This is a genomic window from Marinobacter sp. (genome assembly GCF_041595835.1).
Classification (GTDB): domain Bacteria; phylum Pseudomonadota; class Gammaproteobacteria; order Pseudomonadales; family Oleiphilaceae; genus Marinobacter.
The window spans coordinates 1-56,629 of the sequence record NZ_JBFHJO010000013.1 but is presented as its reverse complement, the minus strand read 5'-3'; the positions used below and the strand labels follow the sequence as shown (position 1 = coordinate 56,629).

Sequence of the window (56,629 nt, the reverse complement as noted above, 5' to 3'; positions counted from 1 at the left end):
GAGTTAGTTACTCCAAGCCGATGCTGTCTACGGGGTTCACCAAAGGTAAAGATGCTGAAGGGTTGGCTCAGGCTGGAACTGACGTGATGGCAGAGCAGCTTGGAGTGGAAGTTCGTACGTTTAGCACCGTAACGGGAATTGATACCGTTGCTCATGAACTGATTTTGGGCGATGAGAGGCTTGCTTACAGTAAGCTGGTGCTGGCGTGGGGTGCGGATGTTATTCGCTTGGGTATTGCTGGTGATGGCCAGGACCATATCCACTCCATTAATGACCTGATGGATTACCGGGCCTTTCGTAAAGCTCTGGATGGTGGTAAGCGGGTAGCTATCATGGGCGCAGGCCTTATTGGCTGTGAGTTTGCCAATGACCTGCGAAATGGTGATTACGAAGTCGACGTGATCGCTCCCGATCCTTATGTAATGCCAAGCCTGCTTCCGGTTGCTGCAGCGAAGGCTGTCCAGCATGAACTCACCAAGCTGGGCGTGAGTTTCCATTTAGGTACGGTGGTTGAGCGTGTAGATCGCAGTGAGAAAGGTGGTGTCAGGCTGATTCTTGGCAATGGTGAAACGCTTGAGGCCGACCTTGTGGTCTCTGCGGTGGGATTACGCCCGCGCATTGAGCTGGCGAAAGCCGCAGGCCTGGACGTTGGCCGGGGTATCAAGGTAAATCGGGCGCTTGAAACGTCTGCGCCGGATGTTTATGCCTTGGGCGATTGTGCAGAAGTCGACGGTCAGGTTCTGCTTTATGTGTTGCCCTTAATGGCGAGCGCCAGGGCGTTGGCAAAAAATCTGGTGGGAGAGCATACGCAAGTGCGTTATGGCACCATGCCGATCATGGTTAAAACGCCTTGTTGCCCGACAGCTGTATGCCCACCACCGGCAGGTGCGGATGGTGAGTGGCATACTGAACAGGAAGGTTCTGATGTAAAGGCGTTGTTCAAGGCACCCTCCGGTGCAGTGCTTGGCTTCGCCGTCACCGGTCGCTTTGCGGTTGAAAAACAGTCTCTCGCGAAAGAAGTGCCTCCCATTCATCAGGATTGAGTCTACGCCTCCGGGGTTATACCGCCCTGGTGGCTCCTTTCTTTTTTATTTAGCATTGCGAAATTCCTACGCCTGGGGTAGAAAACTAATTCGTAAGCTAAGAAGCTGATTTAACGCTCTCAGATGATGTAACAGGAGCCGGCATGCTAGAAGTAACTCGAAAACTGGTGGAATTACTGGATTTGTCACCTATTGGTGACGACCACTTCCAGGGTGATAGTGAAGACTTGGGCTTCCCCCATGTTTTTGGTGGACAAGTGCTGGGGCAGGCGTTGATGGCCGCAAGCCGTACCGTAGAAGACCGGTTGTGCCACTCTCTGCACGCCTATTTTCTGCGTCCCGGCAACCACAGTATGCCGATTGATTACGAAGTGCAGCGGGTCCGTGATGGCAGCTCTTTTGCGGTACGCCGGGTAATTGCACGTCAGGATGGCAGAGAAATTCTGACCGGGTCGATGTCTTTTCAGAATGCTGAAGAAGGGTTGAGCCATCAGTTTGATATGCCAGAAGCGCCAGCGCCGGATACGCTGCGTTCCGAGCAGGAATGGGGCAAGCTGATAGCAGATCAGGTGCCGGAAAAGCTGAGGGATGTGCTTACCCGTGACCGGCCTATTGAGATTCGCCCGGTGAATCCAGTGAACCCGTTCAAGCCGAAAAAGGGGCCTCCCCATCGCCAGAACTGGTTTCGGGCGGCCGGGACTTTACCCGATGATCCCGTTTTGCACCGCTGCTTGCTGACCTATGCTTCAGATTTTAGCTTTTTGGGGACATCAATGAATCCCCATGGCCGAACGTTCATGAGTAAAAACATGCAGGTGGCCAGCCTGGATCATGCGATTTGGTTTCACCGGGATTTCCGGATGGATGACTGGTTGCTGTATGACAAGGACAGCCCTAGTGCATCTGGAGGGAGAGGGTTCAACAGAGGCAACTTCTATACTCAGGGCGGTGTGCTGGTGGCCTCAACCACTCAGGAAGCACTGATTCGAGAGAGGCGGGTCTGATCGGGCAGCCATTTAATCAGCTCGTCAAACGGTAGCGGCCGGGTCAGGAAATAACCCTGGATTTGGTCGCAGCCCATTTTAGCCAGCAAATTGAGGGTCTCTTCATTCTCAACCCCTTCTGCCACAACGGTATAACCAAGGCTGTGGCACATATCGATGGTGGTTTGCACAATTACCCTGTCTTGTTCCCGGTCGGCCAATTCGGTGATGAGTGATTGGTCAATTTTTATTTCGCTGGCGGGCAGTTGTTTTATGTAGGACAGTGATGAATACCCGGAACCAAAATCATCGATCGACAGTGGTATGCCTGCCTCGTTAAGGGAGTTCAGTGCGTTAAGGGAGTTTACGGGATCCTGCATCATTGATGTTTCTGTAACTTCGAAACTGATGGCGCCAACATGCGACTGGTAGCTTTTTAGCAGGTGTCGTACAAAGACGGCGAAATCGGGTTCTCGCAAATTGTTAGGCGAGATGTTAACTGCAATGCCTGTAACGCAGCCAAGCTCCAGAAGACGGCTTCGTATCTCCAGAGCTTCTTTCAGAACCCACCGGGTGAGAGGCTTAATAAGCCCACTTTGCTCTGCCACGGTAATGATTTCGTCGGCGCGAATGGGTTGTTCACGGTTTGGCCAGCGAATGAGTGCTTCGAATCCGGCGATTTCCCATGTTTTCAGAAAAAGTTTTGGTTGTAAGTACAGGGTAAGTTCGTTGTTGTCGATAGCGTGGCGAAGCTCTGAAACCAGAGTGAGCCTGTCTGCACTGTAGGAATCCCTCGATGGCTTGTAGTAAGCCATGCCCCGCTCCTGGGCCCGCTCTGAACCTTCCGCTATGACTGCGCGTCGAATCAGAGTGCTGGTATCCGTTCCGTGGTCGGGATACATGGCAACCCCTAGCTGGGGCTGCAAAGGCACTTGCATGCCCAGAAAATCGATGGGGCATTTGACCTCTTCAAGGCATCGTACCACTTTCCGTCGAGAAGCCTCTGTTAGCGCTGCATCAACCACGAAGGCGAATGTCTGCGGGTCGAAGTGGGCCATGTAGTAATTGTGTTGACTGTTCTGTTCAAGAGGCAGAATGCCGGGTACATCCCGCATGACGGCATTGTAGTGTTTGGCTGCCCGGTCCAGAATTTGATCGGTATTGCGATGACCCAACGTTTTAGTAACCGGGGCCAGATTGTTGAGGTGCAGTACGATGATGCCATAACGCTTGTCTGGATTTTTCTGTATCAGCTCATTGAGCTGCATTTCGAAGCTGCTACGGTTTGGCAGGCCGGTTAGTGGGTGGTGGAGGGCCTGTTTCATCAGTTGAAGTTCTGCAGTTCGCCGGGCCTCAAGGGCTCTGATTTCAGCCTCGCGGGCGGTTAATTTTTCCTGCCGCTCATGGTACAGCCGGGTGACCAACGCCAGGCTAAGCAGACAGGCTTCCAGCACCGAACCCATCTGCATGCCATAGGTGGTGATAAAGCTGTTTGGAATCAGCCCCATTTTGTTGGCGCCTGTGACCGCACTGCCAAGGGTCAGAGCGCCCCAGGCTACCGTATAATAGGCCGCCTGAGGGTTGCCTTTGAGCCACTGCAAGGGGCCGATAATGGTTAGAAGCAGGCAGCTCGGTATTGCCACCGCAACAGATAACCGGCTTGCTGTGCTGTAATCTGTGAGAAAAGCAAAAAGCACCAGGCCCCAGTTCAGGGCAATGGTAAAAAGCATGAAACGGTCGAGTATGGGGCTGGTTGTTTTTAACCGCAGGAAGGCCCGGGAAAACATGGATGAAAAGGCCACGGCCATAGGGACGACAGCTGCTATTGCTATGCTCTGGATGCTTGGACTGTTGGGCCAGAGCAGTTGGTAAGTGCTGCCATTCAAGCTGCCGACCAGTAGCAAGTAGCCCAGGGTGGAAAGTGTGTACAGTAAGTAAACGGATTCCCTCAGCGCCACAAACACGAAGAGGTTGAAGCAGATGACTGTCAGCAAAATGCCGTAGTAGCCCGCATGCAGCTGAGTCTCTATAGAGGCTTTTTCGAAGTACTTCTGGCTGTTCCAGAGTTTTACAGGCACTTGCATGGCGCCCTCAGTTTGCACCCGAATCAAGACCTGATACCGCCCTTCAGATTCCAGGCTGAGGGGAAATAGAAAGTGAGGGTGTTGGATGGGCCGTTCAGCAAAAATTTTCTGGTCGCCGGTGCTTTCACGCTGGATGATTTTGTCGCCGTCAAAAACATAAAGATCAATAAAATCGAGAGGCGGGTAACTGATTTCGATCAGGTTGCTCAAGTCTGGGTCGGAAATCGGGAAACGAAGCCAGAGATGATCGTGGATGTAGCCGAAATTAGGGGTTTCTTCCGGTACTGCCCGCCATTCCTCCGATTTCATGGCCTGACTGGGCGTGAGTTCATTCCCCGGAGGCAGCCGAATATACTCCATGGCTGGGGTATAGGAGAGCTCTGTTGCAAACGCTGGAACCGAGGTGGCCAGTATCAGCAGTAGAGCCGCCAGGAGTCGGGCTGGTTTCATCAGGTTCACGCGTTACCGTTCTTGTCATTCTTGTCGCTTACACAAGAGTATGGCCTGTCGCCGGAGGTGGCTCAAGCGAGAACTTGAAGAGATTTGAAAATTTGTTTAACCGTTGGTCAAATTTTGTCAATCCACTCTCTGATCCATTCCAGCGCTTTGGTTTCCGGCTCCAGAGTTTCGAGGGCATCAATTTTTAATGTTTCGCCTACCTTGCGGGCAGAGGTTTCATAGAGCGCTTCTTCCATCAGGTCACCTGCTCCGCAATAGGTATCTCCATATGAGCTGTCACCCAGAACGATGATGCCAAATGGGCGCCCTGGCTGCTGAGGGAGCTGATCTTTCAGATCTGTATAGAATGGTAGTAGGTTCGGTGGGAGCTCACCCTGGCCCGTGGTGGACGTGCAGACAAGGATGGCATCGTCGGTGGAGGTGATGTCCTTCAAGGTGGGGGCTTCCAGAACGGTTACCTGGTGACCTTCCGGTTCCAGTTCTTCTTTAATTTTTCGGGCGGTCATTAGTGCGCCGCCGTACACGCTACCGGTCAATATGCGGATTGATGCCATGTTGGTGCCTTTGCCTGATGAGTTGGAGCTTGTTCAGGCGAGTGATCATAACGGCCGGGATAGTCAGGCTCAAGTAGCCGGATGGGGTTCCGGATCGTGGCTGCGAACCCGTGGGGAAATGCGGTTTCTACCGCTTTTCTTTGCGTTATAAAGCTGGATGTCCGCCAGTTTGAGCAGCTCATCGATGGAATCGACGTTTGAAATGGAGCAGACGCCGGCGCTGAGAGTGACCGGTATGACCGTGTTTTTATGATTGAATTCGGTACTCGCTATTTCCGATCTCAGGCGTTCCGCTAGCGCGAGGGCTTGCAGGAGTGTGGTGTCGGGAAGCAGGAGCAGGAATTCTTCGCCGCCCCAGCGTGCCGCTATATCGGTTTGTCGTATGACACCTCGGGTTACTTCAGCAAATTGTTCCAGCACCAGGTCCCCGGCATCGTGACCGTAGTTATCGTTGATCTGTTTGAACAGATCAAGATCAATCAGGACAATAGAAAAGTGGTGCCCGGCTCTCTGGAATCGTGAGAATTCAGCATTTAACCGGTTAAGCATTTCTCGTCGGTTGGCTAAGCCGGTCAGTTCGTCGGTTCGCGCAGCGTGTTCGTGGGCCTGGGCGAAAGCGACAAGTTTATTGCGAGCGCTCTGCCGGGCGGCCTCAAGAACAAAGCAGAAGATGGATTCAAAGATAAGCGTGGCGAAAAAACGAATTTTGAAGTCTGTGCTGTACCTGGCGGTAACGCCAGGCAAATCCGGAAACTGGAATACAACGATGGCTGCCAGGTAGCAGAACAAAAGGATGGCCGTGCCGCCCTTCAGGCTGGTCAGGAAAAATAGCAGGGGTGGCAGTACATAAAACCAAAGGGGGCCTGTACTGGTTTCTCCGCCGGTGGCGATAAGGTAGGAAAACAACAAGGCCACAAAAGTGAGCAGCCCGGCTTTTTGTACTTCCCGCTTTTTAGTTCTGGCAAACCAGAGCATATTTGCAAGAATAGGTATGTTAAACAGCCAAAGAATGATGGCATGGGTGTGATTGCCAGAGTACCAGGCTTTGGCGCCGATGCCGACCAGGCACAACAAAGCCATTCCCGAGACGTTTGTCAGCACGCGAGAAATCTGTTTCTCTTCGTGTTCGGTAGAGAGTATGTAGCTAGGCTCTGAGGTATTAGGCATTTGTGTTGTACTTTTTGACACATTTTTTCCAAGTATGCGCCAAAATAGCTCAGGGTTGGAGGCTAACTTGTCTACAATGTGAAGAGCGACCGAAACAGCGCCTTGTTTCAATTTAAAGGCAAAAATTTTATAGTGCGCGCCCAGTGATTTGTCCAATCTATTCTGTTTAAAGAGAGCGTAGAGCTTATGGCACGTTCCAGTGGTTTTCTGGATACCCTTCTCAGCAGTCCGACCACGGAACGATACAGAGTCGGCTTAAGCGTGCTTTTCCTGCTTGGCGTCTGGTTGGTGGTTGGCTCTTTCAGCCAGGGGTTGCCGAATAGCATGCTTCTGATGGCGGCTGCTGTTATTGGTGGTTATATGGCCATCAATATTGGCGCTAATGATGTCGCTAATAATGTTGGCCCTGCGGTGGGGTCGGGTGCGCTTTCTTTAGGGGCGGCTGTGATTTTGGCGGCTGTTTTTGAGGCAGGTGGTGCGTTGATTGCCGGGGGCGATGTGGTTTCCACGATTAAGGGTGGCATTATTGACCCGACCACACTTGAAGACCCGCGTTCTTTTGTGTGGCTGATGACAGCAGCGCTGTTAGCCGGGGCCTTGTGGTTGAATCTCGCTACCTGGATGGGTGCCCCGGTTTCTACCACACATTCTATCGTTGGTGGTGTTCTGGGCGCAGGTGTTGCGGCCGGTGGCTGGGCCATCGCCGACTGGGCTGTGATGGGTAAAATTGTGGCCAGCTGGGTCGTTTCTCCTGTGCTGGGTGGTGTTCTGGCCGCTTTGTTCTTGTTTGTCATCAAAAAAACCGTTCTTTATCGCCAGAATCTGGTGTCATCTGCCCGTACCTTTGTGCCTTGGCTGGTGTCTATTATGGCGTGGGCTTTCACCACGTACCTGATGATCAAAGGCGTAAAGAAAATCGTAAAAGTGGACATTGTCGAAGCTTCATTGATTGGTCTGGCGGTGGCGGCCATTGTATTTTTCGTGATGCGCAGCCTGGTAAGCCGTCGCGCTGCAACCATGGAAAATAGCACTGAGGGGGTGAATGCCCTGTTTACCTGGCCGCTGGTGGGTGCCGCAGCCCTGCTGAGTTTTGCTCATGGGGCTAATGACGTGGCCAACGCCATCGGCCCTCTGGCTGCCATTAACGATGCCATTCATGCTGGTGGTGGCGTTGTGGTCTCTGCAAGCATTCCTCTGTGGGTGATGATGGTGGGTGCTATCGGGTTAGCTGTTGGTTTGATGCTGTTCGGCCCAAGGTTGATCAAAACCGTGGGCAGTGAAATTACCGAACTGGATAAAACCCGCGCTTTCTGTATTGCACTGTCTGCCGCGCTGACCGTTATTCTGGCGTCCCAGCTGGGTTTGCCGGTCAGCTCGACTCATATCGCTATCGGTGGCGTGTTTGGTGTTGGTTTCCTTCGGGAGTACCTGAAGACGAACTATGCAACCCAGCTGCATAAGATTATCGAGAAACATGAGCCCGCTGAGCAGGAGCGCTTGAAACCATTCCTGGATGATTTCCGCAGTGCGACCGTCGAGGAGATGGAGCACTTGCTAAAACAGGCCAAAAAGAAAAAGCAGCAGGTGCCCTTGTCAAAATCTGAGCGTAAGCGCCTGAAGAAAATTTATAAGGAAGAAATGGTCAAGCGATCACACCTGACCCGGATTGCAGCAGCCTGGATCATTACTGTGCCGGCCTCAGCGCTTATGGCAGCGTTCTTATTCTTTGCACTTCGAGGTGTGATGGTTTAATGGTTGGTGGGGCTGGTTAGTGCCTCTTAGTTTGGCCATACTGTAAGCAAGGTTTTACGTGGGGCGTCGATGCTCTGCAGTTATCTAATCTCGGGAGTCAGGAATGAGTTCATCTGTTGAAAGTCATCAGGCCAAGATGATCGGAGAGCTTCGGGTTTTCATCAAGAAAGTTCTGAGTGATCCGACTATTGCGGTCAAATCTGTGGATATTGCCCGCAAGTACAAGGGCCAAACTAATTCTGATGAGTTGATTGCCCGCGAAATCAGTGCGAACACGACTATTCGTATTCCGGAAAACTGGAGTGATGCAGATAAGATGTTTCTGGAGATTCTGCACGAAGTATTGGATGACGAAGACGCGTTGTATTAATTCAGCCGGGAAGCTCTGAGTAAGGTTTCAGGAGAGTGCTTTCGTGACAACCTTTGCCGGGCCATGGATGGCCGGGGCAGAGCCTGATGATGAACGGTATCGGCTTATTTTACTTCTGATTGAGCCTGTTTCAGAACGGCATCTGCCATCTGGTGCAGGATATCTATTTCATCCGCAATACCATCCTCTTTCGACAGTTCTTGCTGTTCCTTGAGAATATCTTCGAGAATCGCCGGCGTTGTTAATGGGTTAGCCAGAACGACCCGGAACACGATGCAGGGGAAGTGGTAATAACAGGCCGGCTCCAGCCGGGTCCGGGAAACAAAAGCTTTACCATGCTCCCGCTGGGTTTTCTGGATGAACTTGGTGATGCGGTTCAGACAGCTGTTCATCTTCTCGGCCTGAAGTTCATCGGCTACAGCCAGCGCCCGCTGGACGTTCTCGGGGCAATATCGGTAGGTCAGGATGTTCAGTTCCGGCCGGGTGATAAGTTCGAAGTCTGGCTGTGCATTGATCATCTCGGAGAACAGCTTGGCCTTCTCGATGCCTTGATCAATCAGGATTTCATAACCTTCCCGGGCCAGGATTTTCAGACCTGAGTGAATCAGCATGGACATGCCCGGGCGAGAGCCTTCGAGGGTGGTGCTGCCAAGGTCTCGTGAGCCCTTTCGGATAATATACTGGGCGTGATGTTCTACCGCACTGGCCAGACCGGGTTCTTTGAAGACCACCAGGCCAACGCCCATGGGTACGTACAGTTGTTTGTGGGCATCGAACGTGACAGAGTCGGCTTGTTCTATGCCTCGCAATAAGCCGCGATAGGTGCGGGAGAACAGTGTGGGACCGCCCCAGGCAGCGTCTACGTGGAAGTGCGCGCCGAATTCCCGGGCGATGTCTGCCATGGCCTCCAGTGGGTCGACGCTGCCGGTTTCCGTAGTGCCGGCAACCCCGCAGATGGCCATTACTTTAATCTTTTGCTTTTGAAGCTCCAGACATTTGTCACGCAGGGCGTCGGTCTGTATCCGGTTGTTATCGTCGGTTTCGACGGACACCAGAGCATCCCGGCCTAAACCCAGCACGTCGGCGGCTTTACGAAGCGAGTAGTGCCCGCGCTTGGAAACGACGATGGCTGTACCTTCGTATCCATAATACTTCAGGGCTCTGAACAGGCCTTCTTCTTGCAATCCCCGGAAACTGCCTTCAGCCGGGAAAGCCCGATTCCGTGCAACCCAGAGTGCGGTCAAGTTGGCAACGGTACCTCCAGAGCACATGGCTCCCAGTGAGTGCCGGGGGCTGTGCATCCATTTCCGGTAAAAAGCGCCGTCTTGCTGGTACACCAGGCGGTGGATCATGCCCAGCACCTGGCGCTCCATAGGGGTAAATGCCTTGGAGGTTTCGGTTTTAACCAGGTTCTGGTTCAGGGCAATCATGATTTTGGACAATGGCAGCATGAAATAAGGCAGCGCTGAGGTCATATGCCCAATGAAGGCCGGGGAGGCGGTGTGTACAGAGTTTGCTACAAGTTTGTCGAGCAGAAATTGAGCTTGCTCAGAAACGAAGACCGGTTTTTCCGGGATGACGGAGTCGGCGAAGTTCTTTTCTACGTCGGACAGGTCTCGCTCGACGGCAACGATGTGCTCTTGAAGAAATCCAGCGAGGTTGCGGGAGATATTTTGCTCTATTCGGCTCAGGGTAGATTCCGGCGCCTCTGGCACCGTAAACACGCGATACATAGCCTCAACTGAGGCGCTGGCGGCTTTTTTCTTTCCGGTCATAGAGCTCTTACACGTTCAGTGGTTGTCCGATGGGTTGGTTCCGGAAACCCTGCGGACGGGGCCAGGCATGGCCTGGCACTTGTAGTGCTGACCTGTCTGGAAGTAGGTCATATGTTCCCTGAGGGGCGCTAGTATAAGGCTTGAACTGAAATGACGCTATGCCTCGGGAGCTCTGGTTGTTTTGGGTTGCTGTGCAGGGTCAGAGGATTTCCCGGTGAATGTCCATAATGGCGGCGTCTATGCGCTCCTGGATGTTTTTTTCGACCTGGTCGAGGCGTTGTGTGATTTGTTGGGCCGAGTCACCGAGGGCGGCGATGGTCCAGGTGGCGCAGTCCAGGGCGTCGTGGTCGGCCGTTTCGTTAACGGCCAGATCAGGTTCTTTGCCCCAGATGGCTTTCATGGCGGTGAAGGCTTTGCGTTTGGCTTTCAGGTCTTCGCAGGCATAAAGCTGGAAGTGCAGGGTTAGCATGCCTACGTGAGGGGTGATGGTATGTTGCTGTTGTTTTGGGGTTTTGCCTTCTTTGAGCAGCTTTCTCAGGGATTCCGACATTTTCCTTCCGGCCTCTGTGCAGGAACCGATGAGGTGTTGCCTTCCAAAAAAACGCTCCTCCGACACATCCATGTGGCGCTTCTGCTCCGCTATCCATGGCTGCGCACATTTTTGGAAGGCAGCAACACCTCGCCGGCTCACCAGGTTCTCAGCTGGATTCCTGTTGCCTGAATCAAGGCTTGATCAGGAGATCCGCATTTTATCCCTAGCCTACTATAGGCGTTGCCCGTTTGATAATGGCTGCTGCGTTGATGCCGGAGGGGAGGTTGCCGTAGTTCATACCGCCGTTGTTTTGTAGACGGGATGCGCAGAAAGCGTCGGCCACGTTTTGGTCTCCGAAGCGCAGCAGCAGAGAGGCCTGCATGATGAGGGCGAGGCGGTCGACAAGGTTTCTGGCGCGGTATTGGACGTCGCTGATCTCAGCAAAGTCAGCTTGCAGCTGGGCCAGGAACTGGTCGAAGCGGCGGTCGGCGCTATTGGCTTCGGCGGCTTCTTTAAAGAAAGCATCGAGGACTTCAGGTTCTTTTTGGATGGCGCGTAGGGTGTCGAGGCATTGAACGTTGCCGCTGCCCTCCCAAATGGCGTTGACGGGTGATTCACGGAACAGCCGGGGCATGATGCAGTCTTCCATCACACCGCTGCCACCGATGCATTCCATGGCTTCGTAAGCGTGGTTGGGGGTGCGTTTGCAGATCCAGTATTTGCCGACGGGGGTGGCTAACCGGGCGAGCAGGCGTTCGTGTTCGTTGTTCTGGTTGTCGAGGGCGCGGGCGATCCGCATGGTGTACGCGAGTGCGGCTTCGTTCTCAATGATCAGGTCGGCGAGGACGTTTTGCATCAAGGGTTGCTCGCTCAGGCGAGCCCCAAAGGCGCTGCGGTTATGGCAATGATGGGTGGCCTGGGCGACGGCCTGGCGCATGCCGGCGGAGCTGCCGATCATACAGTCGAAACGAGTCATGGCTACCATTTGGATAATGGTGGGTACGCCGCGGCCTTCTTCGCCAATCATCCAGGCCAAAGCGCCGCGGATTTCGACTTCACTGGAGGCGTTGGCAACGTTGCCCATTTTGTTTTTCAGTTGCTGGACTTGCCAGGGATTTTTGCTTCCGTCCGGGCGCCATCGTGGCATCAGGAAGCAGGACAGGCCATTGGTGGTTTGGGCCAGCACCAGGAAGGCGTCGCACATGGGGGCAGATACGAACCACTTGTGGCCGACCAGTTCGTAGGCCTGGCCCGGGCCTGTCTGGCCCAGCGGATGGGCTACGGTGGTATTGGCCCGGACGTCGCTGCCACCTTGTTTTTCGGTCATGGCCATACCGATGGTGACGGCGCTTTTTTCGGTATCAGGTATGTTGCGCGGGTCGTATGCGTTAGTGAGGATCTTCTGCTCCCAGAGGGTCGCCAATTCCGGTTGTTTCCGGATGGAAGGTATGGCAGCAAAGGTCATGGTCACCGGACAGCAATGAGCGGCTTCTACCTGGGAGTGCATGTAGTACTTGGCGGCTCGCGCTACATGAGCCCCCGGGCCTGGTTTGGCCCACGGAGCGCTATGCAGGCCGTTTTCAAAAGCCTTCCCCATGAGCTCATGATAGGCCGGGTGGAAGGAAACTTCGTCTACCCGGTGGCCAAAGCGGTCGTGGGTACGAAAGCCGGGCTTGTTTTGGTTGGCCTGGTGACCAAGTTCGATGGTGTCAGCTTTACCGGCCCATGCGCCGAACTTGCACAGTTGTTCATTGGCGTGGCCAGCCCCCTCCCGGAGTACTGCTTCCTGCAGCGCAGTGTCCTGCTCGAAGAGATTGTAATCCGCCAGTGCTTTGGGCTGGTTAATAACTTCGTGAGTAGCAGACAGAAATTTATAGTCCCGGAGTGATTCACCGGCATGATCGGTTTTATTGTGTTGTGGGCTGCTCATAGTTAGCTCCTGGTACCGGTCAACCCCCTCATGCAAAAGTTGATGATGGAGTCGATCAATTCTTTTTGATCGGTGTGTGTTGTCGGTAGCGATGCAGTTTGTGCTGGCGACAGTGGTCCTACTAATGATTCTGAGATTGCGCCTACCAGGCAGGTACTGCTCAGGCGAGCGTTTTGTTCGGGAATGCACCCTTCTGAAATGCCGTCCTGAATCGCTTGCTCCATCAGGCTTGCGTAGGCTTTCCGGTAGATCAGACGCTCTTGTTCTACTTTGGGGTCTACGGGTTCGGCAATCAGGGCCCAGGCTTTTATGGAGCCTTTAAGTGCGCGTTCCGCGAATTTCCTTAAGGAGTTCTCTAGCCGTTCCGTGGCAGTACCTTTTATAGAAAGTGCTTCTTTGACTTTATCGACTTCACGTTGTGTGGCGAGTCGAAATATTTCGGCAAACAAGTCTTCCCGGGATTCGAAATGGCGATAAATGGTACCCGTTGCTACACCTGCTAAACCTGCAATCCTGGTGATTCGGGCGCTACGAAAGCCGCCTTCTTCGACACATTGCCAGGTGCATTCAATAATGTTCTTGCGTGCCTCGGCTTTGCGTTGACGCATCTTTTCAGTTTCGCGGTAGGCCATGGTGGTTTCCTGGAAGTAGTGAATCATTATTCATTCTTTCTGTCAAAGAATCCATCTTTAAGAAGGCTTCTTTTGACGTTCTTTTTGCCATTATAAATCAATAAGTTGTGATTGGTTACAAAACGTTACAAAAAAGTATTTGCTGGGAAATGGCGCTGTCACCAAAACCGGATTATAAAGACGCCAAGACGAGGCCGAAGGTGGCCATTCGTCGAGATAAGGTGCGTCTTTCGCAGGCTTATAAGGCACCTGTGGTAGCGTTTTCGTTGATGGAGAAAAGTGAATGAGTGAATTCGACGAAGGCAATCTGGAGCAGTCCGGTAATTGGGCCAGTGATGGCGACGACAACCATTCCATCGCCAGTCGTGCTCGGGTCAGAGCCCAGCTGCAGGCTGATATGGAAGCGTTTCTGCAGTGTGGTGGAAAAATCGAAGAAGTAGACACTACCTTGAAATCCAGCACGCCCCGCAAGGCCGATGTGGATTTTAATAACCGTTCCATCTGATTCCCTTCTGATACGGGCGGTTTCTGTCTGACCGCCCGGATTTTGTCATCTTGTTGTCATCGGTCAATGGCAGACTCGGCTGCAGGCCTGCAACAGGCTGCCTCTGGAGTGTATGATGTTAGCACTTTCCAAGGTCATCCATGTTCAGGAGGTTACCTGTGTCAAAGCCGCATTTGCCGCTTTCCAGCCGAAGCTATCCCTTCACCAGACTGCGCCGCAATCGGGCCAGTGATTTCTCACGTCGTTTGGTCAGGGAAAACCAGCTCACGCCGGATAATCTGATTTATCCCGTATTTGTGCTGGAGGGTGAAAAACAGCGTGAAGCCGTTCCTTCCATGCCGGGGGTCGAGCGTCTGAGTATCGATCTGCTCGTGCAGGAGGCTGCAGAGCTTGTTGAACTGGGCATTCCTGCAATTGCGTTGTTCCCTGTTGTGCCGGCGGAGTATAAGAACCTGTCCGGTTCGGGCGCATGGGATTCTGACGGTTTGGCTCAACGTGCAGTTCGGGCGCTTAAAAAGGCCTATCCGGAGTTGGGCGTGATTACTGATGTGGCACTTGATCCATTCACCACTCACGGTCAAGACGGCATCATCGATAATGATGGGTATGTTCTGAACGATGTGACCGTTGAAGCTCTGGTGAATCAGGCTCTGTCACATGCTGATGCGGGGGCGGATGTTGTGGCGCCCTCCGACATGATGGATGGGCGAGTTGCAGCCATCCGTGAAGCCCTAGAGTCTGCTGGTTACGTGAATACCCGGATTCTGGCCTATTCTGCCAAATATGCGTCCAGTTATTACGGGCCGTTTCGGGATGCGGTGGGCTCAGCGGGTAACCTGGGCAAAAGTAACAAGTCTACTTATCAGATGGACCCGGCCAACAGCAATGAAGCTATTCATGAAGTAGCAATGGATCTGGCTGAAGGGGCTGATATGGTCATGATCAAACCGGGGATGCCTTACCTCGATATTGTGCATCGGGTGAAAACAGAGCTGCAGGTCCCCACGTTTGTGTACCAGGTGAGTGGAGAATACGCGATGCATATGGCAGCCGCTCAGAATGGCTGGCTGGATGGCGATGCGGTGATGATGGAAAGCCTGATGGCTATGCGTCGGGCTGGTGCCGACGGCATTCTCACTTATTTTGCCGTTCGTGCAGCCAGACTGATGCGGGATCGCCATCGGGCATAAAGGGTGGGTGTGCAACCCGCGACTAAAATGGATGCTGAGAGCGATGACAACTGAAACAACAAAGACAGCAGTAAGCAGTGATCAGAGTGTACCCGCACCGGTGGAGGTTTCTCCACGTGGTGAAGAGGTTAATCTGGATTCCAGTGATAACTGGTTCAACCGAGAACTGAGCCAGCTTCAGTTCAACTACCGGGTTTTGAAGCAGGCTCTGGATCCCGCGCACCCGCTGATTAACCGGCTGATCTTTTGTTGTATTTTCAGTAGTAACCTGGATGAGTTCTTTGAAATCCGGGTTGCGGGCCTGCGCGAACAAATGAAGTACGGCCGGGAAACCGTGGGCCCCGATGGCATGCTGCCAGAGCAAGTGCTGGCAGAAATCAGCAGAGTTGCCCATGAATATATCGACGAGCAATACGACATCCTGAACAACGTCCTCTTTCCGGAGTTGGAAAAACAGGATATTCACTTTGTTCGTCGCAGGGAGTGGACTCCAGCGCAGGCCGAGTGGGTGAGGAACTACTTCGAGGATGAGATTCTTCCGGTGGTCAGTCCGATAGGGCTGGACCCGTCGCATCCGTTCCCAAGGCTGGTTAATAAGAGTCTTAACTTCATTGTTGAACTTGATGGCAAAGATGCATTTGGCCGGGAAACTGGCATGGCAATTTTGCCTGCACCGCGCTCGCTGCCGCGCCTGGTGCGCCTGCCGGATAATGTTTGTGACGGTGGCGAAAACCTGGTGTTTTTGTCCTCGATGATTCACGCCCATGCAGACGAGTTATTTCCAGGAATGGAAGTGAAAGGCTGCTATCAGTTCCGTTTGACCCGTAACGCGGATCTGGAGCTCGAGGATGACCTGGAGGACCTTGCGTCTGCGCTTCGGGGCGAACTGTTAAGCCGGAGATTTGGTGATGCGGTACGCCTGGAAGTTGCGGACAATTGCCCGGAAGAACTGGTGCAATTTCTGCTGCGAGAGTTTGGCTTGACTGAAAGGGATCTCTACCAGGTGAATGGCCCGGTTAATTTGACCCGGCTATTGGCGGTGAGTGGCCTGGTGGATCGCCCGGACCTGACCTATTCCAGTTTTTCACCGACGATCCCACGGCAGATTCGCAGCAAGGAATCGATGTTTGATGCTATCCGCAAACGTCCGATTCTGTTATCGCATCCATTTGAGAGTTTTAGCCCGGTTGTGGACCTGTTGCGCCAAGCCGCAAAAGATCCTCAGGTGTTGGCCATTCGGCAAACACTGTACCGCGCCGGTACCGGATCAGAAATTGTTGAGGCCCTGGCCGACGCCGCTCGCCGGGGCAAAGAAGTAACCGTGGTTATTGAGTTGCGGGCCCGGTTCAGTGAGGCGGAAAACCTGGAACTGGCAAGCCGGCTTCAAGAAGCTGGCGTTATTGTGGTTTACGGTGTGGTGGGCTACAAAACCCACGCCAAAATGATGCTGGTTGTGCGTCGGGAAGAGGGTAAGCTGAGCCGGTATGTGCACCTGGGGACAGGTAACTATCATGCGGGCAATGCCCGGCTGTATACCGATTACAGTTTTATGACCTGTGACGAGTCCATTGGCGATGATGTTAACAAGCTGTTCCAACAGCTGACGGGTATGGGCAAAGCCCTGAAAATCAAAAAGTTGTTTCATGCTCCGTTTTCTATGCATAAGCGTGTCATCAGTTTAATTGAGCGGGAAACCACTTATGGGGAAGACGGGCGGCTTATCTTCAAGTTTAATGCTCTGACGGACCCCCAAATCATAAAAGCTTTATATCGAGCCTCACAGGCGGGTGTAAAAATTGATCTGATCGTCCGGGGCATCTGTTGCCTGCGTCCGGAAATGCCAGGCTTGTCGGAAAACATTCGGGTACGTTCAATCGTTGGGCGTTTTCTGGAACACACCCGGGTTTATTACTTCGGTAATAAGGGCAAGCCAGACGTTTATTGCGCTAGTGCAGACGGCATGGAGCGGAACATGCTTAACCGTATAGAGGTGGCGTTTCCGATTGAGGAGCCATCACTGGTTGCCCGGTTAACTGACGATCTGGATGCCTATCTTGCTGATAACTGTCAGTCCTGGGCATTACAGTCTGATGGAAGTTATGTACAAAATCAGCCTGAAGAAGGCGAAGCCCGGTTGGCGGCTCAGTCGGTGCTTCTGGAGCGGTTGACGGGTAAACCAAGCTAAGCGACGAACAAAATATTTGCTGACAGGACAGAAACTTTGACGCTGAACAAATGGACGATTGCAGGTACAGCAATTTTGCTCGTAGCGGGAGTGGCACCATGGGGTGTCGGGTATGTGACGGAGCAGCAATGGCTTCAGGCCACGGAAGAGATTAACGGTGCGCAGCCTTTTGTCCGAATGGAAACCAACCGCTATCAGCGTGGAATCTTGAGTGCAGAAGCTACGGGAACACTAACGATTTTTGATCCAAAGACGGGGGACAGTCACAGCCTGGATTTTCAGGTTGCTATTTCTCATGGTGTGGTTGGCAGTTTCCTGGATTTCCGCCCGAGCCAAGGCTGGCAGTCAGAGGGAAATACCTGGTTTGAAGGTCCAGACCCGGCGTTGACGCTTGAAACGCGCCTGTGGGGCTCTGCTGCACTGGAATTTCAGGCTCCTCCTGTGGTCATAAACAGTCCGGATAGGGCCGAATCATTCCGGGCAAGTGGGGGGCTTGCGAGGATCGACATTGGTCATCTGGGAGAGCGGGCCGACATATTGCTGGTATGGCCTGAGATGACGATGTCCGGTCCAGACCTGGACATAACCGCTGAGGATTTTCATTTTGAGCAAAGCCTGTCCTGGCTGACGGCTGATATCTGGACAGGTTCAGGCACCATGACGCTGGGAGCGTTAACTCTTGAGAGCCCCGATGAGCCGTCTTTGCTGGTAAAGGGTATTTCCTTCGATACCAGCAGCGTAGCCAGTAATGGTGATCAGACGCTGAGCTCTGAAGCAGTGCTTGAAATCGAAACGGTCCGTTTTGCTGAAAATGCATATGGGCCTCATCGGATAGCCGTGGCTGTCGATGGTGTTGATGTCGCAAGCTGGAATGACTTCAGTTCGGCTATGGCTGACATGCAGACGCTGGCATTGGGAACGGATCTCCGCCCGGGCTATGAGCAGCAAATGGCAGCGATGCAGCGTTTTAATGATGCGATTCGTGGTCTGGCGGGAAAGGGGTTTTCGGTTGGTGTTCGTGAACTGAACCTGAATACACCTGAAGGTAAGGTTCAGGGGAGTCTGGATATTTCCCACCCGGCGTTATCCGAAGAAGACCGGGCGAATATGTTGATGGTTATGCAGCAATTGGTGGGCACGGTAGATTTCAGTATGCCTTTGGCGCTTGCAGAGAATTATCCCGCCGTACGAATGCAGGTGGCACCTTTAATTAAGCAGGGGTTATTGGTGCAAGAAGGTGATCAGCTTGTAATGACGGGGCGCATGAAGGATGTGGCTCTGGATATCAATGGGCTTCAGATTCCTCTGCCGCCCCTTCTGTAGTCTTTACTAAGCACCACCTGATGAGTGTTTCGGTGGTGCTTATTCTCTCTTCTCAGGTTTTGCTGAATTTCTGTTTTAGAGCTTCGGCGACGGCCGGATCTACAAACTCGGAGATATCTCCTCCCAGGGAAGCGATTTCCCTGATCAAGGTGGATGAGATGTAGGACAGATGGTTGGAGGGCGTCAGGAATACGCTTTCTACTTCCGGTGCCAGCCTTCGGTTCATGTCAGCGAGCTGAAATTCGTATTCGAAATCGGATACGGCCCGTAAGCCACGCAGGATGACAGTGGCTTGTTGTTCCCGAACGAACTCTGCCAGTAAGTTGCTGAAGCCGGTTACGGTGACATTCGGAACGTGTGCAGTGGCTTTTCTGACCAGTTCGCAGCGCTCATCCAGGTTGAGTAATGGCTGCTTTTTGGGATTGTAGGCAACGGCGACGACGATTTCGTCAAACATTCGGCCGGCGCGTTCGATGAGATCGGTGTGGCCGTTTGTAATGGGGTCGAAGGTGCCAGGGTAGATAACTTTAGGCATGCACAGCTCCTTGGTTAGATGGGCGGTAGCATAGCAGCATTGGTTTTCTTGCTGTAGCCCCTCCTTTTCTATCAGCTTTTTGCGGTTAGTCTTTGAGCTAACCTGACGCTGTTTCGTGCCGCCAGAGCATAAACCGACAACTGTGGGTTAGCGCCGATGCTGGTTGGAAAAACAGACGCGTCATGGATGCTCAGGTTTGCCACGTGGTGGTGTTCACCAAAGCCGTTGACCACGGATTCTTCCGGATTGCTACCCATGCTGCAGCCGCCCATCTGGTGGGCGGTAAAGAGTCGGGCCCGGTGGGGCTTCATCGGGAGTTCCTGGATCGCGGCTTTGGCTTCGTTCCAGTTACTGTACCAACCCGAATCGAGGTGAACAGCCTGAACGGCTTCGGCACCAGCGGCGAACTGGATTTCAGCCATGTTCAGGTAAGCCTGGCGAATGCCCTTCCACAGGTAGTCTGTTACCGGGTAGTCGAGTATCGGGCTGCCGTCGTCCCGCAGGGTGACTGTGCCTCCGGGGCTTTCGGGGTGAAAGCCATCTCGGAGCAGGGCAATGACGGACTGGGTCCAGGGCAGTTTGCTCAGGTTGTTCAATTGTCCTTTTCCATGCCCCGGTACGACGCCGGCGGCCATGCCGGGGTGGAGGGGCGGCACTTCGAGTTTATAGCCTACCGGTCCATCAATGCCGTGTTTGAAATTGAACTCATCGGAGTAGATGGACTGTGGTGCGCCGTAGAAGGGGTCTACTTTGGATGGCATGCGTGCCACAGTGGCATTGACCGGGTGGATGAAAGATCGCTTCCCGATACGCTGGTACGGGTCAGGCAGCTCAGAACGCAGTAGTAAGCCGGGAGAGCCAATGGCGCTGGCAGCAACGACAAAGTGGTTGGCCTTCAGGGTAATGGTGATGCCTGAAGGGGTCACTCCGTCTGCGCCCATGGCGGAGGCTTGTAAATGGTCGATGCGATCCTGGTTCATAACCAGGCGTTCGGCGCGCAGACCGTGGAACATTTGAGCTTTATTGTCCAGAGCGCCCGGGATGGTGGTCAGAAGGGCTCCCTGCTTGGCATTTGTGGGGCAGCCTACGCCACAGTAACCGGAGTTCCAGCAGCCTTTGACGTTCCGGGGGATGATTTGCCAGGAATAACCCAGAGCATCACACCCCTGGCGAAGGATATCGTTGTTCAGATTCGGGTCGGTTTGCCAGGGTGCCATGGTGTGGCGTTCTTCCCGGCCCTGGAACCAAGGGGCCATGGATTCAGGGGCCAGGCCATCGAGCCCGAATTTCTGGCTCCAGTAGGTCAGGGTTTCGGGTGGTGTGCGAAAGCTGCTAGTCCAGTTAACGGTGGTTGACCCCCCGACACACCGGCCTTGCAAGATGGCAATGGCGCCATCTGCCGTGGTGCGGCTCATGCCTTCCTGATAGAGAGCCGCATAGGACGCTTGTTCGTCCATTTTGAAATCTTTCTGGTAATACAACCCGCCTTCTTCAACCAGAATGACGGACAAACCCTGTTTGGCGAGAATCTCAGCAGTGGTGCCACCACCAGCGCCGGTGCCAATCACCACTACGTCGGCTTCTACGGTCTGGTTTGAGGTGAGTTTTCTGGCATCAATGACGTTCCAGCCGGAAGCCAGGCCCCGGGCAATGGGATCATTCGTGGACATAGTGCTCTCTCCGTTATCCGGGGGGGGGATCAGGCGTTTTGGAACTGTGGCAGAGAATCGACCATCCAGGCTGGCGGCCCGGGGTAACCCGTAAGGTGCCAGTGGCTCTCATGGCCATAGAAGGCCACGTTGGTGATCTTGCTGAGAGCCATGTAACCATTGTTCAGTAAACCGATTCGGCTGCTGCGCCAGCGATTCAGGAAAGCATCGGCTTCCTGGGTGGTAACAGCGGGCCAATCTGACCATACCCGGGCCAGAGTTACCCGGGTGGGTGCGAAATTCAGTAGGTCGAACAGTTTGCGCAGTTCTTTCTGGTTCGGCGCACCGAACTTCACGATGCCCTGGTCAATCCGCTCCAGAGTGTCAGCAATAGCGAACTGTTGTTGGTTGGGCTCTTCCGGTAAAGCGCCAGCAAGCATGGCAGGCAGCAGAGCTTCGAAGAGCGCGATGTCGTCCTTGCTCAGGAACTGGAACTGGTAGCTGGCATTCATGCGGCTGCCAACAGCGCTGACACGACCTGCCGGAGCGGTCGCGCAGCCGGAGAGGCCGGCGCTCACGCTGATGGTGCCAAGAAGCAGAGCACCGCCAAAGCTGGTTTTCAGGAAGCTTCGGCGGCTCTGCCCGGTTTTGTTGTCAGCAGTTTGGTTCTGAGGCTTGTCGAGCATCGGGAACTCTTCTTTAAAGTGGCTTTAACGAATGAACAGCTTATAGATCATTCGATGGGCGGCGGTTCCGTGCGGTGGATAAACAAATTTCCCGCTGTTGAACTTTTGCTTGGCGAAGATAGCCCGCTGGTGAGAGAAGGTCAGGAAGCCTTCTTTGCCGTGGTAGTGTCCCATGCCGGACTCGCCAATGCCGCCAAACGGCAGGTCGTCTTGTGCGACATGCATCAATACGTCATTGATGCACATGCCGCCGGAGTTTGTTGCCTCGATGACATGCTGCTGGAGCGACTTGCCATAGCCAAAGTAATAGAGGGCCAGTGGGTGTGGTCGGTCATTGATGTACTGGATGGCATCATCCAGTTGGTCATAACTGACGACTGGCAGGATGGGCCCAAAGATTTCGTCCTGCATCACTTTCATGTCTGGTGTGGTGTTAAGCACCAGAGTGAGCGGAATTTTTCGGGTTCCGTCTTTCAGATTCTCATTGGCTGGGTTTACCTCAATGATGTCGGCCCCCTTGGCCCGGGCATCGTCCAGGTAGCCCTGAAGCCGGTCGTACTGGCGTTCGTTGATAATAGCGGTGTAGTCGTCGTTATCCCGAAGGCTTGGATACATTTCAGCAAATTTAGCGCGAACCTCTTCTGCAAAGGCCGGCACCCGGTCTGCCGGGCAAAGAACGTAATCCGGAGCGACACAGGTCTGGCCTGCGTTGAGGGCTTTGCCGAACACGATGCGCTGGGCTGCGTCTTCGAGAGGGACGTCTGGTGAAACCAGTGCTGGAGATTTTCCTCCCAGCTCCAGAGTAACCGGCGTCAGGTTTTCGGCCGCAGCTTTCATAACCAGCTTGCCCACAGAGGTAGAGCCGGTGAACAGAAGGTGGTCGAATGGGAGCCGGGAGAAATCGGCAGCAACATCGGCTTCTCCGGTGATCACGGCGACCAGATCTTCCGGAAACATAGACTCAATGATTTCTTTGAACAGTGAAGATGTGTGCGGCGTAAATTCGGACATTTTTATCATGGTGCGGTTGCCCGCCGCCATAGAGGCTATCAGTGGGCCTACTGCGAGGTATAGCGGATAGTTCCAGGGCACAATGACGCCCACAACCCCCTTGGGTTGGTAATATACTTTGTTACTTGCCGGCTGAAATAACACAGAAACATGGCGCTTGGAGGGTTTCACCCAGCTGTCGAGATTTTTCAGTGTGTAATTGATGCCCTGGATAGACGGCATGACTTCTGCAACCAGAGATTCGTCTTTCGAGCGGCAGCTGAAATCCCGGTCAATAGCTTCGAGCAGTCGGTCTTGGTTGGCTAGCAGCACACGCTTCAGGCGCTTGAGGTTTTCTTTTCGCTCGGTCAGGGAGGGCTTAGGGTTATTTCTAAAAGCCTTTTTCTGATTCTCGAATACCCGGTGGGTTTGCTGAATCTGTGAGTTGCTCTCAGTGAGCTGAACGACAGTTGCTACCATGTTGCTATCTCCCTGTGCTGCCAGGGCAAAGGTGCTGGCAGTTGTTATTGTTGGCGCCAATGTCTGGTGATTTGCGCTAGGAGGTATTAGTAGAGTATATACTCTACTCAGTCAAGAAGTGCCGGTTGGCCTAACAGGCCATCCGTTGAGCTGACAACAACAAACTGCGGCGTGAATATGAAAACCAGAGACAAAATTTTGCTGGCGAGCCTCGAACTTTTTAATGAACGGGGTGAGCGCAATATTACGACTAATCATATTGCTGCACATCTGGCGATATCCCCGGGTAATCTGTATTACCATTTCCGGAGTAAGTCCGACATTATTTATGAGATATTCCAGGAATATGAGAAATTGGTGGATTATTACCTGGATATTCCTGAAGACCGGCCCATAACTCTCGAGGACATGACCTTCTATCTCGAGTCTGTATTTGATGGGCTGTGGAGCTATCGATTCTTTCATCGTGATCTGGAGTATCTGCTGGACAGTGATCCCCGGCTCCGAAGTGATTATCGAGACTTCACCAGTCGCTGCCTGGCAGCTATTAGTCAGATTTTTGGAAAACTGGCAGAGGCGGGTATTATTCAGGCGCAGCCGGAAGAGTTGCGTTCAGCGATGTCGCTGAATGTCTGGCTTGTGATTACCAATTGGATGGCGTTTCTGAAAACGGCCCATGCCAGTAATGAGCGCTCCAGTTTGAGTCTGACGGACCTCAAGCAGGGGATCTACCAGATCCTGACCTTTGAAATCCCCTATCTGATGCCGGAGTTCCGTGAGCAGGTATTGGCTCTGCGAGAGAGGTATCGTCCTACTTTGCCAGACAGTCAGGACGCAGTGGCTGCGCAGGATGTTTGTCCGGGTTGAGTGAAATTTGAACTTTATCGGGTACTGCTGTTCAAAGGTAATGATGCGGGAAGTCGGACCTTCCTGCTTCTCCTGAGTGAGTTTCTCAGGCTGGCCCTTTTTTCAGGGCCATTGTACGTCGCAAACCCTGACGTTTTGCCGGCCTGTCTGCGCGATAGGCCGGTTTTTTTGCGTTTAAAAGGGTCAGTCTTCAGACGTGTCGGGAGTTTCCAGCCAGTTGGTCAGAGCGGCCCGGCATTCATCCAGGCCCAGTTTTGACGTGGCCGAAAACATGATCAAGTGTTCTACACACTCGTACTTCTTCAGTTTGCTGGCAATTCCCAGCATGGCGGTTTTTGCCTGCCCATACTTGAATTTATCGGCTTTGGTGGCAAGGATCATCAGTGGTAACTTGTTATGCTCGCACCAATCGACCATCATTTGGTCGAACTCGGTCAGGGGGTGCCGGATGTCCATTACCAGAACCAGTCCGCGAAGGCAGCGACGTTCGTTGAGGTAGCGGCCCAGATGCTTTTGCCAGTCATCTTTCATGTCCCGGGATACTTTTGCGTAACCGTAGCCAGGCAAGTCGACCAGGTGCATGTTTTCTCTGTTCAGGCTGAAAAAGTTAATCAGCCGTGTGCGCCCGGGTGTCTTACTGGTACGAGCAAGCTTTCCGTTGACGGTAATAGCGTTGAGTGCGCTCGATTTTCCGGCATTTGAGCGGCCCGCAAAGGCAACCTCTGCGCCGTAATCGGGTGGGCATTCATCCAGCCGGGAGGCGCTGATCAGAAATCGGGCGCTATTGAAAGAGATGCTTTTTTGAGTCAGATCAGGGTCCACGACGGTTGCTGTTCCTTTGGATTTCAGTTATCGGCGATTAATGTATAATGCTACACCAATTTCCGGCGGTGCGCTGCGCGTTCCGCTGTCAGTCCCGGTATTGAACCTGAGCACTCAGGGCCATCCGGCTGTACAACCAGATTACTTTCAAGATTCTAAGATGAGAGAAGCGGAGCGGGCATGAAAAAACTGATCGCAGGAGTTGTTCTCGGAGTTGGGCTGACAGCTATGGCTCACGGGGCAGGAGATCCGGTAGCGGGTGAACAGAAAACAGCTGTATGTTCCTCCTGTCACGGGCAGGGTGGCAGCAAGCCTATGATGGACATTTATCCGAAACTGACCGGGCTTGGTGAGAAATACACTTATCGCCAACTGGTTGATATTCAATCCGGAGATCGTGTTGTACCTGAGATGACCGGCATTCTGACTGGCCTGAATGATCAGGATCTGCAAAACATTGCGGCCTACTACAACCAGCAAGAACGAGTGGTTAAGCAAGCAAACCCTGATGCGGAGTTGATTGCACAGGGTCAGAATTTATACCGTGGCGGTAATATGGCGTCAGGTGTCCCGGCTTGTGCTGCTTGTCATAACCCTAAAGGTATCGGCAACGAGCCTGCAGGCTATCCTGCACTGAGTGGTCAAAGTGCTGCGTATCTTGTGAAGCAGCTTCAGGCTTATCGTAATGGTTCGCGTGCAACTACAGCGAATGCCAACATTATGGTTGATGTGGCTTCCAAACTGACAGACTCTGAAATCGAAGCAGTAGCCAACTATGTCTCAGGTTTGAACTGATATCCTGTTAGTTCAGCGAGACAAAGAAACCCCGCTTCGGCGGGGTTTTTGTTTTTTTCTGGTGTGCCTCTTAATCTTCCGTAATTATTTCTCTTTGCTCTCAGTGGAACTTCTGCGCATTGCTGGGTCATAATCAAACGTTATATATGGAACGCAAATAAACAATTTATCGCTCGGAGAATGTTCATGATCAGAACTTTAAGTCTGATAGCTACGATGGCTGTGTCGCTGGTTTTCAGTGGGCTTGCAAGTGCGGAGCCTTGGGAGGACGGTGTCCACTACCGTACCTTGTCCAGCCCGGTAAATACGTCCTCGGAAGAGGGTGTCGAAGTGGCCGAAGTGTTCTGGTATGGCTGCCCCCACTGCTACAACTTCAAACCGCTATCTGAAGCCTGGGAAAAGAATGCACCAGAATTTGTAAATTATGTCAGGTTGCCTGCTGTACTGGGCGAGAGCTGGGCTCCTCACGCCGTCGCATTTTATGCACTGGAATCTATGGGGGAGCTGGATAAGGTGCACGATGCCTTGTTTAAGGCTTTGGCCGGTGAGCGTCGTCCTTTGAACTCTGCTGAGGCTCTGGCGGATTTTGTGGCAGACTACGGAGTAGATGCGGAAGCGTTTGTGCAGGCGTACAACAGTTTTTCGGTGCGGTCTCGTGTGCGCCAGGCTCAGGCAAAAATTATGGGCGCGCAAATAACTGGCACCCCGACTATGCTGGTTAATGGCAAATATATTGTGAGTGCAAGCATGGCAAAAAGCCACGAGAATGTGTTGAAAGTGGTTGATTACCTGATCAATAAAGAGCATGGGTTATCAGAGTAAGTGGCGTGAGCCTTGGTGCTGACAGTTTTCAGGGTTAGTCTTGGAATCGCGAGCTATGTATAAACGGATTCGTAGCCAGATTGACAACATACTGAAACCGAAAGGATCTCCGCGAGGAACGTGCTCGGGCAGCGAGCACGTTCCTGACTTTGAGCCTCACCGCCATCTCAGGCTGTTAACGTTTAACATTCAGGTTGGTATTAACACTTCCTCCTACCGTCATTATGTGACCCGCAGTTGGCAGCATTTTCTTCCTAATCGTCGCCGTATTGAAAACCTTGATCGCATTGCCGCCCTTTTAAGCCAGTACGATGTAGTGGCTTTGCAGGAGTGTGATGGTGGCAGTTTGCGTAGTGGATATATTAATCAGGTGCAATATCTGGCAGAGGCTGCAGGGATTCCTTATTGGTATCAGCAGTTGAACCGGAATTTAGGTCAGATTGCCCAGCACAGTAATGGTCTGTTAAGTCGTTTCCGGCCGCTGGATGTCACCGAGCACAAATTGCCCGGGTTGATTCCGGGGCGGGGCGCTATTGTTGCCCGCTACGGTTTGAAGGAAGATCCTTTGGTGCTGGTACTGATGCACCTGTCTCTGAGTAAATCTGCACAGCAGCGTCAGCTGGGTTTTATCCGTGACCTGATCAGCGAATATCGTCATGTCGTGTTGATGGGGGATATGAATGCCCATGCCGAGCAGTTGTTGACCCGTACACCGTTGCGGGAAACAGACCTGGTTCCGTTGCCGGACACGGCGCACAGCTTTCCCAGTTGGCGTCCTGAAAAGGCGTTGGATCACATTCTTGTCAGTCCTTCTCTGGAGGTTCGCCAATCGGGTGTGGTGAGCTACCCTGTCTCCGATCATCTTCCCATCGCTTTGGATATTGCTCTGCCTAAAGGGTATTTAGAGGCTTTTCGATCTGTCGTATGAATTCCATGCAATAAAAAACCCGGCGCGAAGGCCGGGTTTTTTGTGGAGGCAGGATCAATTACTTGATCTTGGCTTCCTTGTACATAACGTGCTTACGAACAACCGGATCGTACTTTTTGATCTCAACTTTTTCCGGAGTGTTACGCTTGTTTTTCATGGTCGTGTAGAAATGACCGGTGTTTGCTGACGATACCAGCTTGATTTTTTCGCGCATGATGCAGCTCCTTAGAATTTCTCGCCGCGGGCACGAAGATCGGCCAGTACAGCGTCAATGCCTTTTTTATCGATGATGCGCATGCCTTTAGTAGATACGCGCAGCTTCACGAAACGCTTCTCGGTTTCAACCCAGAAACGGTGATTCTGCAGATTAGGCAGAAAACGACGACGAGTGTGATTCATCGCGTGGGATACGTTGTTACCGGTAACCGGACGCTTACCGGTAACCTGACAAACTCTGGACATACATGCCTCCGACCTGAGCACTGGTCTATCAATGCGAATTCGTTATTTAATGCGTCTCTGGTTGCTCCGGAGCTAACTCTGCTACCGGTTCGCGCCTGTAAACTGGGCGCAATACGCCAGATACCGCCAGAAAGGGACGCTTTTATACCAGAACCGGCGACCCAACGCAAAAAATTGTTGGGATTTTGGCCAGTTTTTCGGTGGCGGTTACATCAGTCCTCTTTCAGCGAGGGATATTACCTCACCGTGACCAATAACCATATGGTCAAGAACCCTGATATCCACCAAGCCCAGAGCTTCTTTCAGGCGGCGAGTTAATGAAATATCGGCCTGACTGGGTTCGGCAACCCCTGACGGGTGATTGTGGGCGAAGATAACCGCTGCGGCGTTGTCTTCCAAGGCTTGCCGAACAACTTCGCGAGGATAAACTGCCGCGCCATCAATGGTGCCTCTGAACAGTTCCCGGTATTGGATTACCCGGTGCCGGTTGTCCAGAAATAGCCCGGCGAAGACTTCGTGAGGGTAGGTCGCAAGGCGGCTGGTCAGGAACCGCCGGGTGTCTGCCGGGGAACGTAGCGGGTCGCCTTGGCGCAGCGGTTCGTCCATCACTCGTCTGGCCATTTCCATCGCCGCCTGAACCTGGGCATATTTCGCGGTGCCCAGACCTTTAACCTGGCAAAACTGTCGGCGAGAAGCGGTCATCAGGCCGCGCAGGCCGGAAAATTCTTCGATGAGATATCGTGCCATGGCCATCACCGGCATTCCGGTGGTTCCGGTGCGCAGAAAGATGGCGAGGAGTTCTGCGTCTGACAAGGATTCTGCGCCATGGGCGAGCAGTCGCTCGCGTGGGCGCTCGTCGCTGGGCCAGCTGGAGTCGGTCATAATAGCTTCCTTGCGGGGGTGTTGATCGTTGATGCGTCCTGCATCGCGTTCTCAAAGTTACAAAGGGTACTCGAAAAGGTAACATTTGGTAAACGAACGTTGGTGCGCGCGGGCTGTCTGTCAGCGCCGGGCGTGCTATCTTATAAGCCTTTCTTTTTACGGGATTACGGAGCCCTCATGGCCGCCAGACGAATACTGCTGGGAATCACCGGTGGCATTGCCGCCTACAAGAGCGCTGAGCTGGTTCGATTGCTGAAAAAAGCCGGGCTCGAAGTCCGTGTGGTCATGACTCGCGGTGCTGAAGCCTTTGTAACGCCCCTGACGTTCCAGGCCTTAAGCGGAGAGCCGGTGCGTACTTCACTGCTGGACCCGGAAGCAGAAGCTGGCATGGGGCATATTGAACTGGCGAAATGGGCGGATCAGGTTGTTGTTGCGCCTGCCTCGGCTGATTTTTTAGCTCGTCTTGCTCAAGGTATGGCCGATGATCTGCTGACTACGGTTTGTTGTGCGACAGAAGCACCAATCGCAGTGGCTCCGGCGATGAATCAGGCTATGTGGAAAAATAACCGGACCCAGAGAAACCTCCGGTTGCTGTCGGAAGATTCGCAGATTACTGTCTGGGGGCCTGATCAGGGCGAGCAGGCTTGTGGTGACACCGGGCCAGGTAGAATGCTGGAACCACACGTCCTGGCAACGCTGATTCTGACGGAGCAGGTTCCCGGAGTGGCAGGCCCGCTCGCGGGTAAGCGCCTGGTGATTACGGCGGGGCCGACACGGGAGCCAATCGACCCGGTGCGTTATATCTCCAATCACAGTTCCGGGAAAATGGGTTATGCCATCGCCGAAGCCGCCGTTGCGAGCGGTGCCCACGTGGTTTTGGTGAGCGGGCCCGTTAACCTGGCTGCGCCGGAGGGGGTTAACGTCAGGTCGGCGATGACCGCGGAGGATATGCTGCGGGAGTCTGAGCAGGCTGTCAGCGAGGGGTGCGATATATTTATTGCTACAGCCGCTGTAGCGGACTATCGGCCTGAATCGTGCGCTGACAACAAAATCAAGAAAACCAGTGACGTCATGGGGCTCTCACTGGTGCGTAATCCGGATACTCTTGCAACCATTGCGGCCAGAGCCGATGCGCCTTTTACCGTAGGCTTTGCGGCAGAAACAACCGATGTTGCCCGTTACGCTATGGATAAAATGCAACGCAAACAGCTTAAGATGATTGTCGCTAACGATGTGTCTGCCCCCGGGCTGGGATTCAATAGCGATCATAATGCGGTAACCGTCTTCTGGGCGGATGGACAGGAATCTATAGGGCCGGAGAGTAAGCAATTTATCGCTGCCCGGCTGGTGACGTTAATCGCAGAACACAGCAACAGGGCTGGAAATCAATGAGTCGAAAAAAACTACAGGTAAGAATTCTGGATGATCGCATCGGTGCTGAGATTCCCTTCCCTGAATATGCAACCGAGGGATCTGCGGGCCTTGATCTGCGAGCCTGCCTTAAACAGCCACTTACTCTGGCTCCCGGCGAAACGCATTTGATACCTACTGGATTGTCTGTACACATTGCAGACCCCTCCCTGGCAGCGATGATTCTGCCCCGGAGCGGCCTGGGGCATAAGCACGGTATTGTGTTGGGTAATCTGGTGGGTTTGATTGATTCGGATTATCAGGGTGAACTGATGGTGTCATGCTGGAACCGGGGTCAGGCTGCGTTCACCGTTGAAATCGGTGAACGGATTGCACAGATGGTGCTGGTGCCAGTCGTTCAGGCAGATTTTGAAGTGGTGTCTGAGTTCGATGCCAGCAGCCGTGGTGAAGGTGGTTTCGGCTCAACCGGCAGTCATTAATGTTTGTGCAGGCTGCCTGACTGACGGCGCTGAAGATGACGGGCGTCTATACTTTGTGGAATAAGAGTTTGTCCAGAACAAATAATAACGACGGGATGCGCTATGAAATTCGGTAAGAGCAAGGTTAAGGGCCCTGATGTGGAAGGCCAGCCGGAAGTGGTATCTGGTGCGAAAGAAAAGCGGGCAGCGCGTTCAGCGGGGGCCCGTCTCAAAAAACTGAATTCTGTTGCGGCAACTCAGGCTTTGGTTGTCGTTCTGGCCGGAGTTATTTCAGCGGGGCTATTGCACTTTTTGGTGGCATTGCCTGCGGCTCAAGGCAGCTATGACAGGGCTGTAACTGTAGAAACAGAAAACGCCCAAAAACGCCTGAATCATTATCTGACCGCACTGCAGGGGCAGGTGCAGGCGGTAGCGAACCAGCGGTTTGTGGTTGAAACTCTGGCCAGTGAAGCCGACCTCAGAGCACTCGCTCAGCAGCTCCGTACTGCCGTGAATGGGGCCTCTGCCGTGTTCGTTTTTCCTCACCGGGGTGTTCCCAGAACCGGCAATGGTGAGAGCTTGCTCGGATTTGCGGGGCTGGAGTTAGCCCGGCGCGCGGAAAATGGGCAGCCTATGCTGCCGGATGCGTTTCCCAGGGAAAATCAATGGTACCTGCAATTTGCTGCCCCGATCAGAAGTGCTGTCAGTAAGGCTGTAGTGGGTACGGTACTGGTTGTGTTCAAAGCGGATCATATCGCACCCCTGCTGAGTGTCGGCGACAAAGCCCTGGGCGGGCGCCTGGCTTTGGTTCAGGCGGTTAATGGTAGTACGCGGACGGTAGTCAGCTCGGGAACTGGCAGCGGCCCGGAAATGTCCCGCACATTGATCAACCCGGACTGGTCCGTAGTTTTTCAGGCCGCGGCCGGGCCGGTTGCCCCGATAAGCACTGTTCTGCTGGCACTTTTGGTGGGGGTGCCGGTGCTGTTGGCAGCCGTTGTAGTGTGGGTGTTACTCGGTGGCGCGCAGCGGGGTATACGCGAAGACCTTGCCTCCATGATTCAGTGGGCCCACAAAGTGTTTAGCGGTGAGCGGATGAAGCTACCGGATTCCCACTGGGATATTGTTGCCTCCACCGGAGAAGTGTTGGCCCGATTGTCTCAGGTAGTGGAAAAACGAGTTGCCAAATCGAATGAGGCAGCGGTGCAGAATCCTCCCACATCGGGAGTGGCCAAAGCTGCGAGCCAGGACGAGGCCTTGTTCAAGGATAAAGATATGCTGGGCATTGATATGCTCGATGGCGATGAAGATGTATTGGGTTTTGGCAGTTCGGATACACCGTTGTTTGATGAAGGTATCCCCGAAGTTGAGGAAAACACGTTGCCTGAGGTCGAAGTCGCCTCAGAAATCTTCCGTGCTTATGATATTCGCGGCATTGTGGGGGAAAACCTGTCTGCCGGTGTGGTTGAGGTAATCGGCCGGGCCATCGGTTCTGAGGCCTCCAGTCGCGGTGTGACATCGTTGTGCATCGGTTACGACGGTCGCCATTCCAGCCCTGAACTGGCCGGGGCTTTGGCCAGGGGAGTGATGTCTACAGGTTGCAGCGTAATCCATGTGGGTGCAGTGCCTACTCCGGTGCTCTACTTCGCCACACATCATCTGGAGACCGGCTCTGGAGTTATGGTGACAGGGAGTCACAACCCGGCAAACTATAACGGTCTGAAAATCATGTTGGGTGGTGAGACCCTCTCAGGGGAAGCTATCCAAAAACTGTATCAGAGGATACAGGTGGGTGACTTTATCTCTGGCCAGGGAACTGAATCCAACGAAGATGTCCGCCGGGCTTACCTGGACCGTATCGTTGGTGATATTGCGGTTGCGGCTCCTCTTAAAGTTGTGGTGGATGCAGGTAACGGCATTGCCGGTGAACTGGCCCCGATACTCGTTGAAGAACTTGGTTGCGAAGTGGTTCCACTCTTTTGTGATATTGACGGAGACTTCCCCAATCACCATCCTGACCCGGGCAAGCCGGAAAACCTTCAGGACCTGATCGCCAAGGTTAAGGAAACCGGCGCGGATATCGGTCTGGCTTTTGACGGGGACGGGGATCGCCTTGGGGTTGTAACGAATAGTGGCAAGATCATCTGGCCGGATCGTCTGTTAATGTTGTTTGCCCGCGATGTGGTGTCCAGAAACCCCGGGGCAGATGTGCTTTACGATGTGAAGTGCAGCCGGCGTCTGGCGGGTGTTATTTCCGAGGCCGGCGGACGCCCTGTTATGTGGAAAAGCGGCCACTCTCTGATGAAGGCCAAAATGAAAGAAACCGGTGCGCTTCTGGCTGGTGAACTGAGTGGTCATGTGTTTTTTGGTGAGCGTTGGTACGGCTTTGATGATGGACTTTATTCAGCTGCGCGCTTATTGGAAATTCTGGGTATTGAAGACCGTGATAGTGACGAGGTATTTGCGGATTTCCCTGAAGATATCAGTACTCCTGAGCTGAATGTCGCGGTGACGGAAAGCGATAAATTCGCAATCATCAAACGCCTCAGTGAGCTGGGTGACTTTGGTGACGGTAACGTCAGCAACATTGATGGCGTCCGGGTAGATTACTCTGACGGCTGGGGACTTTGCCGGGCCTCCAATACCACGCCGGTTCTTGTTCTGAGGTTTGAAGCAGAAACCGAAAATGCCCTGGAACGGATCAAAACCGTGTTCCGGGAACAGTTACAGAAAGCTGCACCAGATCTGGTTGCAGATTTCTGATCAATCATTCTCTTACAGTAAGGATCAACACATCACCATGGCGCTGGATCGTGAAACAGCAATGCAGGTGGCCTCGGTTTTAAGCCGGGGCTTGCCTTATATTCAACGGTTTACTGGCAAGACAGTCGTGATCAAGTACGGCGGCAATGCCATGGAAAATGAAGATCTGAAAAGCAGCTTCGCCCGTGATGTTGTACTGATGAAACTGGTGGGCATCAATCCCATCGTGGTTCATGGTGGCGGCCCGCAAATTGGCGACTTGCTGGCACGGCTGCATATTAAGTCCCGTTTTGTGAATGGTATGCGCGTTACCGACGCTGAAACCATGGATGTAGTGGAAATGGTGCTTGGCGGGCAAGTCAACAAGGAAATCGTATCGCTGATCAACGCTCAGGGCGGTACTGCCGTTGGCCTGACCGGTAAAGATGCGAACCTGATTCGTGCCCGCAAGCTGGAAGTGGTTGACCGTTCGCCAGAACATGAAGGTGCGGAAATAATTGATATCGGCCATGTTGGCGAAGTCGCCAGCGTGAATGTAGATGTTATCGATATGCTGACCCGTAGCAACGTGATTCCGGTTATTGCTCCTATCGGTGTCGGGTCTGACGGCACTTCGTACAACATCAATGCAGATCTGGTTGCCGGCAAGGTGGCTGAAGCTATGAAAGCTGAAAAGCTGATCCTGCTGACCAACGTATCGGGGCTGAAAAACAAGGACGATCAAGTGCTCACGGGGCTTACAGCTCAGCAAGTAAATGAATTGATTGAAGACGGCACTATTCATGGCGGTATGCTGCCGAAGATCCGCTGTGCTTTGAGCGCAGTAGAAAATGGTGTTCGTACCTCTCATATCATCGATGGCCGAGTGGCCAACGCCTGTTTACTGGAAATGTTTACTGACGAGGGTGTTGGCACCCTGATTTCCCGTAACTGATAAGCCTGACCGGGAGTAATCGGATGAAGCGCCTGCTGTCCTTTCTGATTGTGCTGAGTTTAGTCGCGTTTGCCGGCTACAAAGCCGCTGTCTGGTGGCTGGTGGATCAGCGCCTGGCAGAGGCTCGGACCGAATTGTCTGAGTTTGGTGTGTTGGAACGGGGCAGCATTGGTTCGTCACTGGACGGTCGAGTGCTATTGAGCGGAGCCCGCTGGCTTGATTTCAAGCTCACTCAGCCTCTGGCGTTAGGGGTAGTTGAACTGGACGCAGGTTCCCCCATAGCCCTGTTGACCGCCCTTGCCAACCCGGAGTCTTTGGGTGGTCGCTGGCAACTGGCTATTGAACAGGCCAGCATGACGCTGGAGCCCACCATGTTCCGAAACTGGGTTACTGAAGGTGCGGATGAGGAGTCTGCCAGCACACCCCTGGTTGCTCTTGCATGTGCGCCAGACCCCCGACAGCATTTGGGCAGTGGTGATCTGAAACGAATGGGGATTGATGCGGTTGCTGGCGACTTTCTGCTGGTCCAGTCCCCGGATGGTTTTCGTGCAGAGCTGTACACCGTGGAAACCGGCAGCCTGGAAGTGAACTGGCCGGGTGTCCGGGTAAGGCCTGGCCGTACTGACATCCGGTTGGATAACAACGGTTCATCGATTGCCAATGTAACACTCCGTGATGCCGGCCTGATGCGCAGACTATCGGCTTATTGCTCCCGGGAAACCGGCCTCACGTTAAACGAATGGAGTGTGGCTGCGGCCAAAGCTTTGGCCCGGGGGCTTGAGGATCGGGGCTATAAGGGGAGTAGTCAGCTCCTGGCGCTTTACCGGCAATGGTTAACAGAGGGTGGCGAACTTTCGTTTACCCTGGACCCTGATTCAGACACTTTGGGCATTCCAGTGCGAACTGATGAGGAATCGGATACCGCCTGGCAGGTAATCTATAACGGTGCAAAGGTGCCAGATGTTTACCTGACTGAAGTATTGCCTGTCGTGCCGGATGTTGCCACTGAAGCGCCTGAACTGCCCGTTCAGCCGGAAAACCCCAATGTCGCTCAGTGGTATGCTGAGCCTGTTGAAAATGCAAACCTTTGGCTGGGTCGAAAGGTACGGGTGACGCTTTCTAACGATAATCAGGTCGAAGGTAAGTTGGTAAGCGTGGGTGATCGGGAACTGGAAGTGTCCCGAATGCTGGCCGGCGGTGAAATGGCCTACCCGATGCTTATTCGTGCGGTTGCCCAGTTTGAAGTCTGGCGGCGGGGCCGGACAGACTGACTCACGGCCGGGAGGCTCCTATGGTGCAAGGTACTGATACGAAAACTGCGGTGCCGGGCGTCCGGGACATGCTGGCCCGGCTGATTTCCCTGCCGTCCATCAGTAGCGCATCGCCAGACTGGGACCACAGCAACGAAGCGGTTGTCCGTTTGTTAGCCGAGTGGCTGGGGGCAATGGGGTTTTCGATCGAAATTATTGATGTGCCCGGCATGCCCGGTAAATACAACCTGATTGCCACCTTAGGCCGCGGCCCCGGGGGACTGGTGCTTTCGGGGCATACCGATACCGTACCTTTTGATGATCAGCGCTGGCAGACCGACCCTTTCACCCTGACGGAAAGAGATGGCCGTTTTTACGGGCTAGGCACCTGTGATATGAAGGGTTTTTTTGCGCTGGCGATCGAAGCGGCGAAAGCCTTCGTGGACCAACCGTTACGGCATCCGTTGATTATTCTGGCAACGGCCGACGAAGAAACCTCCATGAATGGCGCACGCGCATTGGCAGAATCCGGCAAGCCCAAAGCACGCTATGCGGTCATTGGTGAGCCTACCGGCCTCACACCGGTTCGGATGCACAAAGGTATTATGATGGAGCGGCTTGGTTTTGAAGGGCAGTCCGGGCATTCCTCTGACCCCGAACTCGGCCGTAATGCCCTTGAAGGGATGCATGAAGCGATGACCGAGTTATTGGCTTTGCGGGCTGAGTGGCAAGATAAATATCAGAATCCGAGCTTCGCGGTGCAAGTGCCCACATTGAACCTGGGCTGTATTCATGGCGGTGATAATCCGAACCGTATTTGTGCCAGGTGCGAGTTGCATTTTGATCTGCGCCCGTTGCCGGGGATGAATATGGATACCTTACGGCAAGCCATTTTGAGCCGCGTTCAGCCTCTGGCTGAACGTCGGCAGCTGAAGCTGACCTTCGAGCCTCTGTTTGATGGTGTACCTCCGTTTGAAACTCCGGCAGATGCAGCGCTGGTCAAAGCCTGTGAAAAGCTTACTGGCCATACGGCTCATTCCGTGGCTTTTGCCACGGAGGCACCCTGGCTGCAAAAGCTTGGTATGGAAACTTTGGTGATGGGCCCCGGATCCATTGATCAGGCGCACCAACCTGATGAATTTCTGGCGTTGTCTCAGCTACAGCCAACCGTGAATATTCTGCGCGGATTAATAAAAGAGTTTTGTCTTTGATGAAAAGGGAGACTGGATTGAAATCAAACGAATGGCTGCATGGGTTTCGTCACTCATCCCCTTACATCAACGCCCATCGCGGGCGTACGGTGGTTTTGACCATGCCCGGGGACGCCATAGAACACCGGAACTTTATCAACATCATTCACGATATTGCCTTACTTGGAAGCCTGGGTGTCCGTCTTGTTGTGGCTTTTGGTGGCCGTCCCCAAATTCAGTCCCGTTTGGATGAAGCTGGCCTGGAATCCTCCTTTGCCCAAGGTCTGCGCATTACCCCGGATGACCATTTGCCGCTGGTGATGGAAGCCATTGGGGGTTTAAGAGCCTATATGGAAAGCCAGCTGTCTATGGGGCTGATCAACTCGCCGATGCACAATGCCCGAATTCGGGTGAGTAGTGGTAACTATGTTACCGCCAAGCCTGTCGGGGTTCTGGACGGCGTTGATTTTGGCTATACCGGCCGGGTGCGCCGGATTGATACTTCGGGTATTGAACGGCTGTTAGAGCTGGGGCATATCATTCTGCTTCCCCCTATGGGCTATTCTCCGACCGGTGACGCATTCAATCTTTCTTATGAAGACGTCGGGAGTCAGGTGGCCGCGGCACTGAAAGCTGAAAAGCTGATTGTCTTCATCGATGATGAAGGTGTTCTGGATGAGGATGGCTCTCTGATTCGGGAGCTGGGCGCTCGTCAGGCATCCGAACGCCTTACCGACAATACCGTTACCGGCCAGGACGTTGCCTTGCTCAAAGCTGCCTGTGACGCCTGTATGAAGGGCGTGCGCCGGGCACACATTATCAGTTACTCCGAAGATGGTGCTTTGCTCAAAGAAATGTTCACCCGCGATGGTTCGGGAACTCTGGTCAGTGGCGATGATTATGAACAGATCCGGCAAGCTAAAGCAGAAGATATCGGGGGCATTCTGGAGTTGATTCAGCCACTGGAAGAGCAAGGCGTTTTGGTGCGTCGTTCCCGGGAAATGCTGGAGACCGAAATCGACCGCTTTGTGGTAGCCGAGCGGGATGGCACGATCGTTGGTTGTGCAGCGCTATACTATTACCCTGAAGAGCAGGCAGGGGAGTTGTCCTGCTTTGCAGTAGACCCCGCCTATCGTCGAGCCGGTCGTGGTGATGACATTCTGATGATGATTGAAAAGCAGGCGCGGCGGCTGGGTATCCATCAATTGTTTGTACTGACGACCCAGACGGAACACTGGTTCCGGGAACGGGGGTTCCTGCCAACGACAGTGCAGGATCTGCCTGGTCCCAAATTGGCTACATATAATCCTTTGCGAAATTCAAAAGTGTTCTACAAACCGTTGTGACAGAGCGTCCAGCGTTCGCTGGCGCTCGGCTACGGGTTGCTCAGACAGCTGGCTGACGGCTTTATAAAACTCTTTAAAGTCCGAGTCGGACTCTCGCAATAACTGCCTGAACGCCGGGACATACTGGTTGTATTGCTGGAAAATGGCCAGATTGGCATTGTTCAGTTTTACCGGTGGAGGACCGAAAGGCCCCGGCTCCGGGTAATGGCGTGACAAGGCCTCATATTGCATAGACAGTTCACTTAGAGCTTGTTTTTTGCCAAGCCTGAGTTGTTCCGGGCTTAGCTGACTCTTTGACTGGTATAGCTGATTAAGCTTTTCACTGGTTGCCTGAACCAATTCAAGGGTTCTGTTTCGGTGCTCCAGTCGTTTCAGTGCCTGGTCAAAACTCTCAGGTGTGCCTCGGCTTTCGAGCCACAAGCGCAGCCCTTCAAGCTCTACAGCTGTGGCAAAGCTTTCATTAAATGCGGTGTCGCCGTTCAGATAGACCACCCGGTGGGCGAGCTCGTGGAACATCAGAGAAACCATCCGGTCTTCCGGAAGGCTGGTGAACCCCGTGTGCAGAGGGTCATCAAACCACCCGAGGGTTGAATAAGCGGTCACTGCGCCAATCAGGGTATCGTATCCTTGCTGGAGGAAGTGCTGACGCTCTTGTTTTGCCTGCTCCAGGTCAAAGTAACCCCGGTATGCCTGACAGCCCGCCACCGGGTAGCACCATTGGTGCGGATTCAGGGAGAACTCGGGCACCGCCACCAGGTTCACAACAACCCACGGGTGCTCCAGCTCTACATAACCTGAAAATGCTCCGCCAACTGGCAACTGAAGCGTTTTGTCTGCGAAGGTACTGGCGGTTTGTGCGGTTAAGAGTGATTGTCGCAGCTCCGGGGCGATGTCGGGGCGTTGAACAACCTCGTCAATGGGCTGGTTGCGCATCATCAGTGATACATGGCCGCCGATGGCTTGACTATAATAGCTGAGGCTCGAACAGCCCTGCAGGCTGGTAAACAGTAGCAAAACAAGATAGATCTGATTAAGCTGTTTCATGAATCCGAATGTTCTGGTGAAGTGTGAGCCTGGTCACTGTATTGCTTGTTTATCCGGGTAACGCCGAGGGGTAACCCCTGGCCACTGTAACTCATATCATAGCAGGTGGTGTGTACCACCTGATCAGGGACGTTCGCTGGGTATTTTCTTCCCGGTGGCAGAGCCGGCTTTATAACTGGTCAATTATTCATGGATCCGAGAGAACGTCGCAGTAGTCCCAGGCAGCCTATCAAACTTGCTGCACAAATCGATATTGGCCAGGGCGAGGCTTGGCCATGCCAGATTGCGGATTTCTGTGCGGAAGGCCTGTACATCCGTTATTCCGGTCAAACTTCCGCCAAACTTGACCAGGCTTTCAAGCAGTCTCAGCCGAAAGAGCTGGTTGTGCGTTTCCGAGGGCTGGAAAACAGCATTCGTCACGAACTCCATGTCAGCCCCGCCCGCCGAATTGACCGTGCCATGGGTGTTGCTTTTGCCCGCCCCAACCCAGAGGCGGTGAGTGCGCTTTTGCAGATGTGTGGCAGCACAAACGACCAAGACCGCTCATCGCTGCAGGCACCGAGTGACCGCGTGCAGTTTGTACTGCATCAGTGCGCTAAAACGATTACCCGGTTTATTGAGCCTCTGATGGATGCGTGGTTTGTGAATGTCACAGAAGCGCTCAGTCAGGCCGCTCAGAAAGCCTCCAATGACCAGCTTTCCAATCAGTATCTGGATGCGTCAGGGCAGATTCAGGGGCGACGGCGTGTGCTCTGGCACCATATGGCCCGCAGCCTGGAATCGCCGCTGAAGCCAGAGCCCAAAGGTGCTGCAGGCGCAATACTGTCAGTAGTCGATAAAAATGAATTTGAAGACTGGTTAGCGGTCAGGGTGATGGTTACCCGTGCTGACACCTTGTACCGGGGTGATCTGCTGCAGCTCAAATTGCGACTGGATAAGTTGGGCATTACCAATCGAACGGGCCACCACAATCCCCTGGGGCCAGCCTTGGTGTGTGAAGCCTTTCACCATGCTTTGGTTCAGTTGAAGGCCAGTCGTGAGGTTGAGAAGGTTTGCCTTAAGGTATTTGAGCAATCTGTGATCCGGCAGTTGGGACCGCTGTATCGCGAGCTGAATAGCATACTGATCCGGCATGGCGTCTTGCCGGACCTGGATTTGACGAAGTACCTCAGTGACAGACCTGCCGGAAAGGCCCGGTCTGTGCGCGAACAGGCCAGAAAAACTGAGGAAACGCCTCGGCCTGTTATGGCTAAAGCCGGGTCGGCACCCTCACAGGATGACGTACCAGCCACTGAAAAAGGGCGTTCGTTCCGCTCAAGGATATCCGGCGAGTTCCGGGGGCATTTCAACGATGCTCAAACGGCATTTGCGACGGTTCGTAATCTTCTGGATACCCTGAAGGTTAATCGTCAGGCGCGGGAAGGTGTTGCTGCGGAGCCGTTTGAGCCTGATGCTATTCCATTGTCTACGGGGGAATTGAGCCAGGAGTTGCAGGAGCTTCAGCTACGGGCAGCAGGGCCTGATGAGCCTGAGCTTCCGCTTAAGGACAGGGTTGTGGCAAAGGTGAAAGAAATCGCTGGCAGCGCACGCCTGACAGAGGACCATCAGGGAACGCTGGATGTTGTTGACCGGTTCTTCCGCAGTGTTGTTGAAAGCCCCAAGCTCAGTCACTACGCCCAAAACAGGATGCGCCAATTGGAAGTACCCGTCCTTAAGGTCGTGATGAGAAATCCTGCTTTTTTTGAAGATCAGAGCAGCCCGGTGCGGGGTGTGATGAATCGTTTGGCACAGCTGGGTGTTAAAGGGGCACGCATGAACCCCATGGTGCAGCGCAGAGTGGACGAGCTGATTCAGCGGATTGCCACCGAATTTGAACAAGACACCGGTGTGTTTGAGCACACTGTAGCTGAGCTGGACTCACTGATAGAACGTCAGAACTTGTTGTACAGACGAAATGTGGAACGGGTGACAGCCGCTGCAGAAGGCGCTCAGAAAGTATCTGAATCCAAGGCAGCCGTTGCGGCTGAACTCGACCGCAGGTTAGCTGGCCGAAAGGTGCCGAAAGCCCTGGTGAGCCTGCTGGATGGAGGCTGGCGTGATCTGCTCTCTCTGACCTGGATTCGACAGGGTGAAGATAGTTCGCTTTGGCGGGATTATCTGGCGGTTATCGATTCGCTGTTGGCGTTTTCAGATGATCCTGACAGCAACACGAACCTCCCTGAATTGCTCAGATTGATTCAGGACGGGCTGGCCTCTATTTCCAGTAATCACATGCCATCCTCTCAGATACGGGATGAGTTGAAGCAGTTTGTGGTTCGAAGCCCGAATGCGGCTATTGAGCTGGTTGAAATGCCGCCTGCATCTGTGAAACCAGATGACCAGATCAGGGATGAACGCGAGAAACAAAGTCTTCAGCGCTGGATCAGCCGGGCTCAGCAATTACGCACCGGTGACTGGATGAAAGATCAAAGCCGGTCGTCTGAGCCGCAATATATCCGGCTGGTTTGGGTGGCTCGTAACTTCACTCGTTTTGTATTTGTAAATCATCAGGGAATGCGGGTTGTTGAGCTTGAGCTGGAAGCACTGGCGGGAAAAATGCGTGAGGGTGTCATTATTCCGGATTCCCAGTATGAAAAACCCCTGGTGGATGAAAGCATTGATCGCATGGTGCGTAACGTCTATGACCAGTTGTCCTGGGTATCGACTCATGATGATCTGACCCATTTGCTTAACCGCCGCGAGTTCGAACGTCAGTTAGAACAGCAACTGGTTCGGCGCGAAAGCAACCGGACCTTGCTGCACCTGGATTTACGCGGTTTTCGTTTGCTGAGTGACATTGCGGGTTCCCAGGCCGCAGACGAGGTGTTGAAACAAATTGCCGACATGCTGTGTCAGAAAGCCAGTGAGGGAACACCAGTGTCCCGGATCGAAGGGTCAGAGTTTGCGATGCTGGTGGCTGCGGAGAGCGCCGGAGAAGTGGCACAGGCGTTCGTGAACACGATTGAAAACGGTGACTATGTTTTCGACGGCAAGGCCTACGAGTTATCAGCTAACGTCGGGATCGCGCCGGCACTGCCAACCTTAACCAGTGCAGCGCGCTGGTTGAGGGCCTCGGAACAGGCACTCTCTGCCGCGCGTCACAAAGGTCCGGGGAAGATTGCCGAATACAGTCTGGGGGCCGATGCCCAGGCCCGTCAGGAGCAAATTGCTGCCAGGGTTGCCAGCCTGAGCGATCCTGCGGAAGAACGAATGTTGTTGCGCTGCCAGAAAATCATACCGTTGCACAGCGATGCCCGCATGGCTGCGCAATACGAAGTGCTGATCAGCATGTATGACGACAGTGGCGAACTCATCACCGGGCGTGACCTGGTGCGTATGGCTGAACGCTATGATCGGATGCAGGCGGTTGACCGCTGGGTGGTTGGGCACATGCTGGATTGGCTGCGAGACAAATCACCGGACGCCCGCGATGTTGGCGGAGTGTGCGTAAACCTGTCAGGGCACTCGCTGAACGATCAGTCTCTGCTTGAATTTATCTATGAAAAACTCAGCGAGAAAGACGCTCCCATCGAAAGGCTGTGGTTTGAGCTGACTGAGGCTTCTGCTATTCATGATGTCCAGGCCGTGGCAGGTTTCATGCGGGAGATGAAAGAGCTTGGCTGTCGTTTCTGTCTGGGTAATTTCGGCAGTGGCCCGAACTCCTATCAGTTCATGCGTTCGTTACCGGTGGATCTGATTAAGATTGACAACGCGTTCACCAGTCAGCTGGCTTCAAGCCCGACCGATCAGGCTATGGTGAAATCGATGGTCGATATGGCGCACTACATGAATCGTGAAGTGATTGCATCTCAGGTTGAATCCCGCGAGGTTCTGGATAAGCTGAGACAACTGGGCGTGGATTATGCCCAGGGCTTTATGGTTGAAAAGCCTAAGCTACTGAACAGTTTGATCTGAACCTCAGGAATTCTGCGACTTATGTCCAAACGCCACCCTATCATTGCGGTTACCGGGTCATCCGGTGCTGGCACCAGTACAACGGGGCAGATTTTTGCCCGGCTATTCGCGCGCGAGGAAATCCGTGCAGCGATGGTCAGTGGTGACAGCTTTCACCGTTATACACGAGAGCAGATGGCCCGGCTGGCGGCTAAAGGGCAGTTTGGCGAACGGAACCACTTTGCGCTGGCAGCCAACCATATCGATCGTCTTGAAGCTCTGCTTTATGACTACAGCCATACAGGTAATGGCCGGTGCCGTCAGTATGTCCATGATGAAGACCAGGACCTGGTCGCCGCCGGGCATAAGCCTGGCACCTTCACTCCCTGGAGCTCCCTGCCTGCAGATACCGATCTGCTATTTTATGAAGGTTTGCACGGCGGGGTGGTCAGCGAGAATTACAACATCGCCCAATACGTAGATCTGTTGATTGGGGTGGTGCCCATTGTCAATCTGGAATGGATTCAAAAAATCCACAGGGATACCAATAAGCGGGGGTACAGTCAGGAAGCGGTGGTAGAAACCATCATCAACCGTATGGATGACTATGTGCACGATATCGTGCCCCAGTTTTCACGTACTCATATCAACTTTCAGCGTATTCCGCTGGTTGATACTTCCAATCCTTTCATTGCCCGGGATGTGCCGAGTGAAGATGAAAGCCTGTTGGTGATTCACTTCCGGGAAGCCACCGATGTGGATTTTGGCTGGTTGCTTCAGGCAATTCCCAACAGCAGTTTGTCTCGCCACGATACCTTAGTGGTGCCCGGGACTAAAATGCCTCTGGCCATGGACCTCATAGTGCGTCCGATGGTACAGAGGCTGATGGCAGGAAAAGCCTTCGCCTGAGCAGCCGTTATAGAACACTGCTGCTCAGTGTATTTACTCCACGTTTCTGGAATAGAAAATTTCCAGCATTTCCCGGCGTAACCGGTCTTCGATGGATTTGGCTTCAGCCTGGTTGAGTTCGCTGGCATTCACTCCGAACACATAGTTGTTGAGGTTGAAATCCTTCAACATCATTTTGGTGTGGAACAGGTTCTCCTGATACACGTTCACATCGATCATCTGATAGGCATTCTGGGTGTCTTCAGTCAGATAGTTCTGGATCGAATTGATGTCGTGATCAATGTAATGCTTGGTGCCATCTATATCGCGGGTAAAGCCGCGAACACGGTAGTCCACTGTGACCACGTCTGAGTCAAAGCTGTGGATCAGGTAGTTCAATACCTTCAGCGGTGAGATCAGGCCGCAGGTTGATACGTCGATGTCTGCACGGAAGGTACTTACGCCATCGTGAGGGTGGCTTTCCGGGTAGGTGTGCACGGTGACGTGACTCTTGTCCAGGTGCGCCACAATGGTGTCTGGCAGCGGCCCGGGGGATTCGTCGTAGTTTTCTTCACAGTCGGTCACGTCATGCTCGGCAATCAACATGGTGACAGAAGCGCCGTGTGGCTCGTAATCCTGGCGGGCAATGTTGAGTATGTTGGCGCCGATAATCTTGACCACATCAGACAGAATCTGGGTCAGGCGTTCGGCGTTGTACATCTCGTCGATGTAGTCAATGTAGGCTTCACGTTGCTCTTTGGTCTGCGCGTAACAGATGTCGTAGATGTTGAAGCTCAGGGATTTGGTCAGGTTGTTGAAACCGTGCAGCTGGAGTTTGGTTTCCATGCTCAGCCCCTCCGTTTATTGGAGATGAATGATTGTAGGGTGAGGTGAGTCACCCTACCGAGGCCGCTACCGACTAGTGACCAGGTGAACGAATTGTTCACCTTTTGCGCAGACCGGCAGAGAAAGGTGCGTATTATGCATACCGCCTATGTCGTTGGATAGTGTTTGCACGGACATTTTTGAACGCAGTAATTTCCCTCCGGGCCGCAGCCTTTCCGGGGGGATGGATGCGTTATTCGGCTTCCCGGATTTCAAAGCTGTGAGTGATCTCTACACCGGCCTTGCCTAGCATAATAGAGGCAGAACAGTATTTATCTGCAGACAGGCTCACAGCTCGCTCAACCTGCTTTTCTTTCAGATTATGGCCCGTCACCACAAAGTGCAGGTGTATTTTGGTGAAAACGGACGGCACTGCGTCGGCCCTCTCTGCTTCCAGTTCAGCGTGGCAGGCCGTGACGTCTTGTCGGCTTTTTTGCAGGATGGACATCACGTCAAACGATGAGCAGCCTCCGACACCCATGAGCAGCATTTCCATGGGGCGTGGCCCCAGGTTTTCTCCGCCCAGGTCGGGTGGGCCATCCAGCTGAATGCTGTGGCCGGTGCCGCTGGTGGCTTTGAAACTGGCTTTGCCCGTCCAGTCTATGGATGCTTTCATCGGGGTCTCCCTAAGTTCAATAAGTCGTGAAAGTGGATGCTAGCACACAGTTCCTGAAAGGCCCGCCTTTGCATTCGATTTGCCCAAATGGGGCCATCTTGTTATAAGTTGCTCGGTATATTAGTAAAACCCGTAACCTGCAGGGACAAAGCAGGGATATAACAAAGATCAGGATTGGCATTACGCTGAGGAGGCATGTCTCGCATTATGGCTACTATCATTAAGCCGGTTGAGCAGAAGACCAAACATCTGGATTATTTTCTTTCCCAATGCCATCGCCGGCGTTATCCGGCTAAAAGCACCATTATTTATGCTGGTGATAAAAGCGATTCCCTCTTCTACATCGTTAAGGGGTCGGTCACCGTTATTATTGAGGACGATGACGGCCGCGAGATGATTATGGCCTACCTGAACACCGGAGATTTCTTCGGTGAGATGGGCTTGTTCGATAACATGGATTCACGTAGCGCATGGGTTAAAGCCAAGACCGAGTGTGAAGTGGCGGAAATCAGTTACACAAAATTCCGTGAAATCGCCCAGCAGGACCCTCGTGTTCTGTATTTCATTGGTGAACAGATGGCGTCCCGTTTGCGCCAAACTACCCGGAAAGTGGGTGATCTGGCTTTCCTGGACGTGACTGGCCGGGTTGCCCGTACCTTGCTGGACTTGTGCAAAGAGCCTGATGCCATGACACATCCGGACGGTATGCAAATTAAAATCACACGTCAGGAAATCGGTCGTATCGTCGGTTGTTCCCGGGAGATGGTTGGCAGGGTGCTGAAAACTCTGGAAGACCAGGGCCTGGTGCAGGTCAAAGGTAAAACTATGGTGGTTTACGGCACACGATAACTTCCGTTGCGCCATGCTTATGACAAAAAAGGCCGCTGAATTCCAGCGGCCTTTTTTGTTGGCGTCAGTCTGCCAGAGCCACAGATTTGATTTGCAGCCAGACGCGCAGCCCGGGATAAAGTTGAAGTTGATGCACCGAGCGGGAGGTCACTCGTGAGAGGAAGGCTGTGTTGCCGGCCCGGAGCCGAACCAGGCTGGTGCCGGGGGTCACTTCCCCGGCAATTTGATCAACGGTGGCCGGCAGTAGGTTTTGAACGCTCTGGTCCTGGTGTTCCTGAAGGGCAATACTGATGTCTCTGGCCAGTACCTGTATTCGTACAGCCATACCTGTCGTCAGGTGCTTGTGATGACGTAGCCAGAGGGCGCCGTCATTGAATTCAACCTTGCACAGTTGCCACTGAGCATCTACTTCAGTCACTTTCCCATCCAGAATCACGCCAGCATCGCTTTCCAGAAGGAACGGATGGTCGGTACGGGCCAGGGTTTCCTGCAACGGCCCTTGGGCGACTACCTGCCCGCGATCCATCATCACAATATGATCAGCCAGCCGCGCCACTTCGCCGGTCGAGTGGGATACATACAGTACCGGCATGGCCAGAGTATCTCTCAGGCGCTCCAGGTACGGCAGGATGTCCTGTTTGCTTTGCTGATCCAGGGCCGATAGCGGCTCGTCCATTAGCAACAGACTTGGGCTGGTCAATAGTGCACGGCCGATGGCCACTCGTTGGCGTTCACCGCCGGAGAGACGGGCGGGCATCCGGTCCAGCAGGGGAGCCAGGCCCAGCCAGTCATATACTTGTTCCGGGTGAATGCGCCGCTGTTCTGCGGGTATCCGCCTGTAGCCGTAGAGCAGGTTTTTGCGCGCTGACAGATGCGGGAACAGGGTAGTGTCCTGAAAAACATAAGCCAGCGGGCGCTGATGTACCGCCCGGCTGTGACTGCCGGTTTGCCAGGGTTGCCCCAGCACGATGAGCTGGCCTTGGGCGGCCTGTAAGCCTGCAATGCAGCGCAGTAAGGTCGTTTTACCGCAGCCAGAGTGACCGAAAATCGCGGTAATGCCAGAGCCAGGCAGGTTGAGGTCAACGTCTAGAGTGAAGTTTTCGTAGTGGCATCTGAAGCGGGCCTGAATGCCGTCCGGATGGGTCATTTCACCACTCCCGGCTGAAAACGTCCGTTCAATGTGTATAGAGTGACCAGTACGATAAAGGCGAATGCCAGCATGCCTCCGGACAACCAGTGCGCCTGGGCGTATTCCAGCGCTTCCACATGATCGAAAATCGCTACCGAAAGCACTTTGGTTTCGCCGGGAATGTTACCGCCGATCATCAAAATTACGCCAAACTCGCCGATGGTGTGAGCAAAACTCAGGACTCCGGCGGTCAGAAACCCTGGGCGGGCCATCGGAATGACAATGGAAAAAAAGCGATCCCAGGGTGAAGCCCGAAGTGTGGCGGCGGCTTCAAGCAAGTTGTCGTTGATGGTCAGAAAGGCATTTTGCAGGGGCTGAACGGTAAACGGCAGTGAATAGATAACCGAAGCCACCACCAGGCCTTCAAAGGTGAACGGCAACAGGCCTAAACCCAGGCTTTGTGTTAGCTGACCAACCACGCCGTCTGGCCCCATCAGAATGAGCAAATAGAAACCCAGAACTGTGGGAGGCAGAACCAGAGGCAACGCGACCACCGCCGCAACAGGCTGGCGTAGCCAGTGTTGGGTCCGGGCCAGCCACCAGGCGATAGGCGTGCCGACAAACATCAGTATCAGTGTCGTTAGACTTGCCAGCTTCAAGGTCAGCCAGACAGCCTGCCATTCCGGGCTCATGAAGTCTCCGCCAGTTCAGTCGTTGGGCTAATGCGGAATATCGTACCCGTCTTCACGAATGATCGCCTGTGCTTTTGTGCTTTGCAGAAACTCCATCCACGCCAGAGTGGCCGGATTGCTGCTGCCCCGGTTAAGTAAAATGACATGCTGGCTGATCGGTTGATGCAGTTGCCTGGGTATGAGCCAGAGTGAACCCGCAGAACCCTGCCAGGCCCAAACCTGTGACAGCGCAACAAACCCAGCTTCTGCATTGCCGGTTGCGACGAACTGGAAAGTTTGGGCGATAGAGTCACCGCTGACCAGTTTAGGTTTAAGAATCTCGGTCAGGTGCAGGTTATCCAGAAATTCCATGGCAGCGATGCCGTAGGGAGCGGTTTTGGGGTTTCCGATAGCCAGACGCGAGGGGTCGCTCTGCAGGTAACTCATGCCATCGCTGAACAAGCCCTCTGTGCGGCTCCACAGTGCCAGCCGGCCTTCAGCATAGGGGAGTTGGGTGCCGGGTACGGCTAAGCCGTCCTGCACAAGCAGGTGAGGGCGCTTATGGTCAGCCGCCATGAAGGCATCAAATGGCGCGCCCTGGCGAATCTGAGCATAGAGCTTTCCGGTGGAGCCATAACTGGCTCGAACGTGATGTCCGGTTTGCTGTTCAAAAACCGGAATCAGCTTTGCCATGGTGCCGGTGAAATTCGCAGCTATGGCCAGTGTGGTCTGTCCGGCCCAGGCTGAACAGTGGCCCAGGATCAGGCCTGCTGTCATCAGGCAGGCAAGGGTTTGGCGTATACGGTGTCGTGTACAGGAATACACTGTAGCAGGTGTTGCCATACATCCTCGGCATTGAGTTCGTTCAGTATTTCGTGGCGGCCACGCTCATAAAGCCGGAACGTGACCTTATGAATGCCGGCTTCACGAATTGCCTGAAAATGCTGGCGGATGCCTTTGCCCATTTCGCCAACAGGATCCTCAGCCCCTGAAAGCAGATGCACGGGAAGATCTTTGCGCCACTGACGGGGATGAATTGACAGCATACCGCTTAAGAAGTCATGCCACAGCCCAGCAGAGCACTCGAATCCGCATAAGGTATCTGCAATGTAGCGGTCTACCTGTTGTTCGTCCCGGCTCAGCCAGTCGCAGTCTGTCCGGTTGGGACGGAACATGCGGTTGAATTTTCCAAATGTCAGGTTGGTAATCAGTCGGCTTTTATGGCGTTTCCCGCGTAACAGACGTATCAGGCCGACAAGAAACCGAGAGGCCAGAAGTTCCGGCCGGTGAATGCGATTGGTGGCGCTCAGGATCAGAGTGTCCAGAGTGTTGCCGTGCTGCTGGGCGTAACTCTGAGCAATAAACGAACCCATGCTGTGCCCTAGCAAACTGACGGGAAGGCCGGGGAAAGCCTCATGGGCATAGTGGATGACCAGACCAAGGTCGCCAACTACCTTTTGCCAGCCCTGAGTGTCTGCGTAGTGCCCAAGGTCTGCTTCCGGGCAATCCGGGCCGTGGCCTCGGTGGTGGCAGGCGATCACGGCGATGTTGTGGCCGCAAAGCCATTGCGCCAGCTCAGAATAGCGATTGCCGTGCTCGGCCATGCCGTGGCTGATAACCAGACAGGCCGCCGGAACGTCTGGCTGGAACAGAGTGCCGGTAATCCGGTGTCCATCATCGGTGGTCAGGTTCAGGGGGTGTTGGTTCACAATGGGCCACCGGCTCCTTTGAGGCCGGGCGTTGCCACTCCGGCGGTTTCCATAAATGCTTGAGGCGGGATGTTAGTCTGCCCGGTTTGCTCATGTCACGGAACATATCCACATATTCGTGAGTCCATAGCACCAGCAGGTTGTTTGAGTGGATCTGACGGGTAATTCCGTATTCCGGAGGAACCTCATCGCTTTCCGGCACAAAGGTCCCGAATAACCTGTCCCATATGATCAGGACCCCTCCATAGTTACGGTCGATATACTGCGGGTTCCGGCCATGGTGTGCCCGGTGGTGGCTGGGGGTATTGAGTACCCATTCCAGGCTGTCAGGGAGCCTTCCGATCAGAGTGGTGTGAATGAAGAACTGGTATACCAGTGACAGCGCATAAGCCACGCCAATCCAGACGGGGTTAAAACCCAGCAGTGCCATAGGCAGATAGAACACCCACGCGCCGTTGAAGATATTGGTAGCGTTCTGGCGCATGGCGGTTGAGAAGTTCATGCGCTCGGATGAGTGGTGCACCACATGGGCTGCCCAGAACCAGCGCATGCGGTGGCTGGAGCGGTGCATCCAATAAAAACAGAAGTCCACGCCCAGAAAGGTCAGAAAGGCCGTGAACAGGTTCAGTTCAATCCCGAACAGCCGATAGTGATAACACAGCGCATAAACCGGGAACGCAATAATGCCGGCGAACAGCAGTTCGGTGATTTGGTAGCCCGCACCCAGAGCAAAGTTGCGAATAGCTTCAGGCAGGTTCATTAATCTGGGATTGTGGCGGATTTTAAGATATTCCCAAACCGTAACCCCGATGAAAACCGGGGTGGCAACCATAAAAATAAGCTGCCTTTCGTCCAGAGCCAGCCAGGGCGCAAGGGTTTTCCAGAGAGCAAGTAGTCCGCTGTTTTCCAATACAGCCTGCGTCATGTCGAGCAGTGCCATCATAAAATCCGTTGTGGTTATTGTTCGGACTTAATCATGGCACAAGGCTGACATTATTCGATGTCCTATTCCGTCATTGCGGCTGGCACTTTACGACAGGCTGACCGCCTCAGCGGTTGTTGCGATACATTTCTGCGATTGGGCCCAGGCTGGGCTGCCATTCGGCCAGCATGGCCTGCACGGGTTTGGGGATTTTGGCGGGTTTTGGCCAAGGCACCGGGTACTGGGGTGGCTGGAACAAAGGCGCGAGCAGCGCACCGGCGGTCAGGTCTGCCCGGGAAAACTGATCACCTGCCAGGTAGGGTTGTTGTCGATAAACGTCTGCCAGTTCTGAAAGCAGTGTTTCCAGATTTTGCTGAGCCGCATCAGCCGTGGCCTGATTGATCTTCATCCACTTGCGCATTATTTCATCCACGCGGCTAAAGGCCAGGCTGAGCATGATCTTGTTATAAAAGGGTGTGCCTGCCGCCAGGAGGGGGATAACCACTTTCGGGCGCTGCAAAAAATAATGGTAGATCCAGGTACGAATGGCCGGACCGGCCAGGTCATCCAGTTTTTTCTCCCAGGCCAGAGCCAGCTCACAGGCTTCCGGGGATTCTGGCGTTAACGACGGTTCGGGAAAGGCCTGTTCAAGGTAGTCCAGAATTTGTGACGAACCCTGAATGACCTTGCCATCATGTTCCAGAACCGGCACGGAGGATTCCGCCCGGGTCAGTTTTTTAATAGTTTTTACGTGCTGGCCCGGCAGTAAATTGACCGGTTGATAGTTGATGCCTTTGTAATCCAGAGCCCAGCGGACTTTCTCAGCATAGTGAGAGATACAGAACTGATAGAGTTTTATGCTCATGTGCAGCCTTCCGGAAAGTGTTTGGCACAAGGTTAACGCGGATGCCGGCTAATTCCCATGGCAATGCTGAAAAGCGGATGGCCATGGTTAAACGGGTTGGGAATCACTAAACTAGCAGCCTATAGCTTGTAACCATTGAGGATGCATATATGTTTTTGCGCCGAGCCCTTTCTCTTTCGGCCGTGGTGGCGGTTGGTCTGGCTGTGACCGCTTGTGCCTCTCAGCCCAAAACCAGTAGTTTGTCAGATTATGGCGTGTACCGCTGTGGCCAGCTGGACCTGACATTGACCGACATTCAGGAAAATGGCTTGCTGGGCATTGAATATCTGAATAAACGGGTTCTGCTGAAACCGTCGGCAATTGATGAAGGCGCACTGTATGTTGCACCGGGTGATGCCGAAACGCGATTCTGGGCGAAAGGGGAACGGGCAACCTTAACGCTCAAGGGCGACATTCTGCCGGAATGCCTGGAACCCGGAGCAATCGAATCCTCTTTCCGGGCAATGGGGACAGAGCCCGACTGGACCGCCCATATTGAGAATGGCCAGGCGAGCCTGACCCTTCCATACGATGGCGAGGTTCTGGAAGGGGTTTGGCTGCAGGAAACCGTGAGCAATCGTCATGGCAGAGCATACGAGGCCAAAGTAGACGAGCGCCGGATTGAAATAACCGTCGCCAGGCAGTTATGTGAAGATGCTATGGCGGGTTCTCAGTACCCGGCTCAGGTTCGCCTGACTATTGATGGTGAGACCTTTCAAGGCTGTGGCGGTGACCGTGAACGCCTGCTTCGGGGTGCCGAATGGGTGGTGGAAGACCTGGCCGGGGAGGGTATTATTGACCGTTCTATGATGACCCTTCGCTTTTTCGGTGACAACCGTATTAGCGGTCGTGCTTCCTGTAACCGCTACATGGGCTCATACGCACTGAGTGGCGAAGGTCTGACCTTCGGCGCTCTGGGCAGTACTATGATGGCTTGCCATGAGCCGCTGATGAATCAGGAGCAGAAATTCCTGAAACTGATGTCTGACGTGGTCACCGGCCGTATCGGCAAAAACGGAGAGCTATTACTGGAAACATCTGCTGGCGACATCATTAAAGCCGTCAAGTCTGATATCGAAAACCCATAACGCGAAGGCAACAACAATATGAAAATCTTCGAAACAAAAAGTGCTCCTAATCCCCGCCGTGTAAGGATGTTCATGGCTGAAAAAGGGTTGCTGGATAAAGCAGAGTTTGTGCAGGTAGACATCGCAAAAGGTGAGAACCTGACTGCTGAGTTTATCGCCCGGAACCCGATGAAAAAAGTGCCTGTTCTGGAGTTGGATGACGGCACATGCATCGCTGAAACCATGGCAATTTGTCGGTTTTTCGAAGAAAGCTACCCGGATGCCCCCAGGCTCCTGGGTGAGAGTGCTCTGGAAAAAGCCCTGGTGGAACAATGGCTTCGGTGGATTGAGCTCTACTTCTTCATGCCCACCGGCATGTGCTTCCAACACACGACCGGCTACTTTAAAGACCGAATGAACCCGATCAAAGAATGGGGTGAGGATTGCGGTCAAGGCGTAGAGAAATTCATGCACTTCTTGAATAAGCACCTCGAAGGCAAAGAATTTATCTGCTGTGATCAGTTTACCGCAGCGGATATTAATGCCTTCACTACCATCGCGTTTGCACGAGTGGTTGATATCCGGATCAAGCCCGAGCATACACACCTGCAAGCATGGTACGACCGAATCAAGGAACGGCCATCTGCGCAGGTTTAAGGAAAGAACATGACGCAAAACACACGGCTGGCGCAAACCCTTGAGGCTATCGACCAGGCTAACCTGGCCGACCCGAACACCGAACAGGTGAATGGAGAAACTCTGCCCCGGGAGCATGCATACAGCTTGCACATGACACGCTGGTTATTTGCCCTGGAGGCGGAGCCTTCAGAGCGAATGCAAATTGCCTGCCGGGCTCAGCACATTGAGCGTTGGACCATGCCGAGAAGCGATTTCGGTGAAGGCAGGCAGAACTATTACCAGTGGCGTCAGGCCTGTGGCCGCATGCATGGCCGCCGGGCAGCGGAAATCATGGCTGAATGTGGTTATCCGCAGGAAGAGTGTGAGCGAGTAGAAACCATTCTGACCAAACGTGAGTTGCGGAAGGATCCGGACACGCAGTTGCTGGAAGATGTGGCTTGCATGGTGTTTCTGGAGCGCTATTTCGCCCGGTTTTACGATGACAATCCGGACTACGACCGGGAGAAGTGGCTGACCATTGTGCGTCGTACCTGGGCGAAGATGTCGCCCCGTGGTCATGACGCCGCGCTGCAGTTGGCGGGCAATCTGCCGCCTCACCTGCTGGCGTTGCTGCAGGAAGCCTTGGCGGAACCTGAAGCCTGACGTTTAAAACCTGAGCCGGCGGGAAGGCATCCCCGCCGGCCTTCAGGACGCTTTTTAGAAGAACAACTCTTGCAACTTCTCGCCGGGATCCGGCGCACGCATGAAGGACTCCCCGATCAGGAAGCCGTAAATACCCCGGGCAATCATGGCTTCCACGTCCGCTTTGGTCATTATCCCGCTTTCGGTAATGGTCAGCCTGTCATCAGAAATTCGCTTGTGCAGATCGAAGGTGGTATCCAGCGACACTTCAAAGTTATGCAGGTTGCGGTTGTTGATGCCAACCAAGGGCGTGCTGAGGGTTAACGCATCGTCCAGTTCCTCGCCGCTGTGCACTTCCACCAACACATCCAAACCGATCTCGTGAGCAATGCCTTCCAGTTCCTGCATCTGGTCTTTTGTCAGGCAAGCTGCAATCAGCAGAATGCAGTCGGCACCAATGGCGCGGCTTTCGTACACCTGATACGGCGCTACCATGAAATCTTTGCGAATCACTGGCAGGCTGCAGGCCGCCCGGGCCGCTTTCAGGTAGTCTTCGTGGCCTTGAAAAAAGTCTTTGTCAGTCAGTACGGATAAGCACGCAGCACCGGCTTGTTCGTAGCTTTCTGCAATCATTTCAGGCTCAAACGGATCCCGCAGAATACCTTTGCTCGGTGAAGCCTTTTTGATCTCGGCAATGATCGCGGGTTTCTGCTGCTCAATGCGGGTTCGCAGCGAATTGGCAAAGCCCCTGGCGGGAGGTTGATCGCCCGCCTGCGCTTTGAGGTCTGCGATGGAAGTCCTGGGCTGGCGTCCAGCGATTTCTTCCCATTTGCGGTCAACAATTTTGCGCAGAATGGTTGGGGTACGGTCATTGTGCCTGTTGGTCATTACGGCCTCAGAAGCAGTGGGAGAAATCGGCTAGTTCAGACATTTTGCCAGCAGCCAGGCCGGAGCCCATGGCGTCCAGAGCCATTTCCACGCCCATTTTTGGAGTGTTGGCCAAACCTGCAATGTAAATGGCTGCACCGGCGTTCAGTGCAATCATATCGCGAGCTTTTTCCGTTACTTCATCGTGCTTGCGGCCAAACGCGGACCGGATCATTTTGAGCGATTCCTCAGAGGAATCGACGGACAGCCCTACCAGTGTCTGACTTTTGATGCCCAGGTCTTCCGGAGTGATGCTGTATTCGGTGATGGCGCCGTCTTTCAGTTCGGCTACATACGTTTCGGTGGCCAGGCTGATCTCATCCAGCCCATCTTTCGAGTGCACCACCATGATGTGCTCGGCACCCAGGCGTTGCAGAACCTCCGCCATAGGGCGGCACAGTGTTTGGGTAAATACACCGATTAACTGGCGCTTAACACCGGCCGGGTTGGTCATGGGGCCCAGGATGTTGAAGATCGTTCGGCAGCCTAACTCTTTGCGGGGGCCGATGGCGTGCTTCATGGCGCCGTGGTGTGCTGGCGCAAACATGAACCCAACGCCGATTTGCTCTACGCAGCGGGCGACCTGTTCTGGTGTCATGTTGAGGTTAACACCGGCCTTTTCGATCAGGTCTGCACTGCCACTATTGGATGATACGCCCCGGTTACCGTGCTTGGCCACGAAGCCGCCTGCTGCGGCCACCACAAAGGAAGCGGCAGAAGAAACGTTAAACAGGTTAGCGCCATCGCCGCCTGTGCCCACGATATCTACCAGCGGCTCTGCCTTGATGTCGACCTTGGTGGCCAGCTCACGCATGACCTCGGTTGCGCCGGTAATTTCATCAATGGTTTCACTTTTTAGCCGCAGGCCCATGAGAAAAGCGCCAACCTGGGCATCGGTGGCTTCACCGTTCATGACGATACGCATCACATCCTTCATTTCCTCCTGAGATAAATCCAGATTGGAGGCAATGCGGTTGAGTGCTTGTTTCATATCCATGGCGGGATGGTTCCTTATCAGGTTCTGAGGAAGTTGCGCAGCAGTTCGTGGCCTTGTTCGGTCATGATCGATTCCGGATGGAACTGCACGCCTTCAATAGGCAGGGTTTTGTGGCGAACCCCCATGATCTCTTCAATAGAGCCGTCTTCGTTACGGGTCCAGGCCGTGACTTCCAGGCAATCCGGCAGAGTATTCTGATCAATCACCAGGCTGTGGTAACGAGTGGCCTGCAGCGGGTTATTCAAGCCCCGGAATACGCCCGTGTCTTTGTGATAAACGGGAGACACCTTGCCATGCATAACCTTGCCAGCACGAATAATATCGCCACCGAAGACTTGCCCAATGGACTGGTGGCCCAGGCAAATACCCAGAATCGGAAGCTTGCCAGCAAAGTGGCGAATGGCTTCCATGGAGATGCCCGCTTCGTTGGGTGTGCAGGGGCCAGGAGAAATCACCAGCCGTTCCGGATTCAGCGCCTCGATTTTCTCAATAGTGATCTCATCGTTCCGGTGCACCTGAACCTCGGTACCCAGCTCGGCCAGATACTGAACAATGTTGTAGGTGAAGGAATCGTAGTTATCAATCATCAGCAGCATAGCGATCAGGACCGTATGTTCTAGCAGTGGATGTGTTCGCCATGCGGGCGGCACTGTTTATAACGATTATACACAGCACACTTTGCCTGAGGTTTGGCGCAAACAGACAGTGGATTATTGCAGCCCACCGCCCTGGGTACAATATCGGGCCGGCGGGGAAGCCGGTATTAAGCCTCACCCGGAAGCGGACGAGCGAACCGGAGAAGGCGTGGCCATTCGCAGTGTGATGCTGTGGGGCATTGAATGCCTTACGGAATTGAACCCAGAATTTAATAAATGATGGCTATAGAGTATAGCGGGTTTAGAGGGCGTTCTGCATGGGCTTGGTGGTGAATGAGGAAAGTGGCTAACGGTGTTGATTGGGAGACGGTTCTCGGAATTTTGTGGAAAAAAACGTAACTGTTAGTAAGCTTTTGATAGGCTTGATAGGGTGGTGTGTGCTGGAGAAAGCGAATGGATTTTTGGGGCAGGGCGTATAACTTCAGGGGATGTTGGTTTAAGGCCGCGCGTTTGGCTGATTT

General features: G+C 53.7%; 53 protein-coding genes (1 of these 53 cut by a window edge). 25 read left to right on the top strand and 28 right to left on the bottom strand.

The features are described 5' to 3' along the window. Window positions 1–1,043, top strand: the 3' portion of a protein-coding gene (locus ABYA77_RS06885; RefSeq protein WP_372965216.1) for an NAD(P)/FAD-dependent oxidoreductase. It extends 118 nt beyond the left edge of the window; only the last 1,043 of its 1,161 coding nucleotides appear in the window; its start codon lies beyond the left edge, outside the window; the stop codon is at window positions 1,041–1,043. Between the two features lie 143 nt (window positions 1,044–1,186). Next, on the top strand, window positions 1,187–2,047 hold the full coding sequence (tesB, locus tag ABYA77_RS06880) for an acyl-CoA thioesterase II (protein WP_372965215.1): 861 nt from the start codon (window positions 1,187–1,189) through the stop codon (window positions 2,045–2,047). Here tesB and ABYA77_RS06875 read toward each other — a convergent pair. The 3 genes from ABYA77_RS06875 to ABYA77_RS06865 form a co-directional block, all read right to left on the bottom strand. Beyond that, window positions 2,014–4,560, bottom strand: a complete 2,547-nt coding sequence (locus ABYA77_RS06875) for an EAL domain-containing protein (RefSeq protein WP_372965236.1) — start codon at window positions 4,558–4,560, stop codon at window positions 2,014–2,016. The genes tesB and ABYA77_RS06875 overlap by 34 nt on opposite strands. Before the next feature lie 116 nt (window positions 4,561–4,676). Continuing rightward, on the bottom strand, window positions 4,677–5,123 hold the full coding sequence (locus tag ABYA77_RS06870; RefSeq protein ID WP_372965214.1) for a flavodoxin: 447 nt from the start codon (window positions 5,121–5,123) through the stop codon (window positions 4,677–4,679). A 69-nt stretch (window positions 5,124–5,192) separates the two neighbouring features. After that, window positions 5,193–6,311: a GGDEF domain-containing protein gene (locus tag ABYA77_RS06865; protein ID WP_372965213.1), complete on the bottom strand. Its 1,119-nt coding sequence runs from the start codon at window positions 6,309–6,311 to the stop codon at window positions 5,193–5,195. Window positions 6,312–6,476: 165 nt separating this feature from the next. On the opposite strand from ABYA77_RS06865, the gene ABYA77_RS06860 reads away from it, so the two are divergent. Together ABYA77_RS06860 and ABYA77_RS06855 are read left to right on the top strand one after the other, a co-directional pair. Then, window positions 6,477–8,042 (top strand): inorganic phosphate transporter, encoded by a 1,566-nt coding sequence (locus ABYA77_RS06860; protein WP_372965212.1) that lies wholly within the window; start codon window positions 6,477–6,479, stop codon window positions 8,040–8,042. 103 nt (window positions 8,043–8,145) lie between these two features. Then, window positions 8,146–8,412 carry a hypothetical protein gene (locus ABYA77_RS06855; RefSeq protein WP_372965211.1) on the top strand — a complete coding sequence of 89 codons (267 nt, stop codon included), beginning with the start codon at window positions 8,146–8,148 and terminating at the stop codon, window positions 8,410–8,412. Window positions 8,413–8,516: 104 nt separating this feature from the next. Here the strand turns inward: ABYA77_RS06855 and panP are convergent, their stop codons facing one another. The 4 genes from panP to ABYA77_RS06835 form a co-directional block, all read right to left on the bottom strand. Continuing rightward, on the bottom strand, window positions 8,517–10,187 hold the full coding sequence (gene panP / locus ABYA77_RS06850) for a pyridoxal-dependent aspartate 1-decarboxylase PanP (RefSeq protein WP_372965210.1): 1,671 nt from the start codon (window positions 10,185–10,187) through the stop codon (window positions 8,517–8,519). Between the two features lie 199 nt (window positions 10,188–10,386). Continuing rightward, complete coding sequence (locus tag ABYA77_RS06845) at window positions 10,387–10,737, bottom strand: DUF503 domain-containing protein (protein ID WP_372965209.1); 351 nt, start codon at window positions 10,735–10,737, stop codon at window positions 10,387–10,389. Window positions 10,738–10,942: 205 nt separating this feature from the next. Further along, window positions 10,943–12,649, bottom strand: coding sequence for an isovaleryl-CoA dehydrogenase (locus ABYA77_RS06840; protein WP_372965208.1), 1,707 nt, complete (start codon window positions 12,647–12,649; stop codon window positions 10,943–10,945). A gap of 2 nt (window positions 12,650–12,651) precedes the next feature. After that, window positions 12,652–13,308, bottom strand: a complete 657-nt coding sequence (locus tag ABYA77_RS06835; protein ID WP_372965207.1) for a TetR/AcrR family transcriptional regulator — start codon at window positions 13,306–13,308, stop codon at window positions 12,652–12,654. Window positions 13,309–13,564: 256 nt separating this feature from the next. On the opposite strand from ABYA77_RS06835, the gene ABYA77_RS06830 reads away from it, so the two are divergent. The 4 genes from ABYA77_RS06830 (at window position 13,565) to ABYA77_RS06815 (ending at window position 18,484) form a co-directional block, all read left to right on the top strand. Beyond that, on the top strand, window positions 13,565–13,786 hold the full coding sequence (locus ABYA77_RS06830; protein ID WP_372965206.1) for a hypothetical protein: 222 nt from the start codon (window positions 13,565–13,567) through the stop codon (window positions 13,784–13,786). 173 nt (window positions 13,787–13,959) lie between these two features. Further along, on the top strand, window positions 13,960–14,976 hold the full coding sequence (gene hemB / locus ABYA77_RS06825) for a porphobilinogen synthase (RefSeq protein ID WP_372965235.1): 1,017 nt from the start codon (window positions 13,960–13,962) through the stop codon (window positions 14,974–14,976). Between the two features lie 43 nt (window positions 14,977–15,019). Continuing rightward, window positions 15,020–17,161, top strand: coding sequence for a polyphosphate kinase 1 (gene ppk1, locus ABYA77_RS06820; protein WP_372965205.1), 2,142 nt, complete (start codon window positions 15,020–15,022; stop codon window positions 17,159–17,161). 36 nt (window positions 17,162–17,197) lie between these two features. After that, complete coding sequence (locus ABYA77_RS06815) at window positions 17,198–18,484, top strand: DUF945 family protein (RefSeq protein ID WP_372965204.1); 1,287 nt, start codon at window positions 17,198–17,200, stop codon at window positions 18,482–18,484. 52 nt (window positions 18,485–18,536) lie between these two features. Here the strand turns inward: ABYA77_RS06815 and coaD are convergent, their stop codons facing one another. From coaD to ABYA77_RS06795, 4 genes are all read right to left on the bottom strand, one after another. Continuing rightward, entirely contained in the window at window positions 18,537–19,019 is a 483-nt protein-coding gene (coaD, locus tag ABYA77_RS06810) for a pantetheine-phosphate adenylyltransferase (protein WP_372965203.1), read from the bottom strand. A gap of 71 nt (window positions 19,020–19,090) precedes the next feature. Beyond that, window positions 19,091–20,689, bottom strand: coding sequence for a GMC family oxidoreductase N-terminal domain-containing protein (locus ABYA77_RS06805; RefSeq protein ID WP_372965202.1), 1,599 nt, complete (start codon window positions 20,687–20,689; stop codon window positions 19,091–19,093). A 29-nt stretch (window positions 20,690–20,718) separates the two neighbouring features. After that, window positions 20,719–21,354: a hypothetical protein gene (locus ABYA77_RS06800; RefSeq protein ID WP_372965201.1), complete on the bottom strand. Its 636-nt coding sequence runs from the start codon at window positions 21,352–21,354 to the stop codon at window positions 20,719–20,721. A gap of 24 nt (window positions 21,355–21,378) precedes the next feature. Beyond that, a complete protein-coding gene (locus tag ABYA77_RS06795; RefSeq protein WP_372965200.1) occupies window positions 21,379–22,824 on the bottom strand; it encodes a coniferyl aldehyde dehydrogenase in 1,446 nt (481 codons plus the stop codon). Window positions 22,825–23,001: 177 nt separating this feature from the next. Here ABYA77_RS06795 and ABYA77_RS06790 point away from each other — a divergent pair, with 177 nt between their 5' ends. Then, window positions 23,002–23,691 carry a TetR/AcrR family transcriptional regulator gene (locus tag ABYA77_RS06790; RefSeq protein WP_372965199.1) on the top strand — a complete coding sequence of 230 codons (690 nt, stop codon included), beginning with the start codon at window positions 23,002–23,004 and terminating at the stop codon, window positions 23,689–23,691. Window positions 23,692–23,874: 183 nt separating this feature from the next. Here ABYA77_RS06790 and yihA read toward each other — a convergent pair whose 3' ends face one another. Continuing rightward, entirely contained in the window at window positions 23,875–24,513 is a 639-nt protein-coding gene (gene yihA, locus ABYA77_RS06785; RefSeq protein ID WP_372965198.1) for a ribosome biogenesis GTP-binding protein YihA/YsxC, read from the bottom strand. A gap of 180 nt (window positions 24,514–24,693) precedes the next feature. Between yihA and ABYA77_RS06780 the strand changes: the two genes are divergently transcribed. The 3 genes from ABYA77_RS06780 (at window position 24,694) to ABYA77_RS06770 (ending at window position 27,058) form a co-directional block, all read left to right on the top strand. Beyond that, a complete protein-coding gene (locus ABYA77_RS06780) occupies window positions 24,694–25,308 on the top strand; it encodes a cytochrome c (RefSeq protein WP_372965197.1) in 615 nt (204 codons plus the stop codon). 186 nt (window positions 25,309–25,494) lie between these two features. Continuing rightward, window positions 25,495–26,130, top strand: coding sequence for a thiol:disulfide interchange protein DsbA/DsbL (locus tag ABYA77_RS06775; protein WP_372965196.1), 636 nt, complete (start codon window positions 25,495–25,497; stop codon window positions 26,128–26,130). Between the two features lie 55 nt (window positions 26,131–26,185). Next, window positions 26,186–27,058: an endonuclease/exonuclease/phosphatase family protein gene (locus tag ABYA77_RS06770; protein WP_372965195.1), complete on the top strand. Its 873-nt coding sequence runs from the start codon at window positions 26,186–26,188 to the stop codon at window positions 27,056–27,058. Window positions 27,059–27,116: 58 nt separating this feature from the next. On the opposite strand, the gene rpmG is transcribed toward ABYA77_RS06770, so the two are convergent. The 3 genes from rpmG to radC form a co-directional block, all read right to left on the bottom strand. Then, entirely contained in the window at window positions 27,117–27,272 is a 156-nt protein-coding gene (rpmG, locus tag ABYA77_RS06765) for a 50S ribosomal protein L33 (protein WP_372965194.1), read from the bottom strand. A gap of 11 nt (window positions 27,273–27,283) precedes the next feature. Further along, window positions 27,284–27,520 (bottom strand): 50S ribosomal protein L28, encoded by a 237-nt coding sequence (gene rpmB / locus ABYA77_RS06760; protein WP_303291685.1) that lies wholly within the window; start codon window positions 27,518–27,520, stop codon window positions 27,284–27,286. 207 nt (window positions 27,521–27,727) lie between these two features. Continuing rightward, window positions 27,728–28,402 carry a DNA repair protein RadC gene (radC, locus tag ABYA77_RS06755; protein ID WP_372965193.1) on the bottom strand — a complete coding sequence of 225 codons (675 nt, stop codon included), beginning with the start codon at window positions 28,400–28,402 and terminating at the stop codon, window positions 27,728–27,730. A 177-nt stretch (window positions 28,403–28,579) separates the two neighbouring features. On the opposite strand from radC, the gene coaBC reads away from it, so the two are divergent. The 7 genes from coaBC to argA all read left to right on the top strand — a co-directional run bounded on the left by coaBC (window position 28,580) and on the right by argA (window position 37,711). After that, window positions 28,580–29,794, top strand: a complete 1,215-nt coding sequence (coaBC, locus tag ABYA77_RS06750) for a bifunctional phosphopantothenoylcysteine decarboxylase/phosphopantothenate--cysteine ligase CoaBC (RefSeq protein ID WP_372965192.1) — start codon at window positions 28,580–28,582, stop codon at window positions 29,792–29,794. Next, entirely contained in the window at window positions 29,791–30,252 is a 462-nt protein-coding gene (dut, locus tag ABYA77_RS06745; protein ID WP_372965191.1) for a dUTP diphosphatase, read from the top strand. The genes coaBC and dut overlap by 4 nt, the downstream gene beginning before the upstream one ends. A 102-nt stretch (window positions 30,253–30,354) precedes the next feature. Then, window positions 30,355–32,991: a phosphomannomutase/phosphoglucomutase gene (locus tag ABYA77_RS06740; protein WP_372965190.1), complete on the top strand. Its 2,637-nt coding sequence runs from the start codon at window positions 30,355–30,357 to the stop codon at window positions 32,989–32,991. 37 nt (window positions 32,992–33,028) lie between these two features. Continuing rightward, a complete protein-coding gene (gene argB, locus ABYA77_RS06735; protein ID WP_372965189.1) occupies window positions 33,029–33,925 on the top strand; it encodes an acetylglutamate kinase in 897 nt (298 codons plus the stop codon). A gap of 23 nt (window positions 33,926–33,948) precedes the next feature. Then, window positions 33,949–35,196 (top strand): acetylornithine deacetylase, encoded by a 1,248-nt coding sequence (locus ABYA77_RS06730; protein WP_372965188.1) that lies wholly within the window; start codon window positions 33,949–33,951, stop codon window positions 35,194–35,196. A gap of 20 nt (window positions 35,197–35,216) precedes the next feature. After that, window positions 35,217–36,386, top strand: coding sequence for an acetylornithine deacetylase (gene argE / locus ABYA77_RS06725; RefSeq protein WP_372965187.1), 1,170 nt, complete (start codon window positions 35,217–35,219; stop codon window positions 36,384–36,386). A gap of 17 nt (window positions 36,387–36,403) precedes the next feature. Further along, a complete protein-coding gene (gene argA / locus ABYA77_RS06720; RefSeq protein ID WP_372965186.1) occupies window positions 36,404–37,711 on the top strand; it encodes an amino-acid N-acetyltransferase in 1,308 nt (435 codons plus the stop codon). On the opposite strand, the gene ABYA77_RS06715 is transcribed toward argA, so the two are convergent. Further along, complete coding sequence (locus tag ABYA77_RS06715; protein ID WP_372965185.1) at window positions 37,685–38,755, bottom strand: aminopeptidase; 1,071 nt, start codon at window positions 38,753–38,755, stop codon at window positions 37,685–37,687. The two genes, argA and ABYA77_RS06715, sit on opposite strands and share 27 nt — an antisense overlap. Window positions 38,756–38,944: 189 nt before the next feature. On the opposite strand from ABYA77_RS06715, the gene ABYA77_RS06710 reads away from it, so the two are divergent. Beyond that, window positions 38,945–42,709, top strand: a complete 3,765-nt coding sequence (locus tag ABYA77_RS06710) for a DUF1631 family protein (protein ID WP_372965184.1) — start codon at window positions 38,945–38,947, stop codon at window positions 42,707–42,709. A gap of 21 nt (window positions 42,710–42,730) precedes the next feature. Beyond that, the gene (locus ABYA77_RS06705) at window positions 42,731–43,597 is read left to right on the top strand and encodes a phosphoribulokinase (protein WP_372965183.1); all 867 of its coding nucleotides are present in this window, start codon (window positions 42,731–42,733) and stop codon (window positions 43,595–43,597) included. Between the two features lie 33 nt (window positions 43,598–43,630). Here ABYA77_RS06705 and speD read toward each other — a convergent pair whose 3' ends face one another. Both speD and ABYA77_RS06695 read right to left on the bottom strand, forming a co-directional pair. Next, window positions 43,631–44,422: an adenosylmethionine decarboxylase gene (gene speD, locus ABYA77_RS06700; RefSeq protein ID WP_372965182.1), complete on the bottom strand. Its 792-nt coding sequence runs from the start codon at window positions 44,420–44,422 to the stop codon at window positions 43,631–43,633. A gap of 232 nt (window positions 44,423–44,654) precedes the next feature. Beyond that, a complete protein-coding gene (locus tag ABYA77_RS06695) occupies window positions 44,655–45,077 on the bottom strand; it encodes an OsmC family protein (RefSeq protein WP_372965181.1) in 423 nt (140 codons plus the stop codon). Between the two features lie 207 nt (window positions 45,078–45,284). Between ABYA77_RS06695 and crp the strand changes: the two genes are divergently transcribed. After that, window positions 45,285–45,926 (top strand): cAMP-activated global transcriptional regulator CRP, encoded by a 642-nt coding sequence (gene crp / locus ABYA77_RS06690; RefSeq protein WP_372965234.1) that lies wholly within the window; start codon window positions 45,285–45,287, stop codon window positions 45,924–45,926. Between the two features lie 64 nt (window positions 45,927–45,990). Here crp and modC read toward each other — a convergent pair whose 3' ends face one another. From modC to ABYA77_RS06660, 6 genes are all read right to left on the bottom strand, one after another. Beyond that, window positions 45,991–47,073 carry a molybdenum ABC transporter ATP-binding protein gene (modC, locus tag ABYA77_RS06685; protein ID WP_372965180.1) on the bottom strand — a complete coding sequence of 361 codons (1,083 nt, stop codon included), beginning with the start codon at window positions 47,071–47,073 and terminating at the stop codon, window positions 45,991–45,993. Next, window positions 47,070–47,747 (bottom strand): molybdate ABC transporter permease subunit, encoded by a 678-nt coding sequence (gene modB, locus ABYA77_RS06680; protein ID WP_372965179.1) that lies wholly within the window; start codon window positions 47,745–47,747, stop codon window positions 47,070–47,072. Before modB ends, modC begins: the two co-directional genes overlap by 4 nt. Window positions 47,748–47,774: 27 nt before the next feature. Then, window positions 47,775–48,503, bottom strand: coding sequence for a molybdate ABC transporter substrate-binding protein (gene modA / locus ABYA77_RS06675; protein ID WP_372965178.1), 729 nt, complete (start codon window positions 48,501–48,503; stop codon window positions 47,775–47,777). Then, window positions 48,503–49,435, bottom strand: coding sequence for an alpha/beta fold hydrolase (locus tag ABYA77_RS06670; protein ID WP_372965177.1), 933 nt, complete (start codon window positions 49,433–49,435; stop codon window positions 48,503–48,505). The genes modA and ABYA77_RS06670 overlap by 1 nt, the downstream gene beginning before the upstream one ends. Next, window positions 49,401–50,375 (bottom strand): sterol desaturase family protein, encoded by a 975-nt coding sequence (locus tag ABYA77_RS06665; protein ID WP_372965176.1) that lies wholly within the window; start codon window positions 50,373–50,375, stop codon window positions 49,401–49,403. Before ABYA77_RS06665 ends, ABYA77_RS06670 begins: the two co-directional genes overlap by 35 nt. Before the next feature lie 109 nt (window positions 50,376–50,484). After that, window positions 50,485–51,222: a glutathione S-transferase family protein gene (locus ABYA77_RS06660; protein WP_372965175.1), complete on the bottom strand. Its 738-nt coding sequence runs from the start codon at window positions 51,220–51,222 to the stop codon at window positions 50,485–50,487. Window positions 51,223–51,371: 149 nt separating this feature from the next. Between ABYA77_RS06660 and ABYA77_RS06655 the strand changes: the two genes are divergently transcribed. The 3 genes from ABYA77_RS06655 to ABYA77_RS06645 are packed head-to-tail and all read left to right on the top strand — an operon-like array spanning window position 51,372 to window position 53,609. Further along, the gene (locus ABYA77_RS06655; RefSeq protein ID WP_372965174.1) at window positions 51,372–52,349 is read left to right on the top strand and encodes an META domain-containing protein; all 978 of its coding nucleotides are present in this window, start codon (window positions 51,372–51,374) and stop codon (window positions 52,347–52,349) included. An 18-nt stretch (window positions 52,350–52,367) separates the two neighbouring features. Next, a complete protein-coding gene (locus tag ABYA77_RS06650) occupies window positions 52,368–52,985 on the top strand; it encodes a glutathione S-transferase family protein (RefSeq protein WP_372965173.1) in 618 nt (205 codons plus the stop codon). 9 nt (window positions 52,986–52,994) lie between these two features. Continuing rightward, window positions 52,995–53,609: a DUF4202 domain-containing protein gene (locus ABYA77_RS06645; protein WP_372965172.1), complete on the top strand. Its 615-nt coding sequence runs from the start codon at window positions 52,995–52,997 to the stop codon at window positions 53,607–53,609. 54 nt (window positions 53,610–53,663) lie between these two features. Here the strand turns inward: ABYA77_RS06645 and trpC are convergent, their stop codons facing one another. The 4 genes from trpC to ABYA77_RS06625 form a co-directional block, all read right to left on the bottom strand. Then, window positions 53,664–54,476, bottom strand: a complete 813-nt coding sequence (trpC, locus tag ABYA77_RS06640) for an indole-3-glycerol phosphate synthase TrpC (RefSeq protein WP_372965171.1) — start codon at window positions 54,474–54,476, stop codon at window positions 53,664–53,666. A 7-nt stretch (window positions 54,477–54,483) separates the two neighbouring features. Beyond that, entirely contained in the window at window positions 54,484–55,512 is a 1,029-nt protein-coding gene (trpD, locus tag ABYA77_RS06635; RefSeq protein ID WP_372965170.1) for an anthranilate phosphoribosyltransferase, read from the bottom strand. 17 nt (window positions 55,513–55,529) lie between these two features. Continuing rightward, window positions 55,530–56,108 carry an aminodeoxychorismate/anthranilate synthase component II gene (locus ABYA77_RS06630; RefSeq protein WP_372965169.1) on the bottom strand — a complete coding sequence of 193 codons (579 nt, stop codon included), beginning with the start codon at window positions 56,106–56,108 and terminating at the stop codon, window positions 55,530–55,532. Between the two features lie 269 nt (window positions 56,109–56,377). After that, window positions 56,378–56,629 (bottom strand): hypothetical protein (locus ABYA77_RS06625; RefSeq protein ID WP_372965168.1); only part of this gene is annotated, 252 nt, incomplete at its 5' end.

Excerpts from the sequence above, each read along its gene's own strand:
- tesB (WP_372965215.1), top strand. The coding sequence starts at position 1,187 with ATGCTAGAAGTAACTCGAAAACTGGTGGAATTACTGGATTTGTCACCT.
- ABYA77_RS06875 (WP_372965236.1), bottom strand. The coding sequence starts at position 4,560 with ATGAAACCAGCCCGACTCCTGGCGGCTCTACTGCTGATACTGGCCACC.
- ABYA77_RS06870 (WP_372965214.1), bottom strand. The coding sequence starts at position 5,123 with ATGGCATCAATCCGCATATTGACCGGTAGCGTGTACGGCGGCGCACTA.
- ABYA77_RS06860 (WP_372965212.1), top strand. The coding sequence starts at position 6,477 with ATGGCACGTTCCAGTGGTTTTCTGGATACCCTTCTCAGCAGTCCGACC.
- ABYA77_RS06855 (WP_372965211.1), top strand. The coding sequence starts at position 8,146 with ATGAGTTCATCTGTTGAAAGTCATCAGGCCAAGATGATCGGAGAGCTT.
- panP (WP_372965210.1), bottom strand. The coding sequence starts at position 10,187 with ATGACCGGAAAGAAAAAAGCCGCCAGCGCCTCAGTTGAGGCTATGTAT.
- ABYA77_RS06845 (WP_372965209.1), bottom strand. The coding sequence starts at position 10,737 with ATGTCGGAATCCCTGAGAAAGCTGCTCAAAGAAGGCAAAACCCCAAAA.
- ABYA77_RS06840 (WP_372965208.1), bottom strand. The coding sequence starts at position 12,649 with ATGAGCAGCCCACAACACAATAAAACCGATCATGCCGGTGAATCACTC.
- ABYA77_RS06835 (WP_372965207.1), bottom strand. The coding sequence starts at position 13,308 with ATGATTCACTACTTCCAGGAAACCACCATGGCCTACCGCGAAACTGAA.
- ABYA77_RS06830 (WP_372965206.1), top strand. The coding sequence starts at position 13,565 with ATGAGTGAATTCGACGAAGGCAATCTGGAGCAGTCCGGTAATTGGGCC.
- ppk1 (WP_372965205.1), top strand. The coding sequence starts at position 15,020 with ATGACAACTGAAACAACAAAGACAGCAGTAAGCAGTGATCAGAGTGTA.
- coaD (WP_372965203.1), bottom strand. The coding sequence starts at position 19,019 with ATGCCTAAAGTTATCTACCCTGGCACCTTCGACCCCATTACAAACGGC.
- ABYA77_RS06805 (WP_372965202.1), bottom strand. The coding sequence starts at position 20,689 with ATGTCCACGAATGATCCCATTGCCCGGGGCCTGGCTTCCGGCTGGAAC.
- ABYA77_RS06800 (WP_372965201.1), bottom strand. The coding sequence starts at position 21,354 with ATGCTCGACAAGCCTCAGAACCAAACTGCTGACAACAAAACCGGGCAG.
- ABYA77_RS06795 (WP_372965200.1), bottom strand. The coding sequence starts at position 22,824 with ATGGTAGCAACTGTCGTTCAGCTCACTGAGAGCAACTCACAGATTCAG.
- ABYA77_RS06790 (WP_372965199.1), top strand. The coding sequence starts at position 23,002 with ATGAAAACCAGAGACAAAATTTTGCTGGCGAGCCTCGAACTTTTTAAT.
- ABYA77_RS06780 (WP_372965197.1), top strand. The coding sequence starts at position 24,694 with ATGAAAAAACTGATCGCAGGAGTTGTTCTCGGAGTTGGGCTGACAGCT.
- ABYA77_RS06775 (WP_372965196.1), top strand. The coding sequence starts at position 25,495 with ATGATCAGAACTTTAAGTCTGATAGCTACGATGGCTGTGTCGCTGGTT.
- ABYA77_RS06770 (WP_372965195.1), top strand. The coding sequence starts at position 26,186 with ATGTATAAACGGATTCGTAGCCAGATTGACAACATACTGAAACCGAAA.
- rpmG (WP_372965194.1), bottom strand. The coding sequence starts at position 27,272 with ATGCGCGAAAAAATCAAGCTGGTATCGTCAGCAAACACCGGTCATTTC.
- rpmB (WP_303291685.1), bottom strand. The coding sequence starts at position 27,520 with ATGTCCAGAGTTTGTCAGGTTACCGGTAAGCGTCCGGTTACCGGTAAC.
- radC (WP_372965193.1), bottom strand. The coding sequence starts at position 28,402 with ATGACCGACTCCAGCTGGCCCAGCGACGAGCGCCCACGCGAGCGACTG.
- coaBC (WP_372965192.1), top strand. The coding sequence starts at position 28,580 with ATGGCCGCCAGACGAATACTGCTGGGAATCACCGGTGGCATTGCCGCC.
- dut (WP_372965191.1), top strand. The coding sequence starts at position 29,791 with ATGAGTCGAAAAAAACTACAGGTAAGAATTCTGGATGATCGCATCGGT.
- ABYA77_RS06740 (WP_372965190.1), top strand. The coding sequence starts at position 30,355 with ATGAAATTCGGTAAGAGCAAGGTTAAGGGCCCTGATGTGGAAGGCCAG.
- argB (WP_372965189.1), top strand. The coding sequence starts at position 33,029 with ATGGCGCTGGATCGTGAAACAGCAATGCAGGTGGCCTCGGTTTTAAGC.
- ABYA77_RS06730 (WP_372965188.1), top strand. The coding sequence starts at position 33,949 with ATGAAGCGCCTGCTGTCCTTTCTGATTGTGCTGAGTTTAGTCGCGTTT.
- argE (WP_372965187.1), top strand. The coding sequence starts at position 35,217 with ATGGTGCAAGGTACTGATACGAAAACTGCGGTGCCGGGCGTCCGGGAC.
- ABYA77_RS06715 (WP_372965185.1), bottom strand. The coding sequence starts at position 38,755 with ATGAAACAGCTTAATCAGATCTATCTTGTTTTGCTACTGTTTACCAGC.
- ABYA77_RS06710 (WP_372965184.1), top strand. The coding sequence starts at position 38,945 with ATGGATCCGAGAGAACGTCGCAGTAGTCCCAGGCAGCCTATCAAACTT.
- ABYA77_RS06705 (WP_372965183.1), top strand. The coding sequence starts at position 42,731 with ATGTCCAAACGCCACCCTATCATTGCGGTTACCGGGTCATCCGGTGCT.
- speD (WP_372965182.1), bottom strand. The coding sequence starts at position 44,422 with ATGGAAACCAAACTCCAGCTGCACGGTTTCAACAACCTGACCAAATCC.
- ABYA77_RS06695 (WP_372965181.1), bottom strand. The coding sequence starts at position 45,077 with ATGAAAGCATCCATAGACTGGACGGGCAAAGCCAGTTTCAAAGCCACC.
- crp (WP_372965234.1), top strand. The coding sequence starts at position 45,285 with ATGGCTACTATCATTAAGCCGGTTGAGCAGAAGACCAAACATCTGGAT.
- modC (WP_372965180.1), bottom strand. The coding sequence starts at position 47,073 with ATGACCCATCCGGACGGCATTCAGGCCCGCTTCAGATGCCACTACGAA.
- modB (WP_372965179.1), bottom strand. The coding sequence starts at position 47,747 with ATGAGCCCGGAATGGCAGGCTGTCTGGCTGACCTTGAAGCTGGCAAGT.
- modA (WP_372965178.1), bottom strand. The coding sequence starts at position 48,503 with ATGACAGCAGGCCTGATCCTGGGCCACTGTTCAGCCTGGGCCGGACAG.
- ABYA77_RS06665 (WP_372965176.1), bottom strand. The coding sequence starts at position 50,375 with ATGGCACTGCTCGACATGACGCAGGCTGTATTGGAAAACAGCGGACTA.
- ABYA77_RS06660 (WP_372965175.1), bottom strand. The coding sequence starts at position 51,222 with ATGAGCATAAAACTCTATCAGTTCTGTATCTCTCACTATGCTGAGAAA.
- ABYA77_RS06655 (WP_372965174.1), top strand. The coding sequence starts at position 51,372 with ATGTTTTTGCGCCGAGCCCTTTCTCTTTCGGCCGTGGTGGCGGTTGGT.
- ABYA77_RS06650 (WP_372965173.1), top strand. The coding sequence starts at position 52,368 with ATGAAAATCTTCGAAACAAAAAGTGCTCCTAATCCCCGCCGTGTAAGG.
- ABYA77_RS06645 (WP_372965172.1), top strand. The coding sequence starts at position 52,995 with ATGACGCAAAACACACGGCTGGCGCAAACCCTTGAGGCTATCGACCAG.
- trpC (WP_372965171.1), bottom strand. The coding sequence starts at position 54,476 with ATGACCAACAGGCACAATGACCGTACCCCAACCATTCTGCGCAAAATT.
- trpD (WP_372965170.1), bottom strand. The coding sequence starts at position 55,512 with ATGGATATGAAACAAGCACTCAACCGCATTGCCTCCAATCTGGATTTA.
- ABYA77_RS06630 (WP_372965169.1), bottom strand. The coding sequence starts at position 56,108 with ATGCTGCTGATGATTGATAACTACGATTCCTTCACCTACAACATTGTT.